This window comes from Ktedonobacter sp. SOSP1-85 (assembly GCF_016587415.1).
Classification (GTDB): Bacteria; Chloroflexota; Ktedonobacteria; order Ktedonobacterales; family Ktedonobacteraceae; genus Ktedonobacter.
Genome location: NZ_BNJI01000001.1, coordinates 2,522,299 through 2,579,969, shown reverse-complemented (window position 1 = coordinate 2,579,969; position 57,671 = coordinate 2,522,299). Strand labels below are relative to the sequence as shown.

Genomic DNA, 57,671 nt, shown 5'->3' with positions numbered 1-57,671 from the left:
ATTAACTGGCTTATTGAGCAATATACTCAGGGAGCGGTTCCCGATTATCAGATGGCGGCATGGCTCATGACCGTTTGTTGGCGAGGAATGGACGCGCGCGAAACACGCGACCTGACCATGGCCATGGTGCATTCAGGAGATGAATTGCATGTGCGCGATATCGTCTCGCCTGTGATTGATAAACATAGTACCGGGGGCGTCGGAGACAAGGTTACCCTGGCGGTAGCGCCCCTGGCCGCCGCGTGTGGCATCGCGGTAGGAAAGATGACCGGGCGCGGCCTGGGCCACACCGGCGGAACGGTTGATAAGCTTGAATCGGTCCAGGGCTTTCGTCCTGAACTGACGCGTGAAGAATTTGTACGTATCCTCAAGTCAGAAGGCGTTGTGCTCGCGGGCCAATCGGCGGACCTGGCGCCAGCCGATGGCAAGATGTATGCCTTGCGTGACGTCACTGGAACAGTTGAGAGTATTCCCCTGATTGCCGCCAGCATTATGAGTAAAAAACTGGCCATTGGCTGCTCCCACCTGCTCCTTGATGTCAAATTTGGTAGTGGCGCGTTTATGAAGACAGTCGAGAAGGCACGCGAACTGGCCCAGGCCATGGTAGACATTGGCCGCTTGGCCGGGATACACACCGTAGCCGCCCTGACCTCGATGGAGCAGCCGCTAGGGTGCGCAGTGGGCAATGCACTGGAAATGATGGAGGCCATCGCGATCCTGCGTGGTGAAGGGCCAGAGGACGTCAGTGAGCTCTGCTACCATGATGTGGCCGAATTGCTGGTCATGACCGGAAAGGTGCAGACCATGGATATGGCGGAGCAACAGGTGCAGCAAGCTATCCGTTCAGGTGCGGGCCTGGCGAAGCTGGCGGCAGTGATCGCGGCCCAGGGAGGAGACGCTCGCCAGGTCGAGCAGCCGCACTTATTGCCGCAAGCACCTTACAAAGTGATGCTGACATCACCCCACACAGGTTATATCGCGGCCATTAACGCGGAAGCCATAGGCTTGGCCAGCATGCGCCTGGGGGCCGGGCGCTTCCGAAAAGGCGAGCCGATCGATCATCGCACGGGCCTGGTCTTGCAAGCCAAGGTCGGCGCCTATCGGCAGGCCGGAGAGTCTCTGGTGGAGGTGCATGCACGTAGTGAAGCAGAGGCGCGTGACCTCTTTGAGACTCTGCTGGCGTGCTACCGCTGGAGCGATACACCAGTACAACCAGGAGCACTTATTCACGAGGTAATCCGTCCATAAGCATATTTTGTTCTAGCTTAGGAGGCGGGAGGCAGCGTTTGCGTAAATGCTGCCTCCCGCCTTTTTTATTTGCCTATAGGTTCCTTCGGGTTGGTGCCTTCTGTAGGAGTGTTCTGCCCGGGGGCCAGGGTTGGCGTGTTCTGCATGGATGCCTGAGTAGGAGTGTTCTGTATTGGTGCCTGGGTAGGGGGAATGCTCTGTGGTTGGGTTGCGTGAGGGAGCGTCAGGGTGAGTTGCATAAAGTCGGCTGTAGGGATGCCGGGATCACGTGTGCCGCGCAGAAGGTAGAAGTGTCCCTGTGCGTCACATGTGGCCGTTCCCAGGAGCGAACCCCCATTGGGAATGTCAGGCAGAGCACTGGCATGCAGGGTCTTCAGATCAAGCAGCCAGGAACGAGCCAGGCTACTATTATGTGTTGCGTCGAAGCCGCCAAGCATAACGAGTTGATCGCTGGAGGGGGCGCAACTGGAGCTACCACTCAGTGGAGTGGGGAGGGTTGCCTGCTCCTTATGCCAGGCGTTATGCGCGCTATCGTAGCGGTAGATCGCGTTCGAGGGATGTGCCTGGGCGGCATCGCTTGCGCCGCCAAGCAGAAGGATCTGATTTTGCGAGGTAAGTGCCAGCATCACATAGCCCAGGCCCTGGGGGAGAGGGGCGAGCGCCTGCCATTGACCGGTATGTGGCGTGTAGCGATACCAGCCCGTCCCTGCGACCGTCTGCCCTGCACCAGCCTTGCTAAACCCCTGTGTCAGGTAGACATCGCCCTGCTGATCAGTGAGCATTGAGAGACCAAAACCAAGAGGAATATCCTGGTTGGGGATGATTTTATTGAGTGAGCCATCTGCCAGTCGGTACTGATAGAGGGCAGATGAAACGGAGTAAGTATCTGTCGAGTACCCATTGGCGAAGAGCAGATTACCATAGGTATCGTGAGCAATGGCGTTATTGAGCATGCCAGGGAAGGCGCCATTCGTGGTTGGAGCCTGCTCCCAGCGCCCGCTACTGATATCATAGCGGTAGAGGTGACGGTCATATTTAGGGTTTTGTTTAGGGCCACGGTAGCCGCCAGTCATATAGACATAGGAGCGCCCCTCGACCTGGGCAAACGTTGAGGCGTTATCCGCGACGGGCACTGGCGGCGAAGCCAGTTGATGCCAACTGGCTGTGTGACCAATATCAAGCGACTCAGCGCCAGGAGGATTAGGATTGTCACCTGGCGAACCTGCCTGGCTGAGCAGAAAGGGTGTGCCATAAAAGTAGGCCACACTCGCTGAGATGAGCAAGAGCAACAGGAGGGCAAACATCAGGAACGTCAGCGCACGTGTCTCACTACGAGTTTGCTTGGCTGAAGCGTTGACAGCGAGCGCCGCGGGAATGCCATTGGTCGCTGCGGAAGATGCAGGCCTGTATTGAGGCCTGGGAGTAGGCACATTGCGTGGCTGAGGTGTAGGCGTCGGTGGGCTGTATGGCCGAGGCGTAGCATGCTTGCCCTGGCGTCGTAAGCGCTGTAAGTGTTGCCTGGTCTGACGGCGCCCATCTAGTATCTGCGCCAGGAACGCTGGTGAGGGTCGTACGTTGGAGAGGGAGAGGGGGACAAGAGACGAAGCAAAATTGTCGCCAGCATTCAAGTCCTGGTGTAAGTCTGCGGCCTGATCTTCTTTGCGCGCAGCCTGTAGCGAAGACGATGGCGTGGGAAAGGCATGTAAATGGTTGAGGTGCTCTTCATACGCGGCTCGTTCTTCAATCACATACACGCGCTCAAGGGCCTGAGCAAAGAGGGACGCATTCTGATAGCGTTGGGCCGGGTCCGGGCGTGTCGCAAGATTCACGAGGCCTTGTAGCGCGGACGAGACTTTGGTCTGGATCGGGCGTGGCTCATCCTTCATAAGCGCAGAAGGGGCCACACGCTGTCCTGTAAGCATCTCGTGCAGAATAACGCCCAGGCTGAAGAGATCGGAGCGCCCATCTGTCTGTGAGCCGCCATTATACTGCTCGGGTGACGCATAGCCTGGAGAGCCAAAGCCGGTTGTGTCGGTGCTCTGCCCCTCTTTGTAGTAGCGCGCGATGCCATAATCGATCAGCATCAGCATGCCGTTGGGCATCAGCATAATATTTGAGGGCTTGAGATCGCGATAGATAACAGGCGTCTGCTGTTGATGCAGGTAGGCCAGGACATCGCAAAGCTGGGTCGCGTAATTGAGTGCTTCCAGGGGTGGCAAAGGGGCATGCTGGCTCAGGTAATTGTTGAGGGAGATGCCGGGTACATAATCCATCACCAGGTGCCACGACCCATGCTCATGAAAGTAATCATAGAGCGTAGGGATGGCGGGATGCTGTAGGCGTAATAGGAGCAGGGCCTCGCGCGTAAAACGGTCTGTATGCTCCCCTCCACTCACGGGAAAGCGTCCCGGAGGCGCAGGATGAGGATCAGCGATCACATCGTCGGGGTGCAAAATCTGCTCTAACTCAGCTACAGCGCTCTCAGCGAGAGGGCTATCTGCGAGGGCTTGTTTGATCGCAAATGGCGTCCCGAGGCGTGTGTGGGTTGCGAGGAGTACCTTGCCCATGCCGCCGCGACCGAGAATGCGTTGAATCTGGTAGTCTCCATTATGGAGATACGTTACAGAGGAATCGGATGCTTGTGAGTGCGTGGGTTGTTGCATGTTGCCTGGCATTGCTCTGCTTCTCCCTTCCAACTTTCCACCAATAGCTTCTCTTCCTACTTCTGACCCGAACACCCTGAGCGCGAAGCGCTAGACACGCCAGTGAAGGCTTGTCCCCGAATGGGGATGGGGTTCGGAATAAGATCTTAAGAAGTATTCTAGTCAGGCGTACGAGAAAAAGGGAGCGAAGCGATATCGACTCTGCTGGAAAATTGGGAAACGCCCCCTCTCGGTAGGGACCAGCTTTAGCGCGTCCAAATGCCATTCATGGCAGTGCGGCGCAAGCCAAAATCTTGGGTGAGTTAGGAGACCAAGCGCGACAGAATGGTTTAGGCTGCGCCTACAGGCGATTAATCGCCTTCGGACGCGCTAAAGCTGGTCCCTACCGCTCTGGGAAGCGCCTTGCGTTAGGGCTTCCTCTCTGTTGGCAACTTATTCGTACAAAATTTTTCCGCAGTATCTTTATCTGCTCCCCTATTTCTTGTAATTCTATACTCTCTCTATTGTACTAGAAATGCGGAGGATTAGCTATGTGGCCAGAGCGAACCTAACCAGTGTCCTAGCCTGTTTATGGCTGTTGTCGGTGTTTTTCTATATGAGGAAGGCGAGATCGCTTCTGGTTTGGGTTGATATGGAGTGCGATTGCGTGCGACCTGGGCCATGAGTGCATGGTGGCGGCGAATTGCAAAGGCCTGGCGAGGAGAGGAGGCTTCCAGCCTCTTCAGGAAGGGGCTCATAGGAGGCAAGGCCAGGAGAGGCCGGACAAGGGGATAAAGCGACCAGTAGAGGGTAAAGATCGCGGATTGACGCCCCAATTGGAGCCAGGCCGTGATCCATCCCAGAATTTCGGTTGGCGTGAGGGTAGAGAGGGCCAGGCGATAGATCGCCGGGTAATATTTAGGTGTATTCAGCACGACACGTGTATAGTCGAGCCAGCCGATGCGATCCTTAAAGAAATCATTGGTGACGCGAGGTCCAAGGTCATACAGGACGCGACAGAAGACATTCAGCGTCTCGTTGACCTGCCAGGGGACTTCGCGCCCGGTGGGTTTCGCAATCATGAATTTGCTAAAGGCGCGTGCTACGGCTGGAACGGCCTCGGAGGCTCGAATTTTGTCGAGGTTGGAAGCGCTCAGTAAATCATGCTCCAGGGTGTAGGCCAGGAGGGTCGTAATACGGCGCAGATTGCGGACGTAGGAGCCGAAGCCACAGAAGGTGAGCGGCGATTGAAAGGCCGCGGCATCGCCCAGGGAGATGACGCGATCATAGGCCAGGACCTTCTGCTCTTGCTGCCAGGGAAGGGTAATGTTGTAGCCCGCAGGAATGAAGCCATAGACTGGCTTGAGGATCTCCACCTCGCTTGTGTCTTTGTAATCAGGAAGCAGGGCGAAGAAATCATCAAAGAGTTCAAACAGGTCGACGCGCTGCCCCGTTTCCGCGTAGTAGAAGAGATAGATCGCGATCTGCTCGTTGCGTCCAGGAAAAGCCTCCCAGATAAGCTGCCGCTCGCGCCGCGCATCTTCCGTGGTCACCAATATCTCTCCTAGCGCGGAATCAATCGCGTCCGGAGCAGAATCCTGCTTATATCCGCGCGCGACTGTGCCCACGGTTGGGCAGACAAGCGAGAAGGGGCGGCCACAATTGAGCTGACAGGCGATGGGCGAGGTTGAACCCATACCATCGACCAGGAGGTGGGCGGCATAGAGGTGCGTCTCGTTATGAGTGCTTACATGTACATTGACATTGCGCTGTGGATCGACAACGCAGCGCTCAAAGGTCGTCTGGTGCAGGATAAGGTTGGCCTGGTCTCCTCGTGGCTGATGAGCCTGGATTTTCTGTACACACAATTGGGTGAGCCGCTCCGCATCGACGGCGATGTTGAGCACATCTTGTAAGTGAAGCTCTGCCGCGGGTACCCCAATATGCTCAGAGGAGAAGCGCACCAGGCCATCCATGTACTCGCGCTGAATAATCTGTTCGAGTTCTTCAGATGTCAGTAAGCCAACAGCCAGCAGTTCATTGAGTTCCTCGCGCGAGATGTTCCATTCGCGATGGATCGCTCCCACTGTGAAGCGGTCAAAGACGAGCACGCGCAGGTTATAGCGCAGCGTCATCACGGCGGCGTGCAGGAGGTTGAGGCCCCCACCCGCGTAGATAATGTCAAAGGTATCGACGGCTGGTAGATCCTGAGTAATGCCATTGGCGACAACTTCGACATACTTCTTCTCCGAACGAGATGCACCTGAAAGCAGCAATCCCTGCCAGGCCTGGTTGAGGTCCTGAATGCGGCGGAGATGCTCTTCTGCCTGGGGAATATGCGCGAATGCAGCAGCCAGGTGAGGGTAGCGCATAGAGAGCTGATCCAGGTGTGTCTGCTGCATTGTTTTTCCTATAGTTCCTTCAGGAAAGGAGTCACGGCATTCATAAAGTGAGCGAAGCGGTCGCGCCGGATATTATGCCCCGCTCCTTCGATATGCACCACCTGGCAGCGTAGATTGATCTGCTGAAGCTCGCTGGCCAGGGAAGGCGTGACGATGGCTCCACGCTGGTTCTCGCCGGTGATGATCAAACTGGGGCAGGTGATACGCGCAACCACTTCGCGCCAGGGTGTCTGGCGCCAGGGGACCTGTAAGCTGTCCGCAATATGTCCAAAGACGGCCATATCGAATTGGTCCTGAGCCGTCATCCAGGGACCGAGATCATCGGTGGTCCAGAGTGGTTGCTCAAACTGTGCCTGCTCCAGGCGATCCTCATGCGAGAGATCCTTCTGGCTCTGGATATAGGTCTTCCAGTGCTCGACCTCGATTTTGTGGTGCTCATCGCTCTCGTCCTGGGCCTCCCACCAGGCGGGATCCTCAAGCACGAGGGCGCGTACCAGGTCAGGGCGTTGAGCGGCTACAACCGCTGCGTTACTCGCTCCCATGGAGTGCCCCATGAGAATGGCCTGCTGAATGCCAAGCGCTTCAAGCAAGGCGATGGTATCGTTGGCCAGGTCTTGATAGGTAAAGCCAGGTGTTTGCTCAATGCTGGTCAGACCATGAAAGCGCGCATCCGGAAGTAGAATATCGAAATCGCGTGCAAGCGTTTCGGCGACACGCCGCCCATTGAGGCCATTGTCATAGAAGCCATGAAGGAAGACAATAGGAGGCTTTTCGCCGCCAGTGCGCAGGTAGTGAATTGTGAGACCATTTGCCTCAACGGTTTGAGAAGGCCAGCGTACCATGAATAGAAACTCCTTAAGACAGTTTTTCCTCTATTGTAATTTTTCCCCTATTGTAGTTTTTCCCCTATTGTAATATACACTTCCCACCGGGAACTATGGATGCGCTCGTTGCGGCGGCGTAGATTGAAACGCTCTAATGGTATGAGGCGCCCAAACTCAGCATCGGGTAATACATCGGTCACGAATTCCTCGCCGATGATGTTTTGGTGTTGCCTGCTCCTCGTGGATGCGCTCCTCTTGTGAGGTCCATAGACGAGCAGTTGAAGCAAGACAAGGATCGGCTGAAGTGCCCCAACGGGCAGGAGTTGTGAGCCGAGGACGACAATCAGCCGCCCGCCCGGGCGTAGCACCCTGGCCACCTCGGCAATAGTATCCGGATCGAAAATGTATTCACTGGGAAAGGTACTGACAACGGCATCGAAAGAGGCATCACTAAAGGGCAGTGCCTGGGCCGAACCCTGAATAATCAGCCCCGAGGTGCCAACGTGGCGTTTGCGCAAGGTGTCGCGTGCGGCAGAGACCATTTCGGGCGAGTGCTCCACGGCCTGGCAGGTGTAACCGGCTTCGAGCATATCTGCCAGCAGGTCTCCAAGTCCACAGCCCAGTTCCAGCACATGTTGTCCCTGAATACGCGAGAGGACAAGGCGTTGCCAGGTACGCCACTGGCCCGCGAAGGGGACGGTGCTGGCGAAGCGATAGAGATAGCGATTGCGGTAGAGCGTTTCGAAAAGCGCTTTGCGTAAGGTTGGAAGCATCGTAACCTCTCCTCGCGCCTGCGGCGCTCGCCTGGGTTGTGGGTGTGGTGCTCCCTGGTGGTAGACCACCACCAGGGAGCACCACACCCACAACCCAAAAGTAAGTTGCATATAGCGTTAGAAAAAGAGGCGCCGCACAGTAAAGTGTGCGGCGCTTCCATGTATGATACTACGTCTGAAGTCAGATGCGCGACGAGAATTACTCCTCGTTGCTAGGATTGAGAACATCATCGACCAGGCCGTACTCAACTGCCTGCTGTGCGCTGAGGTAGTAGTTACGGTCAGAGTCCTGCATGATGCGCTCGATGGTCTGGCCTGTATGCTTGGCAAGAATCTCATAGAGATTGCGGCGCAAGCGCAGGATCTCGCGCGCGGTAATCTCGATATCGGCGGCCTGGCCTTCCGCGCCACCGAGAGGCTGGTGGATCAGCACGGTGGAGTTCGGAAGAGCATAGCGTTTGCCCTTCTGGCCAGCGGCCAGAATGACTGCGCCCATGCTCATTGCCATACCCATGCAGAAGGTGGAGACGTCAGGACGTAGCCACTGCATGGTGTCGTAGATCGCGAGACCGGCGTAGATGACACCACCTGGTGAGTTGATGTACATCTGGATGTCTTTGGTAGCGTCCTCGCTCTGGAGATACAACAACTGGGCGACTACGCTGTTGGCAACCTGATCATCGATGGGGGTACCCACGAAGATGATGCGCTCTTTCAGCAAGCGAGAGTAGAGATCCCAACTGCGCTCACCGCGAGGTGTTGACTCGACGACGGCGGGAATGATGCCGCGTGGCTCCAGAAATTCATTGGACTCCTTGACCCATTTCGGATCACGGGGATTGAAAACACTACCCATGTTAACTCCTCACTTTATCTATCACGCTCTCCCTTCCAGGGTGGAAGGGCATAAACCTGTTACAGGAACGATGTGTGCGCAAGAAGCCCACGATGTGGGGATATTTACCGTTATGATAGCACCTGGATGTGTCAAACGCAAGGACAAGAAGTTCTGACATGCAAAAGCATGTTGTTAAGTTAAAGGAAGTATATGGATGTGATGCGGGCAGCCGTTGGCTGCCCGCATCACATCCATATACTTCCTTTAGGGTTATTATTCGTTGCGGCCGGGATGAACGGGGCGATAATCTTGTGATTGGTTCATATTGACGCGGCGCACCAGGCTGATATCGCCCAGGCGCGAGCGGATGCGCTCATCGATATCCTGTAGGCCCTTAGGATTAGCGGTAATCACCGTTGGCATGCTCATGTTGTAGCGATAGTTTAAGAGCTGGAAGAGCTTCTCTTTGGCCCATTGAGAGCTTTGCTGCGCCCCCAGGTCGTCGAGGATGAGTACCCCCGCTTCGCGCATCTTAGAGAAGAGCTGGTCGTATACCTCGGTGGCATTGGGGGCGAAGGCTGCCCGCAGGTGATCGAGGAGGTCGGGAACCACGGAGAAGAGCACGACATCGCCCGCCTCTAGCCGCTGGTGTGCAATGGAGAGTCCCAGGTGTGTCTTGCCGCAACCGTTGGGGCCGATCAGGAGTAGCCAGCCCTGGGGGTCGTGCGCGAACTCCCAGGCGGCCCGATAGGCCTCATAGACGCCGGGGCGTTGGGGATTAAACGTATCAAAATTGAAGTCCTGGTAGGCATCCAGGTTCGACATCTCGCGTAACTGGGTGCGGCGTTTCTCTTTGACCTCAGCAACCTTGCAGGTACAGGGAATGGGCTTGCCAAAGTTGGGATGGCCAAAGTTGACATTGGCGCGTAGATAGCCCGCGCCTTTGCAATGGGGGCAGCGTGCTCGTGCTGGCTGTAAGGCCCGGCTTTCGACTGGCTCCGGCAGACGTGGGCGCCTGGCGATGTCGCGCGTGATAGCCTCACGAAAGGCCTCTGTCTCCAGGCGCTCACGGCGGAGTTCTTCCAGGTGGCGCGGATCGAGTGGCTGTGTAACACGAGCATGATACTGAGGCTGCGCGACCGGGGGCTGAGCCGCAACCGGCAGTTGGGGCTGTGGCGCGCGCGTAGGTGGCAGGTGTGGTTGTATCTGCTGTCCAGGGTGAGATGGCATTGGCATGCTCATATCACGGGTAGTGTGGCCCGTACGTGGCGGCGTGGGCGTGTTGTAGCGTGCCGCGGGCGGTTGCCCGGGGCGTGGCGCATAGTTAGGCTGATAGGGCGCATGAAACGGCGACGTTTGGAGCGTCTCTACATCTGTATGCTGCGCATCATAGGCGACTGGATTGTGATTGGGATTATTATAATAATTATTATTGTAGCTCTCGTCGCTGTCCCCTTCCCAATCACCATACATTATCCCTGGACCATCCTCGTACCCTTCTTCATTGCTCCACTCCTCAACGACGTCTGCTGGTAGGGCATGGGCGTAGTCATCGTGATGGTAGGGAGGATAGCCAGGGCGAGACGGCATCGGCGCCCTGGGTGCCTGCCCCTGGGTGCGTCGTGGTTGTGCCGGGTAGTGCGTCGCGGTCGTGCTATTGAGTGGTGGCTGGACACCTGAGCCACGCGGACGAGGGCGTGCGGGTAGCTCATAGGCCTCGCCTTCGTAGGTCTGACCGCTTTCTGTATAGGGATAGTCGGTAAAGGCCGCTGTCTGCGGATCGCCCTGCCCGCCAGAGAGGAAGCGTGTGGTGGGTATTGAAGGCATCTGCGGCGCCTGTGCCTGGTTGGCTGGCGGCAACTCCGCTCTCCGATTGTCTGGGCGCATACGTGCCTCGGGCTGTGGATGACGCGGATAGGCGGCTGGACGTGGCTGAGCCGCGCCCATAGGCGTGCCTGGGCGACGATGCTGTTGCTCATCCGTATTTATATTTATATTTGGCTGGCGCCTGGATTGTGTGCGACTAAAAATACGATTCAGGCTCTCCATGATTGCCTGCCTTCCGTTTCCCAGCGCTTAAGAATAGCGCGAATATAACTCCAACTGCGTTTATTATTTTCTACGGCTTCGCGAAACGCATCCTCAATCCACTCTGGTGGGAGGCGCTCGGCATAATCTTCTAGCTGTTGCGCGATCATCGGACCAAGCAGTCCAATGTTTTGTTCATAGAGTGTAAAGATATTTGGTCGATCAACCTGAACCTGCGCATAGGCTGGGTCTGCCGGGGACGGCGGAGCATGCCCTCTAGATGTAGCATACTCCCTCGCAGCAACAGGCCGTTTCTGTTCAGGAAGCTCATGCTCTTCGTCCACTTTCAACAAGCTGCCCGGCATCATCTCACCGCCCTCGATCGCCTCAACCACCTTGCGGCTGCGGGCAGTATTGAAGAAGTACCAGGCAATGACGTCATCGCCCTCACTCAGGAGGCGTAAATGGACGCATAGCAGCGTGCCACGCGCGACCGCTTGCTCCAGGCCATGTTGTAGACGCTCTTCTGGCGGGCGTGGGTCTCCACGACGCCTGAGACCCTGTAATAGGAGCTGATCACCAAGTAACTGCCTATCGCTCACACAGCGCGGATTACCTTGCATACGCGCCAGAACCCAGAAGAGATGCAGGGTCACCTTCAACTCGGCGCTATCTTCAATCTCCGGCAGCAATTGTGTAAAAAAGACCTCTGGTATCGGCACAAAGGGATTATTTTTCCCGGCAGGGAATCCGGCAAACGCATTCATAGCTGTCCACCTCCACCCTTACTCTTCGACGCTCGACGAGACATCGACTTCCAGGTCCGCAAAGCGCGTCTGGCTCGCCTTGAAGAAGAGGCTCACCTCACCCACAGGGCCATTTCTATGCTTGGCAACGATTATATCTGCAATATTTTTACGCTCAGTATCAGGATTATATACTTCATCTCTGTAAATGAACATCACTATATCGCTATCTTGCTCGATACTCCCAGATTCTCTCAGATCGGAGAGCTGGGGGACCTTGGATTGGCGGCTCTCGACGGTACGGGAGAGCTGCGCCAGGGCCAGCACGGGCACATCAAGTTCACGGGCCAGACCCTTCAGGTTACGGCTGATCTCGGAGACCTCCTGCACGCGGTTCTCGTTGCGCTTGCCGCCGACGGAGGATTGCATGAGCTGGAGGTAGTCGACGATGATCAGGTCCAATCCTCCCTGCTCACTGGCGAGGCGGCGTGCCTTACTGCGCATCTCCATGGTGGAGATGCCCGCCGTATCGTCGATGTAGATGCGTGCCTGCGAGAGGCGCCCCATGGCCTGTTCGATACTTCCCCAATCTTCGTCCTCGATCCAGCCAGTACGCAGGCGTTGCTGGTCGATGCCAGCCTCCATAGAGAGGAAGCGCTGCACCAGCTGCTCCTTACTCATCTCCAGACTGAAGACGGCTACGCTGTGCTTGTAGTCGACAGCGGCATTGCGCGCCAGGCTCAGGGCAAATGAGGTTTTACCAACGGCGGGACGCGCCGCCAGGATGAGCAGGTCCGAGCGTTGGAGACCGCCCGTCAGGCGGTCGAGATCGGTGAAGCCGGTTGGCACGCCTACGATGGTGCCACGACGCTCATGTAGTTGCTCCAGCTTCACTAAATAGCTGGTGAGAACGTCGTTAATGGCGGAGAAATCTGAGCGGGACGTGCTCTGGCTGATCTCAAAGATAAGCTGCTCGGCTTTGTCCAGAGCCACGTCGGCATCGCCCTCATCATAAGCCACGGCGGCGATCTGCCCGGCGGCGTGAATCAGGCGCCGGAGGATGGCGGTACGGGATACGATACGCCCATAGTGCTCAACGTTGGCACTGGTGGGGACGAGGTTGACAAGCGAGGTAATATAGTCGGCCCCGCCGACCTCTTCGAGCTTTCCCTGCTGCTCTAGCTCGTCACAAATGGTGATAAAGTCGGCTGGCTCATGTTGCTCGTAAAGCTGAACAATAACTTCAAAGATGACGCGGTGCGCGTCGCGGTAGAAGTCTTCGGCGCGTAGAAAGTCTGCCACCTGAACAATAGCTTCAGGATCGATAATGATACTCCCAAGTACACCGCACTCGGCCTCTACATTTTGCGGTAGCAGTTTTTCCACGTCAGCGACTCCAGCATCTACGAATAACTAAGAAAAATATGATATTTATTTCAGATGGAAAAGTGTGTGCTCAAAGTGTAACGAATCTGGCGCTCGAAATCAAATGCCAGGAACGGCTGTGCTATGTGGATATGTGGATAACTTCGCGTCAAAACGGCAGATTCTGTGGGTAGGAAAAAGGTTATTTCTCACTTATCCACCAAAGAATGGGAGTTATCCCCACTTAAAAGCAGTTATCCCCGAACTTATCCACATACTTATCCACAAAAATTGGCATGATTGTGGATAAGTACAAGTAGGAAAGTTGGTATGTGAGGGGGAAACCTGTCCTAGGAGGAAGTGAGATGTATGAGGGGAGTCAAGTGGGGAAGAGAGCGAGAACGAAGGAAATAGTAGCCTGGAGGAGGGCTTGACCCAACCATGCAAGAGGTTTATTATAACACAAAGAATTATGCGGTATAGAGGACCACCGCATAAGAAAAAAGGAGCATCGCTAAGAACCCATGCCAAAGACGACAAAACGTACAGCCACAAAACGGGCGGCGCGCATAGCGAAAGCGCACGCTACTGAACTGCCAAAGGTTGAGCCAAAAGTTGCCCAGCAGTCCCAGCAGCGGCGGACTCCAAAGCAGCAAGCGCCAGCTCGTGGGATAGCACGATATCCATGGGCGATTACCATGTCTATCCTGGTTATCGCAGCCGGCGTCGCCCTCCTGTATTTCAACCACGTTGGCCCTTTCGCGCCTCCAGCTAAACAAGCTTCAAACGCGAAGAAGGCGACTGCCATTGCGACGCTCGCTCCAGAAGTGAAAGCGAAGGCAACCACGGTAGTCGCGAGTATGCCAGCGGATCATAAGCAGGCCTTCACCAGTTCTAATTGTCTCAAGTCTGATATCCTGAGCAAGATTACTGATACCGCCGCGGCTCCGAGTTCTGCAGACAAGGACAAAATTAAGCACAGCTACGATAAGGCCCCGGCTATGACCATCAACCAGAAGACGACCTACTGCGTTGGCATCAATACCAATCGCGGATTGATCGTCCTCGAACTGATGCCCCAGTGGGCGCCTGAGACTGTCAATAATTTTGTCTACCTGGCGCAGAACAAGTTCTATGATGGTCTGACCTTCCATCGCGTCCTGAAAGACGCTGGCAACCTTCAGATCGCCCAGGGTGGTGATCCCAAGGGTGATGGCACGGGTGGCCCTGGCTATACTCTGCCTGACGAGACGGGGAAAAATGGCGATTATACCGCAGGCACGATCTCAATGGCGCGCAGCGATAAAGTCTCTGGTAGTCAGTTCTTCCTTAACACTGGCGACAACTCCACTGGCCTGAAGGGACAAAACTTTAACACCTTCGGCTGGGTTGTCAAAGGTATGGACGTCGCTCTGGCCCTGCAAGGTCCAAGCGATAGCAACAAGAACATTACCTCTGATGTAATGAATCACGTACTTGTTGTTCCTGCCTCCTAAAGGTACAATGTAAGGGGTACAGTGCATTGTGTCTGTACACAGTGCACTGTTTTTTTGTTGTTAGTTTTAGGAGGATGTTTTTCGTGGCCAAGCAATATAACAGTGCGCCTGCACTGCAAATTGATCCCAAGAAGAAATATACTGCCGTCATGCATACCAGCAAGGGCGATATTCGCATCGAGCTATTCGCCGCACAGGCACCAATAACGGTCAACAACTTTGTCTTCCTGGCGCGTGAGGGTTTCTATAACAACACCACTTTCCATCGTGTCATTGGTGGTTTTATGGCCCAGGGTGGTGATCCCACGGGTACTGGCATGGGTGGTCCCGGCTATAAATTCAATGACGAGCAGGGTGCGCTCGGCCTTAAGCATGACAAGGCCGGTATTCTCTCGATGGCCAACGCGGGGCCAAACACAAACGGCTCTCAGTTCTTTATCACGCATGGTCCTACGCCTCACCTCAATGGTCGTCATGGCGTCTTCGGCCAAGTGGTCGACGGCATGGATGTGCTGATGGCTATTCGCGAGCGCGATCCACAGCGCGATCCACGGCCCGGCGATGAGATCAAGTCCATCGATATCATCGAGGAATAACTTTTCGCGCCTGCGGCGCTCATCTGAGTAAAATGATGTGGAGCGTGCTGGCAGCCGTAGGCTGCCAGCACGCTCCACATCATTTTACTCGAAAAAAATAGCCAGGACAGGGCTTAGAGGAAGGGGCGGAGTGGTCGCAGGAGATACTCGGCATATTTGTGGAGGCGTGGACGGCTCTCCCATTTTGCCAGAGATAGTTCACGGGCGTGGGTTGTATCGTTATGAAAGATAGTCTCCATCTGGGTCGCGAGTTCGCGATTATAGATGGCGAGGTTGATTTCATAGTTTCCAAGCATGCTCAGGCGGTCGATATTGGCAGTGCCGACCGTTGACCAGATGCCGTCGATGGTCGCGGTTTTAGCGTGCACCATGGCGTCCTGGTAGAGGAAGAGGCGAATGCCAGCCTTGAGACAGGCCGTATAAAAGGCACGCCCCAGCCAGTCGGCGATAACGTGATTAGAGATGGCTGGCAGGAGGATGCGTACATCAACGCCACGCTCGGCAGCTTTGAAGAGCAGGCGGATGAAAAAGCGATTGGGAATGAAGTAGGCCTGCGTCAGGTAGATTCGCTTGCGCGCCCGATCAATGACCTCATAGTAGGAGGCGCGGATGGGGAAGGTCAGAACGGAGGGTTCGTTACGAAAGAATTGAATGTAGGGGTCCCAATCACGTTTCGTACTCGCTGCCAGCCGTGGTAGATCTCGCGTGCGATGGGTGTTCCAGAAATCGACAAAAGTGGCCTCGACCTCCCAGGCATCGTGCCCGATGATGCGCGCATGTGTATCGCGCCAGTGTGTTGCGTAGAGACTGCCAATGTTATAGCCACCCAGGAAGGCCACGTGACTATCAACGACCAGGACCTTGCGGTGATCGCGTGCGTAGCTGGCCAGGCTTAAGGGATTGAAAGGGAGCGTGAGAAAGGGATAGGCTAGCATGTGAATCTGTGGCGCAAAAGAGGCAAAGAAGGTGTGTGACACAACGAGATTGGCGAAAGAATCGTAGATAACATAGACCTCGACGCCTCGGGCCGCTGCATGACCTAACGCGTCTCTGAATTGCCGTCCCACCGCATCACCCTTCCAGATAAAGGTCTCGATGAAGATATGTTTACGCGCGCTCTCGATGCTTGCCAGCATATCCGCGTAGAGATCCTCTCCATAGGTGTACAACTTGACCTCGGAATTGACGACGTGGACGGGGGAGGTTGGGATGCGGGTAAGATGCCCCTGGGGACGTGTCCGCTTGCGCCGCTGATCCACGACCAGTAAGATCATACTGACCACGAGGGCGGGCGCAAAGATTGCCATGAGCAGCCAGCAGAGCAAGCAGGAGAGCGAGAAGCGTGCTTTCCGGAAGGCAGGCCTGGGAATGTGTTCAGGCGTCGGCATAGAATAGTAACCCTCCAGTCTGACTGTTTGCTTCCATAGACAAAAAAGCGTACCACTATTACTATACAGAGTTGCCCATTAGTGGTTCGCTCACCGAATTCGTAGGGCCCATGCTGGCATGGACTAATACGCATCAAGTGAAGGGAAAAGCTCATGCATTGTAGCTGGGTCATCTGGAGGTCCGCCGCCCATGCAGGAGGGGCCTGTAGTGCTTCTAAAGGGGGCACCTACCAGGCCCCTCCTGCATGGACGGCTGCTCTTGTTGGCTGAGCGAAATCTGTTGCCCAGGGAAGAGAACGCCCCACGCCCGGCAGGAGAAAAAAGGTAGGTGCGCCCTTTAGAAGCACATCTTTTTTCTCCTGCATGGGCGTGGGAGGTAAGCAATACTCCTAAACTTGACGCGTATTGGTCCATGCCAGCATGGACCCTACGGGCTCTTTAGCGGTAGGCATCGGAGAAGTTATTGACGGATTGCCACTGGTCCAGGGGCCAGTAGACAAAAGCGGCCTTGCCGATAATATAGTCGCGTGGAACAAAGTCCCAGAGGCGCGAGTCGTCACTGGTGCGGCGATTATCGCCGAGCACAAAGTACTGGTTTGAGGGAACCTGCCAGGTTTTGGCGAAGGGATTGTCATAAGAAAGCCGTGTGTATGGCTCATGGAGCTGGCGACCGTTGATCCAGATATGTTCGCCATTGATAAGGATGCTATCGCCCGGCAGGCCAATGACGCGTTGCATATAGGCGATACGTGTATCGCGAGGATAGCGGAACACAATCACATCGCCGCGTTCAGGATTATGCGTGGTATATGCCAGCTTATTGACCAGCACCAGCGAAGATTGGACAATGGCTGGGCTCATACTTGTGCTGGTCACCTGGTAGCTTTGTAGGATGATACGGAAGGCAAAAAAGAGGATTGCCACAAAGACGGCGATTTCGACGCATTCTCGCACAAACTGTCGCTGGTTCAACACACCACTCCCTCTCCACATAACACAGCTTTTATCTTTACCTCTCTGATATTTGTAGGGTCCATGCTGGCATGGACTTCTCTCATGGGGCGAAACGCCTGGTTCGCGGGAGGAGTCCATGCCAGCATGGACCCTACAGATAGGACGCTCTACTTAACAGTATAGCTAAGCAGGTGGCTGGAGTAGTACCGAGTGGCTATGTTTGGGGAGACGTGAGGGGGAAAGTAGGCTATTCCCCTTCCTCTTCCTCTTCCTCTTGTTCCGCCCCATAATAGTAGGGATGGTTTAAGGTCGCGCGTATCGCGCCCCACTGTGAGAAGATACCACCAAAGAGACAGCCTATGACCAGGATCACCAACTCAACCGCGATGCCGCCAGCCACCTGGCCGCTATATTGTTGCCCCGAAATATTGCCAGGATAACCGGGGATATAGCGCAGGAGAAAGCTAGCGATATAGATGATAGCGACGGCCACGACACCAGTCCAGAAGGCGGGGCGGCGCACGATAATACGTTTGCCGGTGATAAAGCCAGCGATAAAGCAAAGAACGATATTGATGATAAGGGCGAGACAACCCAGGCCCAGGGCGAGATAAGTCCAGGGGCCAGCGGAGGCTTCACGAGCCTGGTTCGCATAGGCGGGCACGCTCAAAAAGTTGATGATCACGTTGAGCACAACGCCAATCAGGCCAAAGATCACACCCATGGTCAGGGCGCGACTGGTCGCGTTGGCTGGAGGAGCATAGACACCAGCATCCTCATTGGGATCGTAAGAAGATCGATTACGCATAGAACCTTTGTATTCCTCTTATACAATGTAACGCTTCGGCACACTTCGCGTTACCTGTAGGGGTAGTGCACGGTAGTGGTAACGCTTTGGCAAACAAACTGTTTGCGCTATGGCATTCGCCACTACACGTGTCGTGAAGCGCTTGAAGGCACGGACGAATTACTGCTTTCCAACTCCCGCGAAGGTATCGGAATGAGTATTAATAAATTTCCACCTGTTAACAGGCCAGTAGACGAGCACGGCCTTGCCGATGATATTGGCCTTGGGAACATAATCCCAGTAGCGTGAATCATCGCTCACAGGTCGATTGTCGCCTAGTACAAAGTATTGACCGGGTGGCACCTTCCATATTTTAGCAAAAGGATTGACTGGCGCACTAATATAAGCCTTTTCATCGAGAAGTTTATCATTTACCCAGACATGAGTACTATCTATGCGAACCGTGTCTCCAGGCAGACCAATGATGCGCTTGATATAGTCGACGCGAGGATCGCGCGGATAGTGAAAGACGATGACATCACCGCGCTCAGGGGCCTTAAAAATATAGGCCACCTTGTTAATGAGCACATACTCATTCGCATTGAGTGAAGGCTCCATGCTTTGCCCATCGACCTGGTAGGTTTGCACGACCAGGCGGATCAGAAAGAAGATCAAGAGTGTGAGGACAATGATCTCTACGAGTTCGCGTACAAGATGGGAACGTGGTTGTTTCAACGTTGAACCTCGCCTTTTCTTTTTTTATGTCAAGGGTTTTGCGCCGCTGGCTTAAAAGAACGTGGATGGCACGTGCGCACGACCCAGGATTATGCGGTAAAGATGGCCTCACGGATGAGGGCTTGCTTTGTGGATAGGGTACCCTGTGACAGAGAATGTTATTGCCTGTCATTATAGCTGAAAGTCTATGAGCTTGCTAGAAAGTGGAGCGCATGGGTGGTATATTCTCCTATGTCCCCCACTTTCTAGCGCCTGGAATAGATGACATAGCCAGCTACCGTTTCACGCCGGTAATGCGTTGGATCTGACGCGTACCTTGTGGCCTCAAAATTATGTGCTTGCAAGGAGGTTAGCGGAAAGACATAGGTTGGTGAAGGGGCCTGGCCTACTATCGTCGCATACTCAGGATAACGATTCTGCCCAGGTTCCAGGTTGTAATCGAGATTGCTGCACAGAATGTTTTCATTTGATGCGAAGATCAGGCGATTGCACGTCCAGTACTCCGAATAGATACGCGTCTGCTGGTGTGTCAGCAGGTATGACACCAAGGTTTGTTGGCGCTCGTAGGCGGCCTGTGCGTTGGGCGTATCAGCGAAGGTACGAATGGTCCCCACAACTAACATGACCAGGATAAGCAGGAGCGCGCCCACGCGAGCGAAGAAGAGGAGACGCGCGCCTCCCTTTTCTGGAAACGCCAGCGTTTGGATACCCCGCCAGAGTGGCCAGAGTATGGCAGGGAGCGCGACGCACATGCTCAAGAGATAGCGTGCCGTCGGGCCAGGATTGACCGCCGAGGAGGCGCTCACCGTATAGAGCAGTAGAATCGCGCCCGCGCTGAGCAGCAAGGCCAGGCGCAGAGCCTCCAGCACGAGCATTCGATAGGCTGGCGACTTGGCCAGTGGTTCCTGGCGTGGCCAGTGGCGCCAGAGCGAGGTCACCGCCATCACAGTTGCGCTCCCCCAGAGCACCAGGTAGCCTAGAGACCAGAGGCCCTGCGTGATGCTACAGGTAAAAGTGGCGACCGTTGTCGGGCCAAAGAGAGGAAGATTCTCAGGCGTGCATATGGGGTTAAAGCCGGTAATCGCGGGCAGGGCAAAGAGGAGTGAGCCGACCAGGCGCCGCCAGGGAGAGATATTATGGGCTGCCATCTCATCGGCCATGGCTTTATTCACGTTGATGATATCGTTGAAGGTATTGTGCGTGATAGGCATAGATACATTGTAATACACCATGGGCGAGATACACAGTAGAAAGCCAGCCAGCAGGACTACAAGATTCCAGCCACGGACTTCCCTGCGGCAGAAGACCAGCAGGAGCAACAGGGACAGTCCCACAAACGGAAGGGTAATTTGATCGGTCCAGACGGCCAGGCCACAGAGTATACCCTCAAGTAAGAAGAGGAGACGGCGGCGTATTGTGAGCGTGGCTGTAGGGGTGGTCAGGGCCAGGTGCGCGGTCAGCAGCAGCAGCGAGGTGCTTAAAACCAGGATATCGGGATAGCGTCCAAAGGCTTTAAGCTCTTGAATTAACATATCAATCGAGCCAAAACTTAGAAGCAGGACGCTAAAGAGGGCCAGTTTCCGTGAATAGAGCTTACTGGTCAGGTTATACAGGAGTATGAGAAAGAGCGCAAAAAGCGTTATCAGAAGCAGGCGTACCGTGAAGACCGATGGGCCAAGCAACAGAACAAATGGAGAGGCCAGGTGGGCTTCCAGAGAGCCGAGATAGGATTGCCCATAGTAAAAGATGGGATGCTCGCCCCGAAAGGCGATATGCAGGGCCATTAGATCGATGACGCTCTCATCGCTGTTGGTCGTTGGCCAGTTGAGAGAAATAAGTGCAATACGAAGGACAATAGCCACGACAACCAGGGCCAGCAAGATTAATTCAGATATGCCGATACGGAATCTCTTCAAGAATAACATACAATTCCTAACGTTAGAGCAGCCCTGGTGGTTGCATCCAGGGAAGAATGTCGGGGGTAGTGAAGTTGCCCCACTACCCCAACTCAAGCATACGTTGTCTAAAATAAGATGTCAATGGAAGATAAGCTTCTTATAAAGATCTATAAGCTCTTGCGCATAACGCCGCCAGCTAATCACAGAATCCAGGGACTGAAGTTCGTCTGTGGTGGGATGATAGTAACGACGTGTGGCAGCCTGGAGCGCCTCTGACAGCGATGAAGGACTTTCAGGCTGGTAATAAATACCAGTGTGTAGAGGGAGCATCCCCTGGTAGCGTGGCAGTGTAGGCGCGATAACCAGTCGATCATAGGATGCAGCCTGGATCGCAGCGTGCAGGTTGCCAACACTGATATTCGCCCGGTGAGGAAAGATCACTACATCGCACGCGCCCATGTAGAGCGGAAGATCAGTCTCGCGCGCCTGGGGATACACATGAACATGCTCATCCACGTAGGCAATGCGTTTGAGCTTGCGCGTGAAGCGTTTGGTTGCAGGAGGACCTGCCAGGAGCAGGTGCAGTTGGAGAGGCTCCGGCTCGCGATTAGCCATCTCCTGTTGTACCTCTTGAAAGCCCTGTATGAGCTGTAAGACCTCGCTCTCAGTGTGCAAATGCGTGTGACAGAGATAGATAAAGGTATTGGGTTCGGTCAGGCCAAGCTGCTTACGCGCCTGCTCTTGCAAAATAAGGGGAGGATTGGCCCCGCGTGAGCCGGGATAGGAGAGGCCATAGGTACGCTGGCGCAGCTCTTTCTCGGCATAGAGGTCCTGGGGCTGGCGCGTGAAAGCCTGAATCGCGTTACTTCTCGAGAGAAGAGTATACTCAATCTCCAGACATTTACGGGCACGCCGACCTGGGAAATTGTGCCACCAGCCCCCCGCATCCGTCGCAACGATGGTAACACCCAGGAGGCGCGCCACCCAGAGCGAGAACAGAAGGCGTCGTCGCGCAAGCCAGGAGAGCTTGAAAGCGCCTGGCTGGTAGATATGGACCACGCCAATGGAGCGTTGCTGATAGGCACGATGGCGCCAGAGCCAGTTGAGCGGAATGGCCCGCTTTTTCGTGACCAGGGGAACCTCATCTTTTAAATAGTCGAGAACGCGTGGCTGTTCTTCTTTATTGGGATATACAAAGAGAACCGAGGGAAGCGTGATTTCGGCAGGGGCATGGTAGAGCGCCTGGATGAGCTGCCGCAGTCGACCCGCGGCCCGTGCCCGCTCCATCGCCGCCATCATATACTCCGAAGTTGGCTTGTGAGCAAGCACGATCAGGGGGCGCTGGATACAGGCCATATTGAGAATATTCAGACACTCCAGAAACGCCGCCAGGAGAATCTGGCGTGTCGTGGAGGGTGCTGGCGCATCGGCGCGAGGTTGACAAGCATAGCGGGCCAGGATTTCAGCACGCCCCTGCCAGTAAGCTCGCCCTAGAAAGAAGGCTTTTTGTAAACGTACAATTGGCGCGCGATGAAAGACCAGCGCCTGTGGCTCATACCAGAGCTGGCAGTCATACTGGCGTAGGCGCTGGCACAATTCTTCTACATCTAAGTTGGTAGGACTATGCAGGCGTTTGCTAATATAGGGCGAGAAGAGACCCACCTTGCGCAGTGATTTGATTTTTACGGAGAAACAGCAATTGCTAAACGCGAGACCAGGCGGCATTGGCAGGCGCTTCTGCTCGAAACCAAAGGGCGAAAAATAACCCAGGACATCCAATAACTCATCCGAGAGCCAATAAGGCCGATCGCCCTCCCAGCGAATATCGACGCGTCCACCAATGGCGTCCGCGTTGGTCTCATGATAAGCGATTAGCAGTGCCTCTAGCAGGTTGGCATCCGCGATGCTATCATCATCCATGAAGACGGCAATCTCTCCACGTGCATGAGCCAGTCCCGTGTTGCGCGCGTAGGCTAGCCCATTCTGAGGTTCAGAGATGCAGCGTGCCTGCCAGCGTTTTTCGGATGGTGTGCGTTTATCGTAGAGCGATTGCATATAGTTTTGTATGGCTTCCGTCGTCCCGTCGTTTGAGCCATTATCAACCACAATCACCTCGTAGAGGTGTGGTGGCAACGTTTGGCGGTGCAGGCTGGAGAGCGCCGAGAGAACCAGGTTGCGGCGGTTATATGTACAGAGAATAATGCTCAAGCGCGGTAGCTGTGGCCTCCCCTGGGAGTGATAGACCGCAATCGACTGGATATGGGCATCGGTATTTGGCGAATGGTACTGGTGAAGTGTCATCATACCTCCTTAGGCACTAGCGCCACCTGCTTTTTCAGCGAAATATGGCAGAGCAGTATCGACCCCACTGCCGAGAGAATTTGTGCACTGGCGCTGGCGATGGCCGCGCCTGAAAGACCCCAATAGGGAGTAAGCAGGACCGCGAGCAGAATGTTGAGGATGGCAGCACATAATCCCAGGCGCAGGCGTAGGGGATGCTGCTTGTAGGTTGCCAGGTAGGTTGTACTGACCGAAGCCACGCTCCCAAAGGCGGCGGAGACCAGCAGGATACGGAACGGTACGACTGCCTCCAGGAACTCTGGCCCCAGGCAGAGTTGAATAAGAAAGGGGCAGAGCAACATGATAAGGCCGCAGAGCGGGAAGGCTAAGACTGCCATCGCGCATGACGTACGGATAAATTGTTGTTGTGGAGAGCTACAGAGCCAGTGCGCGCGTGAGACCAGGAGCAGTTGGGTACAGAGTGGGGCGAGAAAGGTCGAAAAAAGCAGCGGGATCAAGCTCATCAGCCAGCTACTTAGCAGCGCGCCCAGCGCATAGAAGCCCAGGTAGGCGGGGCGATACCAGAGAGCCAGGAGAAGGAGCTCGCTACGTTGCCAGACGATGGCATCAATGAGAAAGAAGAGCGGTGAGTTTCTGATCTTGCGTACCAGTCGCTCGCGGAAGAGGTGACTGGGAGCATGAGCCTGGCTGACTGGTAGCAGGCGTAGCACGCAGATCATAGCCATGACCAGTGTAAGAGTATCCGCGATGGCGCGTGCCAGTAAAAAGATGCCAATCCGTTCACCATCGATGTGCAGGGCGACAACCACCAGGAGGAAGCTGACAAAGGCTCCAAAAATTTGCAGCATGAGTAGGAGATCTGAGCGTTGCTGACCACGTAGCGTCACCCCGGCAATATTGCTAAAGAGCAGGGGAAGACTCGAGAGGCTGCCGAGTAGAAGGAGAGAGCGACTGGGTATGTGGAAGAACCAGGCAACAGGAGTGACAAGGATCAGGCAGGCCAGGATATAGAAGCCGATATGGCGGCACTGGCGGCACCAGAGAAAATAGAAGATTCCGGCTACCAGGCGAGGGGCTTCATGACTCTGCGTGCCTGCGATATGCTGATTAGCGGGTGCTGAGGCCCCTATACCAATCAAAGGGATCACCAACGCGCCAAGCCACTGCACAAACGCAAAGATGCCAAAGTCATCGGGTCCGAGCGTACGAATAATGAGCACCTGTGTGCAGCATGTAATGAGTGTCGCGTAGAGAGTCGCATAGAGATGCCAGTAGCCTGGAAGTAAGAAACCTCCCTGTTCACGATCAGAGAGCAGACCCGGAAGGTGAATATTTTGTAAATGAGAGCGAATATTATTTGAGCGTGGTAAGAGCATGACCCCTCCACCCATACCGCACCACATTACCACAAAGCAACATTGAATCCCAACCCCACAAAATAAAAAATACAAACCAGAGTATCCAAACAGAACCCATACTCTCTTTCATTGTAGCAGAGAGTTCGGGAAAGGCTTGTAGAGGTGTATTTTGTATACCATTATGTACCATAATAGATCATTGTAGGGTAATGTATAGTTGTGTCGATATGTGAGGCAGTGAGGCACATGGTAGTAGCAAGCAGTATTATGTATAGAGAGAGTGTGTGCTTTTAGAGCAGTGTACAGAAAGGTTGATTTAGGGTTATCGACCGACGCTGCTAAAGGCACGCATCTACATAGCTAGGACGAGATGCCCGTACCTTGATATGTAGACGCGTACTTTAGTAGCGTCGTGCCACCACACAGCTCAATGCATCTAGACACTGCTTTTTAGGATAAAACTCTGCACAAGGTTTGTTGCGTGTAGTTGATGTTGATGTTGAGGAGTGGCGAAGTGAGAGAACAGACCAGTCTTAGTGAGCGTGGCATGGTGATTCAAGAGCGTGTGGGGGGCGAGAAGCTCCATGCAATCATTCATATCGAGGTGCATGAGGCATATTTTTTGCCTTATTTGCCACAGTTAATCTGCTATCCTTCTCGCAGGTTGCTTCACCTATTTCCCTACGAGCTCGCGAATGAATATCGTTGTGTGCCAGTAGGTATCGAGCGGGGGGCGGTTACCCTGGCTACAGGCCACTGTCTCGCTAGTGACGTTCTGGCCCGGCTTCAGAAGCATACGCACAAGCGTATTTTTCAAGTGCGTTGTGCGGATATAATCCTTGACGAGTTACTACAGTACTGGCGAGGCGTGCTCCCGGCTTAAGGGTAGCGGCTCTGCCTGCACTGGCGGCTTTCTCTCTTTTCATATATTTTAAGCAAGAGAGAAAGCCGCGCGCGAGGCTGGGTAAGCAAAGCCTGCATCTACCGACTGAATATCGGGGGCGCGCAACGTGCGTCGCAGGTTATTGAGCGCGGCCTGAATGCGCTTCTTTAACGTATTTTCGGAGGTCTCGAGTGAGCGTGACATCTCCGGCAGTGTCATTCCATTGTAGTAGTGAAGCACGATGACAACACGCTGTTTCATAGGAAGATTATTAATCGCCTGGACCAGGTCCCAGTCTCGTTCCATCTTTCCTTTGAAGTCATCGGCTGCCTGGGCGATCAGGTCTGTTTCCTGCTCTAAGAGTCTCTGGCGCATAAAGGCAGTATTGCGTGCGAGGCGCCGCTTAAAACTGATACATTGATTGACAACGATACGCATGAGCCAGGGGCGAAGCGCACCCACCTTGCGCAGATCTGTGAGATGGTTCCAGGCAAGGATGAATGCATCCTGTACAACGTCTTCGGCCACATCACGATCCGCAACAATGAGCGTCGCTGTACGCAGCATCAAGTTGCCATACTGCTCCACAATATCCTCAAAGGCTTTTTGATCGCCCTGGAGCGCACGGCTCACAGTGATTTCTTGCTGTACCTGCTCGGGCGTTAGTTCACTGATCATCTCCATCTCTTGCCCCTCTCTACCTGAGTAGGGATGGTGGAGGTATGTATCGCAGGCGCGTCGATTGTAGATGCGAAAGGTGCAGGCTGGGATGTAGGCGTCACCATGATGTGTATAACCTCCTCATATGCATGCGTGATGCAAACTCTGTACAAAATATAGCACGATGATAGGGCGCGTTCAAGGTGTGCCTGCTCACTAATTTGTGCATGTGTAATCTTTGTGTATGGAAAACGGCTTATTTTGGTGTAAAAGTTGTATTAAAAGAGTTTTATGGCTTCGCTTATTATATTTGTACAATGTTTGATGTGTAAGTGAAATGGGTTTGTGCAATGTTTGGTTAAAAAAGATGGCGAGAGGCATAATACCCCTCACCATCTTTTTTATTCGGACGCTATTCTCCTGTAGCTGCTTCTTTAACCTGTTCTTTGGTCTGAGCAAACTGATCGGGATGGCGCGTGCGCCACTCGCCCCACAGGACGATAATGATGGTTTGCAGGACGCCGGCTATGGGTGAGGCAAAGAGCGTACCCCAGATGCCAAAGAGCTCGCCACCGGCGACCAGCGCGAAGAGCGAGACAATAGGATGAAGTCCAACAGACTTGCCGACTATACGGGGACCCACCACCTCGCCCTCGATAACGTGTATGAAGACAAAGTATACCAGGACAAGGAGGGCTGTAACCCAGGACTGGGTTAACGCAATGAGGATGCAGACCGCACCTGAAATAAAGGTGCCAAGGACTGGAATGAAAGCCATAATAAAAGCCAGTATACCCAGGAGGAAGGCATAGGGCAGGTGAAAAATGAAGCCCATGCCCAGGCCAACCAGTACCGAGATCAGCAGAGCCAGGATAAATTGTCCACGTATATAGCCGCCAACCACGCGTTGCAGAGTATCCAACAAGAAGTTGGCGCGTGCGGCCTGGGGGGTATTGCGACGCAACCATTGAATCACGCGTGTGCCATCAATGAGCAGATAGATGCTTAAAATGGCAACGATAATGGTATCGATAAGAAATTCAAGGAAACTGCGTAGAAAGGGAATGGCGTCGCGGGTAAACTCCTCGCCACGTGTGAGTAGAAATTGCCGGCCCTCGTTTATTTGTGCACGTGTGATGCCAAAGTTTCCCAGGGAACGTTCTAGCTGTGTTGGCTGGCCTCCATGTCGCTCGGTCAGGCTTTGCATGTAGCGCAGCAGGTCATGCGTTTGTGTAATCGTTGCGCGCAAGGTAATATAGCCGAGCAGGCTAAACGCTGAAAGCACGATTAAATAGACAACCAGGATCGCCACGGTACGTGGCATGACGCGCTGAAGTAGTTTTACCAGAGGGGCAAGGGCAAAGGCAAAGAGAGCGGCAATCGCTAGCATCAGCAAAGCCTTTGTGATGTGTGATGCCAGCCAGAAGACGAGGATAATGAAGACGCTCCAGGCCAGGTAGGTTAGCGGAATATCGCGCCTGGTGGCCCACTTCTGCCAACGTTGTCTCTGGGTGAGGCCTGGTTGCCTATCTGGAAGTTCGGGTGCATCTTTGGCCATAGAGCAGAGTTCTCCCTCAATAAAGGCTGAACAAACAGTAAGAATACCACTATACAAGCCATTGTAGCAGAGGGAGTGTGAGCCAGGTGGAGAAGGGCAAGAAAAAAGGAGAGGTGATTCACCTCTCCTGATGGCTGGGGTACAGGGACTCGAACCCCAATTAACTGATCCAGAGTCAGCCGTCCTACCATTGAACGATACCCCAATGTGTCGGTGTGTGTAGAAGCTAAGAGTCAAAGAGGAGGAGAGGTGATTCACCTCTCCTGATGGCTGGGGTACAGGGACTCGAACCCCAATTAACTGATCCAGAGTCAGCCGTCCTACCATTGAACGATACCCCAATCTCTTTGCCAAAGCTCTGACGCTCTTGACGTCAGTATGATACCGTAACATGGTTGCGTTGTCAAGAGGGCAAAAGGAAAAACTGGGCTTCTCAGAAAGTTTTTTGTTCTGAACCAGAAGCATCGATACAAACGTATCTTTACCAGGATGTGCCATGCGGATTTTGGCGAGTGTGAACGTTCATTTTGTACGCCTATGCACAATAAAGCATAGGAGCAAGGGAGTATATGATGGTTTTTATAAAGTCGCACTTGATAGCCTGGGACCAGGGAGAGAGCCAGAAACGAGGTGGCAAGATGCAGCGTGGACCTGGTGTGCCGTGTCCACAAGAAGAAGAAATCGTGCAGCGAGCGGTAGCGGGGGAGCCATTCAGTGACGACCTGACTCATCATATTGCTTGCTGCGAGCGGTGTCAGGAGAAAGTGGCAGTGTATCAACGTTTAAATGCTAGCCTGGTGCAGAAGCTCTATAGATTTGACTGCCCCTCCAGTGAGACCCTGAGTTATTATTGTGCTGGTTTGCTGGAGAAAACGCGCGCAGACGAGACTGAAGGCCACCTCCGTGTCTGTCCTCTCTGTGCAGAAGAGGTGGAGCAGACGCGCACCTTTTTGCAAGCTGAACAGTTTAAAAATTCATAGATGGCGGAGAATTGCCATAAGGATGCGCCAGGGCATACAATAAAGAGAAAGTAGAATACTGGTTTACTCTCTCTTCGGAACACCTGAGCGCGCAGGGCTCGGGTGTTCCGAAGAGAGAGTTTTGAAAGGACGCGTCAATGCGAAGAAAAATCACCGTCGTAGGAGCCGGCTTTGTAGGCAGCACTCTTGTCCAGCGCCTGGCAGAGCGTGACTACGCTGATGTAGTCATGTTTGACATCGTACCTAATATGCCACAGGGAAAGGCGCTTGACATCATGCAGGCCGGACCTGTGCTTGGATTTGATACACAGGTAACTGGTACCAACGATTACGCCGATACCGTCGGTTCCGATATCGTCGTTATCACCTCTGGTTTCCCACGTAAGCCCGGAATGACGCGTGACGACCTGGTGAAAAAGAATCAGGAGATCGTCTCGCAGGTTACCGAGCAAGTGGTCAAATATTCACCCGACTGTATCATTATCTGTGTGACTAATCCTCTCGATGCCATGGCGCAGATCTCGCTCAAGGTCAGCGGTTTCCCACGTGAGCGTGTGCTTGGCATGGCAGGTGTGCTGGATACCGCGCGCTTCCGCACCTTTATCGCACAAGAGGTTGGAGCCTCGGTACGCGATGTTCAGGCCTATGTCCTGGGTGGGCATGGCGACACCATGGTTCCGCTTGCACGTATGTGTACAGTCGCGGGCGTACCCATCTCGCAGCTTATCTCGCCCGAGCGTATTGAAGAGATTGTACAACGCACCCGCGATGGTGGCGCTGAAATTGTGAAGCTGCTGGGCACGGGTAGCGCCTACTATGCTCCCTCGGCCTCCGTCTTGCAAATGGTCGACTCTATCATGCTGGATAAGAAGATGATCATGCCCTGCGCGGTCTACCTCCAGGGTGAGTACGGCATTCACGATCTCTTTGTGGGTGTGCCGGCCCAAATCGGCTCAAAGGGTCTGGAGAAGGTCATTGAGATCGAGCTGAACCCCAGTGAGCGCGAACAGCTCACCAAATCGGCCGATGCCGTCAAGGAACTGGTGCATGTAATGGGCATCTAGCCTTATACAGGCATGAAAAGCAGCGTGCGCGCTCTCATTACCTGAAGCCAGGGAAAGGCGGAGCGCGCACCGCTCGTAGAAGCGTATGTTATAATATAATAAGATTTTTTGCTTATTTGCCATTGTATTTCGCGTGTAGCACGCAATGCCAGCCTCAAACGCGACCTAGCGGGGACAAGAAGGGGAGGCTCTTATGAGAGAACGTCAGCCACTTGCAAGTGTGAGTGTAAAGGGACAGCATGGCAATGCATATCGCATTGATCAGCCGGTGACGTTAATTGGACGCTCTTCTAAGAATGATATCCCTCTCTCAGGCGACCGACTTGTATCGCGTCGACATGCTACACTCTGCTTTGAGCAAGGGAAATATATTCTCACCGATGAGGATAGCGCGAATGGAACCTATATCAATGGGATAAAAATCGCGCCCCACCGGCCCTATATCTTGCGCCACGGAGCTGAGCTGCGTATCGGGAGCAATATCCTCGTGTTCGAGCTACACGATGTTGAGATGCCTCGCATAGAAGACATACCCACTGTGATACTCCCCGTACGAGGAGTGATGGGATCTCAGGCGGATGAGGCCAGAGTGGCGCAACCAGGCGCGGCTGCCGCCTGGCAGTTGACGAGTTTCTCTCCCCGGTTGATTGGTATTGGATCATGGAATGCCTTCTTTATCTATCTTCATCGTCCGGATGCTGCGCAACAGGTGCGCCAGGATGCCTTGAGACTTTTGCACGAAATCGAGGATGATACGGAGGAGTCTGCGGATGCAGGCGAAGTACTTGTCCATCCGGATATGAACCTGACGATTGTTCCCGAAGGCGAGGGCATCTTCTTTCATCCGCGGCGTATCACGCTGAACGGGATGAAAGATTGGCAGCGGGCTACCTTTCGCTTCTATGTCAAGCCAGAGCAAGAGGCGAAGATACGCACCTGTAGTATCGCCTTTTATGCCGGGCCACTCTTGCTTGGCCTGCTTGAGGTGCCGCTTGAGTTCGCTGGAAAAGAATTAGATATCTGGCCTCCTGCATATGAAAATTGCATTCAGATGACGACCGAGAGCTTGCACACTGTCTACCTGGCTTATAGTCATGAGGATGAGGTCATCGCGCGAGCAATTCACAAGGCGTTGAGTACTCTGGACCTTCCGTTTCTGCGGGAAGTGGAGGCGCTACGAAGAGAGCAGCAGGAGGGACCAGCGTTAGAGCAGAAGCTCAAGAGTGCCTCAATCTTTCAGCTCTTCTGGTCGAGTAACGCCGCGCGTTCGGCATACATGAAACAGGAGTGGGAATCTGCCTTGCGCCTCGCGGGCGAACGCGCCTTTTTGCGCCCGGTGTACTGGGAAGTGCCGCTTGTGTCCCCGCCCGAGGAGTTACGCGAGCTGCACTTCACCTATATCCCGGCCAATGTCTTATAATGGACGACGCTACTGGCGTACGCGTCTACTTCCGGAAGTAGACGCGTACGCCAGTAGCGTCGTCCTACTCCCCACCTTCATATATAGATGCGTGCTTCAGCAGCGTCGTGCCCCCCGTAGCGTCGTCCTATCCCTCATCATCCGCATCAGCACCGCTACTGGTTTCGCGTCCCTTGCCTGCGATCACCACGATATACTCGCCTTTAAGCTTGCTCTCGGGCGTAGCCGCGATGAGAGAGGAGAGGCTGCCGCGCTCGACTTTCTCAAACATCTTTGTCAGATCGTTGGCAAGCGCGGCGGGGCGGTCGCCATAGACCTCAAGCGCATCTTTCAGAAAATCAAGCACGCGATAAGGACTCTCATAGAAGATCAGTGTATGGGGTGAGTCTTTATCGACCTCCATAAACTTGCGGCGCCCAACAGTCTTGCGAGGGGGAAAGCCGCGAAAGGTAAAGCTGTGAGTTGGCAGACCAGAGAGCACAACCGCCATAATACAGGCGGTTGGCCCTGGAATCATCGTGACCTCGAGATTGGCCTGAACGGCTCGCTGGACAAGCGTATAGCCTGGATCCGAAATGCCGGGTGTGCCCGCATCTGTCACTACTGCTACCGACTGACCCTGGCGTAGCAGGTTTTCGATGCGTTCCCCTGCGCGTTGCTCATTGAAGGCGTGGAACGCGATCTGAGGTTTGGAGATCTCGAAGTGTTTCAGCAGCATGCCGGTCTTGCGCGTATCCTCGCTGGCGACAGCATCGACTGAGCGCAAGACTTCGAGCGCACGTAGCGTAATGTCATTTAAATTTCCAATCGGAGTAGCGACCAGATAGAGCATATTAGTGTATCTTCTGTTCCTTCCTGAGTGTGGTGAGTTGCGAGAATACCTCCTGGCGCTTCACTTTCAGTGTATGTGTGCGAGGAAAATCGCTCTCAGGCCAGATGGTAAAGCCTTTGATTTGTTGATGGCTCGCCAGACGCTTGTTCGCTTGCTGAATCGCAGCCCTGGCTTTTGCCTGATCAGGCTGTTCCATGAGCAGAATGGCATGTACTTCGGGTCCACGATCCTCATTCTCAAGCCCCATGATAACAACATCCTTAAGGTCTGGATGGCCCTGAAAAGCGTTTTCGACATCCTCGGGATAGACATTCATCCCATTGGAGAGAACAATCAGGTTCTTTTTGCGTCCCTTGATATAGAGTCTATTCTGCTTATCGAGGAAGCCGAGATCACCTGTGCGATACCACTCGCCCTCAAAAGCGGCGGCAGTTGCCTCAGGATTATTCCAGTAGCCTTGCGTGATATTCGGGCCGCGCACCAGGATCTCGTTATCGGGAGCGATGCGTACCTCTACGCCGGGCAGAGGCTGCCCCGCCGACTCCATATGGTGGTCATGCTTGCGTGTGACGCTGACCACGGGCGAACACTCGGTCGTACCATAGCCTGGGTGAACGCGCACACCCATATTCTCCCAGCGGCTTCCTAGTGCGGGCGGCAGGTAGGCGCCACCGCTGACGAAGAAGCGGAAGTGACCACCCAGTTTCTTATGCACCGAGCCAAAGAGATAGCGGCGCAAGGAGAAGGGGAGCAGAGCCGCCACGGAGTGGAGCCGTTCCCATATTTTCTCCTTATGCTGGCGTCGTACCTCGCGATCAATGCCATTCATAAAGAGTTGGAGCACCTGGGGAACCAGGACCATAAGCGTGATACGCTGTGAGGCGAAAAGCCTGAAGAGGGTATCAGGAGCCAGGGAGCGAGCATAGGTCACGCTGGCACCAACATAAAAGATCGCCAGGTCGATTGTCAGTTCAAACATATGTGAGAGTGGCAGAATAGAGAGCGCCCGTTCCTGTGGACGAATATCCACCACCTCCACCGCTGATAGAGCATTGGAGGTAATATTGTAGTGGCTGAGCATCACGCCTTTGGGCTGGCCGGTTGTGCCGGAGGTAAAGACAAGGGAGGCCAGGTCATCTTTTGCGATGGTGGGGAGGGCAGAGGGATCAAAAGCGGCTTGAGGAAGATTATCTATATCAATGAAGGTCAGTGGAAGCGAGGGGAGAGTTTCAAATTGTTTCTGCGTTGTCAGCAAGAAACGAGCGCCCGTCGCCTCGATGAGACGAGTGATAAAATCCTCTTTGCTATTGACGTCGACGGGAACAACCACCATACCGAGAAGAACGGCGGCAAAATAGGCGATGAGCCAGTCAGCTCGGCTCGCCGACCAGATCATAATACGTTCACCCTTCTGGGCCTGCTGACTCTGAAGATAGCCCGCGAACTGCTGCATGCGTTCGCGCACCTGGAGATAGGAGAGGATAGATATGGAATTACCATCGGTCGGTTCGAGGAGTACGGGTTGGTTACGGTATTGTTCAACAGCATAGTTAAACAATTGAGGAATAGTTTCCATCGCGTAGCCTTTCTGTGTACTGGCAAGAAACTGAAGTTATGCGCAACGCTGCACCTGAACAATAGGTAAGGTTGAGCTATAAAAAGGAAGCAAAAATAAAATAAGACCATGCGTGTGTACAGGCACGTATTTATCAAGTGTATCATAAGATGGGCGCGAGAGATAGCCGGAAAAAGGGATGAAACCGTGGTTTTCCAATTCTGAAGGCGGTTTTCTCTCTTTTCTATAGGCCGCTCTAGCAGGCACTCGGTGGAGCTACGTAAATAGTTATGTAAGGGTGGTGGGAGGCTTGTAGAGAGCAAGCATACAAGAGAGCAAGGTAAGCAGAAGGAGGCATGCTATAGAATGAATCATTGTGAAATGATCTGATAAATTGTAGCGAAAATTTGTATAGAAACTCGAGCATAAAACCATACGCAGAGGTCGTAAAATGAATAGAAAACGTAGAGATTTTTAACTCAAAAAATATTGAATTATGCTCTGATGTGCCGATGTAAAATTTTATGAAGTAACACTATGATGAAAGTACAATATGGGTTGACTCAAATCATAAGTGTATGTTAGACTACAAGAGAGAAAGTAGTATCTAGCTAATTCCTGTCTTACGTCAATGCTCTTACGCTAAAGCCTCATGTAGATTCCATGAGTGATACAAGAATTGCTGTAGTAAAAAAATCGCGTGAGACTCGTAAGGCAATCGCTAGATCGGTTCGATTGTATGTGTTGACGTTTTGTCTGGGAGAGTGAAAAGCGTTAACATGTATGGTTTAAAAAAAGGAAACGATTTCCATGCCATCCCTCGAAACTGCTAATGTAGGGAAGGCGGTTGCAGCGCGAGTAGGGACGAATATTCGAGAAGTGCGCACAAAGCTAAACATGACTCAAGCGCAGCTGGCCGCCCCCGAGTTCTCCATTTCGTATATTTCAGCGATTGAACGCGGGAAGATCCGCCCTTCGCTCAAGGCGTTGTCGATTCTTGCTCGCCGCCTTGATGTACCTCTAACCTTCTTATTAGAGGGTTCTCCTGCCGGCGCGGCAGAAGCGCGCGCGGTAGGCTACTCGCCCGCTGATACCGGCCCTGATCAGCGCGTTGACGTTGACCTGGTGCAGGCCAGTGTTCTGGTTGAGCAGGGTTCCTATCTAGAGGCCGAAGAACTCCTGGTTCCTATCCAACCCGAGCGTATCACCACAGAGCAGGTCTATCGCCTCTACCTGCTACGTGGGCAGATCCACCTGGGGTCAAGAGAGTATCAAGAAGCAGTGGTTGATCTACGCGCCGCCATCGGCCAGGGCGAGGCTATCAACGATAGCGAGTTGACCGAGCGCGCGCGCAACCTGCTAGGCAAGGCCTACTTCTTGCTGTACAACTACACGCTGGCCATGGAGAATCATCATCGCTGCTTTACAGCGATTGAGAATGGACAGATTACTGATCCCGTCTTCTCCCTGGAGGTCTTTAGCAACCTGGCCAATGACTACTTCCGCCTGGGCGATCTGGAGAAGTCGATTGAGTTCTACAATCGCGCTCTGGATATGCTCAATGCCATGAGCCGGGATAGCAAGAGCTTCGCCAGGAAGTATATTGAGATCAGCCAGCATTATAAGACGGTTGGCAAACTGGCGATGGCGCGCGAATATGCCTTGCGCAGCCTGGCCATTTATGAAATGCGCGACGAGCAGCGCCTGGTTGGTCTAACTCACCAGCGCCTGGGCAAGGCCCTGGAGAAGAAGAACGACCTGACGAGCGCGGAAAATGAGTACCGGCAGGCCATCGCCATTGAGCGTGAGCTTAATGATGAGATCACCGCCTCTCTCTGTCATACCTCCCTGGCCGAGCTCCTGCTCAAGCGTGGTGAGGTCGAAGAGGCTCAGCGCGAGGCGAGCCAGGCACTTGAGTTTGCGCGCTCCAGTGAGGACGCCCAGACCCAGGGGCAGTCCTTGATTACCCTGGCGCAGATCTATCATCAGAAGAGCGATTTTACGCAAGCCGATGCCTACTTTACGCAGGCCCTGGATTTGCTCGATGCCTCGAATGCCCATGAGATCGCGGCGAGCGCATATTTCCGCTTCGCGAACCTCCTTGAGGAGCGCGGCGAGGTTCAGCGCAGCCTGTCGGCGATTAAAAAAGCCTATGAGCATCAGCGCCTGGGTAAGCGTGGCGACCTGGAGTAAACAGGGGTGCGGATGACTGCGTCACCCTATTACGTTGATCACTAGATAGAGCAAATTGCATCCCTCCATATCTAATGTATGGAGGGATGCAATTTGTTGCGTTCCCTCACTAATCCTTGTACAATGCAAGAGGCAAGCTCTGTGATCGAAGAGGTGCGGAGCATGCAGAAGACTATTTTATGGGCATTTTGTAGGAGTTCCCCGCATGCCATTTACAGCAGACGACCTTCGGTATCGACCAGAGCAGAGCTATCCCCTTCTCTACGCCTATTTGCATCGTAATGCACAGCGCTTTCTGGGTTCACTTAAATATGATGCCTTCGAGGTGGACACGGTGGTGGGCCATGTCGTGGAGCAGCTTGTGCGTTTAGGACTCCTGGGTGGAGAAGATCGAACGCCAAAGACGGCGCTTGACGGCTTAACGGATGCTCAATTCTATACCTTTCTTAGCCGAAGCGTGAGAAATAAGGCGATTGATCGTCTTCGCAAGCGCCGACTCCAGGTGAATACGGCGGCGGAGCTGGAACAATTTGAGCGAGAAGAGAGCGACGAAGATCCTCTTGAGGACGCAGTTGTTACGGCCTGGGGAACGACTCCTTTCGCTACTCCAGAAGATCTTGCCTTACACCTGGCTTCTCAGGCTCAGTTACGCAATTTACTTAAGCACTGTATCTTTGTACTCAGCGCCGCCCCCAATCAACTTCAAGCAGTCATGCAAGAACTGCATGAGATGGGTGCCGATGATCTCTTGCAGGTAGTTGTGAAGGAGCTGCATATCGATACATCGACTCCTGTGGAAACTAACCCTCATATGAGCCAGCATAAGGACCATGCACACCGTAAATTGCGTCATTGTTTGCAGCAGCAAAGTACCAATTTGACAGTACGCGTTGCGTTACGTTTGATAGAATATAAGGCCTCCGCTCCCGGTAAGCAGGACAGTATACTGGCGATTCACACACTTGTCCATGATGATCTCACAGCGGAGCAGATACATACGGCCCTGAGACAACTGGTCACAGAAGGCTTACTCGAATGGGATGGCACGGATGTCATCCATGTAACAGCCGCCCAGCTGAAGCGCCTGGCCCGCTTCTACCGTGAAGAAGAGGAATAGCAAGAGATTGAAGGCTCGAGAGGAGTAGAGAAATGGACAAGCAGTTTGATCACAACGCAATGGCCCCTGGCAGCGAAAGCCGGCTGGCCCAATGGTTATTGCAACTCCTGCGCGAGCCGAAAAGCGATGCGGGAATACCGGTAGCAGCCTCCAGGCATGGAGCGCGTCCTGGTCACAGACCTGAGGCGCTACTGGAGCTGCAAGTTGAGAGCAGCTATCACCTGCCTTTTTATCAGCAGTTGCCAGATTTTGTGCTGGCGCAACTGCGTGGCGATGAAGAGGCTACACTGCGCTATGCCACACTGCTCTACCACCTTGTTGGTTGTGCTGAATGTCACCAGGCATACCTGGAGATCTATGATGCAATGGGGGCGGCCCTCCATGAAACCGATACCTATGCCATGTATGGTCTGGGTGGAAATCGCGGCGCGGGTGTGACTCCCCAGCGGATGCTTGGTCACCTCTGTCGCACTCTTATTAGCCAGGCGGAGGCGATCTTGAAGCAGGCGCGGCGTAGTCATCAGGATGATGCCGAGGCGGCGCGGGCGCTTCTCCAGCTGGCCCTGCGTATGAGTGCCCGTATTGGTCAGAGCACCATTCGCCAGAGCGCCACCCAGGATCTCGTGCGCGTGGCTACCCTTGCGCAAGGACCAGCGGTCCCGCCCGGCTCGGGTGCACAGGTGTACCAGTATACTCCTACTCTCACGGGAGCTGGCGCACGCGGCAAAACGGTACGCCGGGCCGACGTGCTCAGCCGCTCTCTTGAGCAGCCAGTAATCCACTTGCAGGCCAGGGGTTTACATGGCTCAATTACCCAGCGTGAGCGTACTCTTGAGTTGCATTTACAGCACCTCGACCCACAAACTTATGGCCAACGTCTCCTCATTACTGTCCCCCTTGGCTCCCTCATCGAGCCTGTGCGTTGGCGTGGAGGCAACCCGCTCGCCATTCGTAGCGAACAGCCCGTCGATGCCCAGGGTTCCCTGGTGATGACATTGGGCGAAACAGATCTTAACTTAAGTGATCCAGAGGAGCATAACCTGCTGGAGACACTCTTTCTCTTATTAGAAGTACGCGTAAGCGCATAGTGAGCTGAGGTGCTAACTCCGTTGCTCTGGCGTAAAGGAGACGGTGCCGCTTTTGCCGCCGCTTTTCTGTGAGACATAGGCCTGCTCCAGGGTAATTGTGGTATCGAGTCCTTTACACATATCATAGATCGTCAGGGCGGCTACAGTAACGGCGGTGAGTGCTTCAACATCGACACCTGTTTTATAGGTTGTGCGGGTGCGCCCCTCAATCGAGATACATCCCTGCTCACTATCAAGGAGAAAATGGAGATCAATATGCGTCATTGGCAGGGGATGGCAGAGCGGAATGAGCTGTGGAGTCTGCTTGGCGGCCATGATGCCCGCGATCTTTGCGGTCTCCAGGACGCTCCCTTTCGAGACCTGGTTGTGTTCAATTAAGCGGACGGTTTCGGGCTGCATGCGTATGCGTCCCTTGGCGATGGCCTCTCGCATCGTATCGGGACGGGTGGTCACATCGACCATGTGGATATTGCCCTGTTCGTCCAGGTGTGTCAGTTGCTGTGGTTTATCGATTGGCGAAGACATAAAGCGACCTCCTTTTGTGCCCTCCAGTATAACGTACCTTTGTAGTGCTTGTCACTCTCACAAAAGAAGATTCTGGCTAGTAGGTGGTGTGGTATAGTTGTTCGCTACTGGCGTACGCGGCCGCTGTACTACACCACCTACTAGCTTACTTGCCAACCTTTTGGCGGCTCTGGAAAGCGCGGCGGAAGTAGGCGAAGGCTTCGCGTTCCTTGCCATTCTCCTCAAGCAGTTGCGCGTAATGCACAGATTCATTGGCCAGTTCTTCGTGGCGTTCCAGGTGTTCAAGAATATGCAGGCCCTTGATGAAGTCTTCATCGCCCCGAGCCTGTTTCCCCTGGGCATAAGCGATGCGCCCAAGAACAATATAGGTCTCCGCACCGATGATATTGTCTTCAAATTCATCAGCGAGCGCCTTGCTCTTCTGGGCAAAGGCGTAAGCCTGCTCATAGTCTTGCTGGGCAAAGTACCAGGAGGCATTAGTAATGTAGAGGCTTGCGAGCGAGAGTGGGTCGAGCGCGCGGAGGCGTTCTTCTTGTTGAAGCACATTGTCCAGAAATGAGCGAGCCTGCTCCGAATCGTTTTTGAGTATTGCTTGGCCCAGATAGTAGTACACTTCGCTTCTCAGTTGAGCAAGTTGGGCCTGGTTTGTGAGATAGAGGCTCTTAAAAGCGTAAAGAGTAGCAAGATCATACTCTTTACTGATGCTGTGATGGCGAATGATGTCGAGGTAGGCTCCATGATTCTGAGAGGAGTTGATCTCAGGGCCGATGGCATCAAGGGCTTTACGGAAGGCGTCAATGGCTAGATCCAGGTTCTCTTGCTGGGTGTAATATTGTCCTATCTGCATGTGTAACTGTGTTGCAAAGAAGGGATCAACAGGAATGGATGATGTTTCCAGGACGTTGAGGCAACGTTGAAAGGAGAGGAGCGCCTGGCTGTAGTTACGCATGGTATTGTAAGCGAGAGCAAGCAGGTAGAGTATGCGTAGCGTCAAGTAATGATCGTTGAGTTCTTTTGCGATTTGCAAGGCTTCATTAAATACATACTCGGCTTGCTGGAATTGAGCATTTTTGAAGTGTGACCAACCTGTAAGGAACCGATGGCGCAAGAACTGGGGACGTTTGAGGCGCTTTAAGGGAATACGATTGAGTTGTGCGAGTGCATGGGCGGTATTTCCTTCATGCAAAGAGACATTGATCTCTATAAATGCGAGATCGATTTCTTCTTCTTCCCGTTCTGGGAGTGGAAAGAGACTATTCGCACGATCCTCTGCCTGCGATCGGTTAGGCAGAAGTTGTGTAGAAGAGAGGCCAAGGCGAGTCGCCAGGATCTCCAGGGCGCGCAAAGAAGGGTGGATTTGTCCACGCTCAATGGCTGAGATGTAGCTGACAGAAAAATCAGGAGCTGCGAGCTGGCTCTGCGTCAAGTGTTGCGCAATGCGAGCGGTTCGCAATTTTTCTCCTACCGATTTTCCAATTTTGCTTGACGTTTGTTCAGGGGACATAGTTGCCTCCTACATAGTTCTTGCAAATTTTATCCATAAATACACAAAAGGTACTTTCAAATATATTGTAAAGTACAATTATGTTTTCTGTCAATACGCTAATGCAATAAATATTGTAAAGATAAATTGTAAAGTCAGGCTTGTGTTACAAGTAAAGTCGCTTTGCGAACAAACACGTCTATCAACATGCTATAATGACTCCTAAGAGAGAGAGAACGTATATCTTTAAATGCCGCTGAAACCTGTACATTAGAAATACACAGGAGTAATCGAGCTGTGATATAGCGCAAATCTGAAGTAGGACGTAGCTGGCTGAAGCCAAATATGCTCTCATCCCTCGCCGCGACAGATTTCAGGTTTATTGGGTGGGTGTAGAAAAAATCGCTCTAACTTGTAGAGTAAACGTCTCCTGGCAGTGTTTTTGGTATATAGCACAAGTGGGGATGACGCATTTTCAAGAACAACGAGATGCTATAAAATAAGCTAGATGCGTAGTTGAGTAGGCAAGTCAAAGAAAAAAGAGAGTTTAAAAAAATATGTTCCGTTTTTTGACCGCAGGTGAGTCGCATGGTCCCTGTCTGACGATTGTTGTTGAAGGATTGCCCGCTGGATTGCAGGTAGAGAAGGCGCTGGTAGATGCTGATTTGCGCAGGCGCCAGGGAGGCTATGGCCGGGGTGGGCGCATGAAGATCGAGAAGGATGAGATCCGCTTCCTCTCCGGTGTGCGTCATGGAAAGACCCTCGGCTCGCCCATTACCATGCAGATCGAGAATCGTGACTGGGTGAACTGGGAAGAGCGCATGAATGCCGCTCCTGTCGAGGCTGAGATGGAGACGGTCACGCGTGTGCGTCCAGGGCATGCCGACTTTACTGGGGCGATCAAATACGGACAGGACGATGTACGTAATATTATTGAGCGTTCTAGTTCACGCGAGACAGCCTCGCGCGTCGCCATTGGTGGACTCTGCCGCCAGTTTCTAGCACAGTTTGGTATTGAGATCCATAGCCATGTCCTCTCCGTCGTCGATATTGGCTATGAAGAAGAGCGCGCGCTGACACCTGAAGGCTACTCTCCTGAGATGTGGGAGGCGGTTGAAGCCTCGCCAATGCGCTGCGCGAGCCCAGAACTGACCGAGAAGATGATCGCGCGTATTCTGGAGGCCAAGCGCGCGGGCGATACCTGTGGTGGTGTATTTGAGGTTGTCGCCTTCGGAGTACCCATTGGCCTGGGAAGCTACAGCCAGTGGGATCGCCGCTTGAGCACTCGCATTGGCATGGCTCTGATGAGTATTCCCTCGACCAAGGGCGTTGAAATTGGCGCGGGCTTTGGCGCGACGCGTAAGACTGGTTCCCAGGTCCATGACGTCTTGCGCCGCTCGTCTGAAGGAGCCTGGTCGCACCTGACGAATAACGCGGGTGGCATCGAGGGAGGTATCTCCAACGGCGAGCCTATCGTTGCCCGCGTTGGTGTCAAGCCCATTCCTAGCCTTGCGCATCCCCTGCCCTCGGTCGACCTGGCGACCGGCGAGAACATTGATCAGAGCCGCTACGAGCGTAGTGATGTCTGCGTCGTTCCCGCGGCTGGCGTTGTCGGCGAGGCTATGCTGACCGCCGTCTTGACCGAGGCTATGCTGGAGAAGTATGGTGGCGACAGCATGGAGGAAATGCTGCGCCATTATCGGGCGTAGAAACGTTTATATTAATAGAGGTATCGCCACAATTACCCACAACATTGCAAAATAGTGTGTAAGAATGATACATTCCTATAAATACGTATACTGCTTCCCCGAAATCCTGAGCGCGGAGTGCTAGTCACGAAAGTGACGCCGCGCCCCGAATGAGGGTTGGATTTCGGAATTAAGAACAGAGCACCATGCGATAAAGAAAAAGGGCAGTCGCGAACGCTGTTTGCACATTTGAGGATATGAGTCATGAACCCCATGCCTCTGCGGCAGGGGCTTGTCAAAGGGCTACGACAACGCAAGTCATGTCTAGTGGGTCCCCTTCGGGGGACAGTCGCGGGATGGGCTAGTTTTCAAGAACGTTCGAGTACCCCCCTCGCTTGAACTACTTCTAGCTGCGCCCAAGCTGACACCCTTCGGGGTTAAGCCCGTCCTCGCTCTCACGAAGGGGAATATTACCCTGGCTTCGACCAGGAGTGAAAGGAAATCCTTTCTCGTATGCGAATCCCTGTTGTCGATAGTCGTGGAGTGGCATTAATGCCTTGCACGCCTGCCAAAGCACGACAGTTATTCAAGAGTGGCAACGCTCGACCAAAGCGCAATCGGCTTGGCATCTTCTTTGTCCAATTGTGCTACGAGCAAGAACCTGACAATCAGCCGCTTGTGGTTGGGATTGATCCTGGTGCCACATTTGAAGGGTTCAGTGTGGTTGGAACCCGCGATACGGTGCTCAATCTGATGGTAGAAGCGCCGACGCATGTGAAAGATGCTATGGGAACCCGCAGAACCATGCGTCGGGCACGTCGGCAGCGCAAATGGCGTCGCCCCAAGCGCTTCAGCAATCGCCTGAATCGCAAAAAGCGCATCCCGCCCTCCACCCGCAGCCGATGGGAAGCCAAAGCGCGTATTGTAGCTCATCTGAAAAGCACCCTTCCGCTTACCGATGTGGTGGTGGAAGATGTACAAGCTGCAACCAGGAATGGGAAAGGTGGCAAATGGAACCTCTCATTTAGTCCTGTGCAGGTTGGCAAAGAACATTTGTATCGGTTGCTCACTGGCATGGGCTTGCAGGTGTATCTCAAACAAGGATGGGAAACCAAGCACTTACGGGAGCAGTATGGCCTCAAGAAAACCAAGCAGAAGGACAAACAAAGCTTTGATTCCCATGCGGTGGATAGTTGGGTCTTGGCGGCTTCGGTCAGTGGAGCGACAACACCCACCTGCCAACGACTCTGGTATGTGCTTGGAGCAGTCTTGCATCGTCGCCAACTCCATCGGTTGCAAGCCTCAAAAGGTGGTGAACGCAAGCCCTATGGGGGCACGCGTTCGCTTGGATTGAAGCGTGGAACACTGGTGCATCACGCCACCTATGGCCTCTGTACTGTGGGTGGCTTTGATCGGAAAAAGCAAACGATGAGCTTACATGCGTATCGAACCAACAAACGCCTCACTCAGAGAGCCAAGCCTGCTGCGTGCAACGTCAAAACATGGGTCGCATGGCGCAGTTGGCTGGTTCCCTCCAAGTAAAAAAGGAGCGGTTTTGTTTCCTCCCCATGGCTCAAGCCAGGGATCTCCACAAAGCCGATTTATTAGATGAACATAAGCAACGGTATTCGCCGTATCACGCAATTGTTCCTGGTCTTGTTTCTGGCTATGAGCGCAGGCCTGGTGTACTGGCAGGTCGCGGTCGCCGACCAGGTGACCTCCAACCCGCGCAATTTGCGTAGCTGTATGAGTACCAGCGTGCCACAGCGCGGACGCATTTTTGATCGCAACGGCGTCCTTTTGGCCGACTCACAGCCGGATCCAGATGCCTGTGGTGGCTTCGTACGCCATTACTACGAACCCTCGCTCGCGGGCTTGATTGGCTACTATCCCGGGCCATACTTCCTGGCGACCGGACTGGAAGCCAAATTTGACGACTATCTCTCCGGGCGCGTCGGGATGACGTCGTTAGATAACCAGGTAAATAAGACGCTGCACCGCTCGCCTGTGGGCGATGATATCTATCTCACGATAGATGTGCGTATCCAGCGCATTCTGGTCAAGAATTTTGCCCTGCATGCCCCCTTCGATGGCGTCAATTCGTTTCCCACCAATCGTGGCTCTGCTATGGTTATGGATCCCCATACAGGCGAGGTCCTGGCCATATATAGCAGCCCGGGCTATGATCCCAACAAAATGGCGCAGACGCTTACTCATGCCAGCCTCTCCTACTACAACCAGATGGTCAATGATCCAGAGCGACCCCTGGTCTTCCGTCCCACCCAGGGCCAGTATGTACCAGGTTCAACCTATAAAGCCACAACTCTGATGGCGGCTCTTGACTCAGGCACGACCACGTTGGACCGGGTCTATGAGCCAAAATTCACTCATGGTCCTGTTACTCTAGGCCAGCATGTGCTTTCTCCATCGATTAGCAATCTCGATCCCTTTACAAAAAACTATAATGTCTCGACCGGCTATGGCTTCGCGCACTCGGACAATGTCCTTTTCGCCAAGATTGGTGACGATATGGGCGTTGATTCATGGCTGGCGTACAATAAGAAGTTTATGGTGGGGGAGAAAATTCCCTTTGAATTGCCCGTTGCCGTCAGCCGGGTGACCCAGGCCGATGGAACGCTTGATGAGAACCATTTGGTGGATAACGCCTTTGGTCAGGGTGTTGACTTTGTGACCCCCTTCCAGATGGCGATGATCAATAACATCGCCGCTAATGATGGGCAGTTGATGCAGCCCACCGTCTTGAGCAAGGTCGCCACACGCGACAAGGCGCCAGTCAAGACCTTCTCACCTCAGAACCTGGGTGATGCCCAACTCAAACAGACGACGGCCATCGATGTGCGCAAAGCCATGTATGGTGTGGTACAATGCGGCTCTGGCAACAATGATTTTGTGCCCGGTGCCATGCTCTCGACCTCGCGCTGGGGTATTATTGGCAAAACCGGTACCGCCGAGCTTGGTAATGGCAAGCCAGCTCATGGCTGGTTGATTACTCAGGCACCTTACAACTACCAACAGTCCGATAAGATGCCAACTTTGACGATTGTCGCCATGAAAGAGAATGGTGGCGAAGGCGCGGACGCCGTCGGCCCCGTAATTACCGCCACCTATAACGATATCTTTGATCAGGGCCTGGTAAAGGCGGACCTGCCACCCCCTCCACCAGGTGGATACTGCTACACTAACCGCCTACTTCAGTAAATTTTAGGCGAAATAGAACGCTGCTTATGGTGAAATCTACTGTATCAGTTGGTTAGGTGATATGACTAAAGGAGTAGGTGATAAAAGAAGAGCTTATCTCTAAATAAGCGCAGTAAAATGAGCATCATTTTACTGCGCTTATTTTATAACACTACTGACTCAGCTTGCTCTCCTAATTAACACCACGATGCGCGGGTAGGAGAAAGATAAATTTGGTCAACATAGAGATATGCAAGTTTAAGGTCCTGGTGATCGCAGAAGTAAACCGGGCTTCTATTTAAAAAGGTGATATAACCGGACCAGGAATCTGAGCGCAACTCACCTGAATCCCACCCAACCGTAGCGAAACCTGAACTGTTACCATAACAAACCCATCCACCTCCTCGTTCAATAGCAACCTTGTTATAGCTGGGTAAACAAGGGACGGTTGAGTTCATTGGTCGCATCTGCTGTTGAGTACCGTGAGAAGCTGCTTCGGCTGAAAGCCTCTTCTCTCTGTTTAAGATGCGTTGATAAATGGCTAGAGTTGTGATTGAGGATGCTGTTCTTCTTGAGTAAGCTGTTTTAAGCATGCATCACAGTAACCGGAGGCCAGTAGATCAAGGGTAACCTCGTGGAAGCCATACATATGCGCCAGTTTTTCGTGTAGATCTCCCAGGAGAGCCGTATCCAGGTGAATGGTATGTTGACACTGGCGACAGACGAGGTGGTGATGATGAATATGGTCCTGGACCGCCTCATAATAGAGTTGTCCGCCTGGTAAGTGGGCGGAGCGAATCAAGCCCAATTTTTGCAATAGCTCCAGTGTGCGATAGATTGTCGAGAGGCTGACATAGGGATTGCGCTCCTGGACGCGCTGGGCTATTTCCTCGACGCGCAAATGGGCATCGGCATCCTGAATCACACTCAGAATCATATGACGTTGAGGCGTGAGGCGATAGCCACGTTTACGCAACAGTTCGTTGCCCATGCGAACATAATGATGCATAGCAGTTCCCTTACCTGACTTGGACTGGATTCATACTTTGAGCCTATCCTAGCACTCCACACATAAAGCGTCAATGTAGTCGGGTCAAGGTTGGTGGGTGAGAATGGCGGCCATGCGGCCGCCATTCTCACCCACCAACCTTGACCTCGAAGAGTTAATCACCTGTTAAGAGTAGATGGCCGTGTTGGTGGGCGAACGCCCACCAACACGGCCATCTACTCTCTGTGAGCGCCGTAGGCGCGAAAAAGCATATGCGGAACAGAAAAAGACAAGCGTTTATTCTCCTAGTAGAACCTGAAGAAAACGCCAAAAGCAGGTATTCTTAACACCAATAAAGCGTTGATATGCATGCTAGATAGAGAGGAAAGATATGATACACTGGGAGCATAGATATCTTCTGGGAACCATGGTCTTTACTGTCGCGGGCGATGTAGTACGTGACTTCGATGATGAGTACGAGGCCTGGCGCTGGTTGGAGCAGGAGGGATGGGGCCTGGCTGCCATTGAGCCGCCCGATCCTGTGCGCCCGGGAGCCTGCAAATACTATTTTCGCAGACGTGTACGGGAACAGAGCCAGCAGGCACGCATGACCGCGGAATACCAGGCCTTTGATAGCCGGGATACGGAGAAACAGGGGCGCCGCTGGCGTTATTAGTTCCATGAAGAGTGGAGAGAGAAGTGAGTACGCAGCGTGATTTGTGGCGTTCGGAGCTGGATCCAGAGCGCATCGTACAAACAACAGTCAATCACTGGCAGGAGACGGAGCACCATGAGCGCGAAGATGTTCTGGCAGTAGAGGAGCCCTTTGAGGTCCAGATCAATGGCGAGAGCCTGGCCGTGATTATGCGTACTCCTGGACATGATAGAGAGCTGGCCCTGGGCTTTCTCTTTAATGAAGGTATACTCTCTACCACTGATGATATTGAAGGCATTGAAAGCGCGGTAGATAGCGATGGCCTGCCACTGGAGAACGTCATCAATGTGCGTCTATGCCAGCCAGGTAATGCTGCAAGTGAGACCAGTTGTGGCCTGCCAGGTGGCGTAAGTTTTGAGCGCCATTTCGCCGTCTCATCTAGCTGTGGTCTCTGTGGAAAGAACAGCATCGCCTCCCTGTTGCAAGACGCTCCACCTCTAGAGCAAGACACCCTACAAGTTTCTGCCAAGACGTTATATATGCTCGCGCAGGCGTTGCGCGAGCAACAGGCGGTCTTCAGTCATACGGGAGGTCTGCATGCCGCTGGCCTCTTCTCGCTTTGTGGCGAACTTCAGCTCTTGCGCGAAGATATTGGACGGCATAATGCGGTAGACAAATTGATCGGACATGGACTCTTACATAAAGGCTTGCCATATCGCGAGAACCTCCTCCTGGTCAGCGGGCGCACCTCATTTGAAATAATCCAGAAAGCCCTCCAGGCGCGTATCCCCTATGTGATAGCTATCTCAGCTCCCTCAAGCCTGGCTGTTGATCTGGCCGAAAAGAGTAACATGACGCTGGTAGGCTTCTTGCGCGGTCACTCTATGAATATTTACACGCATCCAGAGCGCATTACTCTATAGTTAGGGGCTGCTTGCGAGCGTATGAGGGGTGGGGTATAATCCTGCCATGCAGAACGACACAATTGCCGCTATTGCCACCCCTCAAGGGGTGGGTGGTGTTGGTATTATTCGCGTAAGTGGGAGCGACGCCTTTAGCCTTGTTGCGCCCTTGTTGCGCAGGCCATCCAGGGAAGGTATTCCACCTGTGCCACCAACACATCAGCTTACATATAGAGTAATTATAGATCCAGCGACCCAGGAAATTCTAGACGAGGTCCTGGTCGCCTTTATGCGTGCCCCGCACACGTACACCTGTGAGGATATCGTCGAGATTCAAGGACATGGTGGTCCATTGATCCTCAGACGTATCCTGCGGGCTGTACTGGCTCAGGGGGCACGCATGGCCAACCCTGGTGAGTTCACCTTACGCGCCTTTCTCAATGGGCGACTGGACCTGGCCCAGGCTGAAGCCGTGATGGACCTGATTGGCTCACAGACTGAAGTGGGGCAACGCCTCGCCATGCAGCAACTACGTGGCAAGCTCTCAGACCAGGTGGAGCAGGCGCGTACCTCTATGCTTGGAGCCATCGCGCGCATCGAGGCCAGTATTGATTTTCCGGAAGATGATATTCCTACTCCACAGACCGAAGAGTTGCTCCCTTTTATCGAAGAAGCGCAACGGCAAATCGCCAGGTTGCTGGCCGGCTCTGAGCAGGGACGACTCTATCGCCAGGGACTGCGCACCGCCATTATCGGTCGTCCCAATGTGGGAAAATCGAGTCTGCTCAATGCGTTGCTGAGAATTGAACGCGCCATCGTGACCCCCATTGCCGGTACAACGCGTGATACCGTAGAAGAGATCGCGAACTTACGCGGTATTCCCCTCCACCTGATCGACACGGCGGGCATTACGCCTACCCAGGACCCGGTAGAGCAGCTTGGAGTCCAGCGGAGTCGCCTGGCCGCGGAAACCGCGGATGTCATCCTGCATGTCTTTGATGGCGCAACCGCTTTAACTGAGCAGGATTGGCAGGTGGTTCAAGAGCTGCGAGCCATGGGTTATGGTGAAAAGCGTGAGGGACAGGCAGCCAGGCGTCCGGTAGTCGTTGTCATTAACAAGGCTGATTGTGAGCAGGTAATTGATGTCGCCGCCATCCAGTCTTTCTGGCAGGATGCCTCCCTGGTGCAGACCTCCACACTGACGGGCGAGGGACTGGAGACGCTAGAGAATACGCTGGCCGAACTGGTGCAAGCTGGTAACGTGAGTGGCAATGAGAGCGTTCTCATCACCAGTGCACGCCACCAGGAAGCGTTGCGCAGGGGCGCGGAACACCTGAACGCCGCTATCCTTTCTTTAGGCCAGGAAGTGCCACTGGACTTTGTCTCCATCGATTTAAGAGCTGCCTATGATGCCTTGGGCGAAGTCACAGGCGAGACGGCCAGCGAAGACTTGCTAGACCGTATCTTCAGTGAATTTTGCATTGGCAAATAGCATAACTATTGCTCGTGCCACGAAGAGTAGCTTAGTGGTAGATTCACGTAGTTCGTCGATGTAGGGTCCATGCTGGCATGGACTGCCGAGGCCCGCAGGCCGAACCCGAGCGCAAGCAGATCGCTTCGCTCGCAGTCCATGCCAGCATGGACCCTATAGATATTGTGAATTCACCACTTAGTGTGGTAAAGGAAGGATAGAGCATGAGTAAACTTATAAGAGATCCTAAAGCTACCCTCTTTGTATTGCTTGTCATATGCAGCCTCCTGGCCGCGGGACTGGTTTTCCTCTTCACGGCCTACGCCGGAGCAATGCACTAGAAAAAAACTTTCTTTTCGTTTTTTTGAAATTTTACAAAAACATAAAATTACTCAAAAAAACTATTGACAATGCTGGAAGGCTATGGCATAATACCACATGTCGCCGATACAGAGACGAAAACCTCGACGGTAACGACGTCGAGAAAGTTTCCCAGAAACTAAAGAATCCGGGGATCACGCCTCATTCGATGAGAGAAGATCACTGGTTTCTATAATTGTCTCTAAGGCACAAGTGCAAGCCCATGGGTTTGCCGGGTTGCGGTTCAAGCAAAAGAAGAACGAACCAGAGTACCCTGAACAACTGAAGAGTGGAATGCAGAAGTACAACGGAACTTCGTTGATTGAGCACCGCTCAATCGTGAAGAACACCGTTCCTGTCAATTCTGCGAACAAAGCAATGAAGTAACGACAACGTGCTTCTAGCCTGGACGCAAACTACATGATCATTACAGATACCTGTTGGTGTCTGTGAGATACATTCATCACTTGAATGGCGAGTTTGATCCTGGCTCAGGATAAACGCTGGCGGCGTGCCTAACACATGCAAGTCGAACGCCCTCTCGCAAGAGAGGGAGTGGCGGACGGGTGAGTAACACATGGGTACCTGCCCCGAGGTGAGGAATACCGGCGAGAAATCGCCGACAATACCGCATATGTTCCTCCGGGAACAAAGCTCGCAAGGGCGCCTTGGGATGGGCCTGTGGCCGATTAGCTTGTTGGTGAGGTAAGAGCTCACCAAGGCCACGATCGGTAGCTGGTCTGAGAGGATGGTCAGCCACACTGGGATTGAGAACGGCCCAGACTCCTACGGGGGGCAGCAGTGAGGAATTTTCGTCAATGGGGGCAACCCTGAACGAGCAACGCCGCGTGCAGGAGGACGCTTTTCGGAGTGTAAACTGCTTTTCTTGGGGACGAGCAAGGACGGTACCCAAGGAATAAGCCCCGGCTAACTACGTGCCAGCAGCCGCGGTAATACGTAGGGGGCGAGCGTTGTCCGGAGTTACTGGGCGTAAAGCGCACGCAGGCGGTTTCGTACGTCTGGAGTGACAGTTCCCGGCTCAACTGGGAAAGGTCTTCGGAAACGGCGAGACTTGAGGGCTTCAGAGGGACACGGAATTCCGGGTGGAGTGGTGAAATGCGTAGAGATCCGGAGGAACACCAATGGCGAAGGCAGTGTCCTGGGAAGCATCTGACGCTCAGGTGCGAAAGCTAGGGGAGCGAACAGGATTAGATACCCTGGTAGTCCTAGCCGTAAACGATGACCACTAGGTGTGGGAGGTATCGACCCCTTCCGTGCCGTCGCAAACGCAATAAGTGGTCCGCCTGGGGAGTACGGTCGCAAGATTAAAACTCAAAGGAATTGACGGGGACCCGCACAAGCAGCGGAGCGTGTGGTTTAATTCGATGCAACGCGAAGAACCTTACCAAGTCTTGACATGCAGATGCACCAGCGGTAATGCGCTGTCCCTTCGGGGCGTTTGCACAGGTGCTGCATGGCTGTCGTCAGCTCGTGTCGTGAGATGTTGGGTTAAGTCCCGCAACGAGCGCAACCCCTACTGCCTATTACAACTTCTAGGCGGAACTGCCCTCACGGGAGGAAGGCGGGGATGACGTCAAGTCAGCACGGCCCTTACGACTTGGGCGACACACACGCTACAATGGCCAGAAACAAAGGGATGCCAACCCGCGAGGGGGAGCCAAGCTCAAAAACCTGGTCTCAGTTCAGATTGCAGGCTGAAACTCGCCTGCATGAAGGTGGAGTTGCTAGTAACCGTAGGTCAGCACACTACGGTGAATACGTTCCCGGGTCTTGTACACACCGCCCGTCACACCACGAAAGTCGGCAACACCTGAAGCCGCCAGGCTAACTCTTCGGAGAGGCAGGCGTCGAGGGTGGGGTCGGTGATTGGGGTGAAGTCGTAACAAGGTAGCTGTACCGGAAGGTGCGGCTGGATCACCTCCTTTCTAGGGAGTCATCAGTATCCTCGTGATACTGCACTCTCAGGTCGAACAGGAACGACCTGTCCGTTGATACCCTGCTTCCACTCTTGAGCGGTTCGGCCGCTGGTTTTTTCCAGTTCCGAAGCCCGCATTGTACCTGAACAACCAAAGAAGTATCCTTCAATTTTGCTGAGCGAGCACGTTGGCATGCAAGTGTTCAACCGTGACGTGAGTCATATCACGCTCGTGACAGTGAAGAGAGAAGACCGAGATCCCATACAACAAGGGTTAACACAAGAAGAAGCAGACAAGGCAGAACAAGCGAAACAGAGTACGAGGTGGATGCCTTGGCGCTGAAGACCGATGAAGGACGCGGAGACCGGCGAAACATTCAGGGGGAGCTGCATCCAAGCGATGAGCCCTGAGAATCCGAATGGGGCAACCCCTCCAGAGTCATGTCTGGAGACCTATCGCTGAACACATAGGCGATATGGAGGATCGTGGGTGAACTGAAACATCTCAGTAGCCTGCGTAAGAGAAATCAACCGAGATTCCCGTAGTAGTGGCGAGCGAACCGGGAGGAGCCCAAACCATCTATTCCTCGTGAATAGGCGGGGTTGTAGGACTTCCATCAGCACACTTTTCCTTACTCGAAGGCATTGGAACGTGCCACCAGAGGGGGTGAGAGTCCCGTAGAGGACGAGGAGAAGGGTGTGGGGAGGATCCTGAGTACCACGAGACACGTGCAATCTTGTGGGAAGCTGGGGGGACCACCCTCCAAGGCTAAAGAACTTCAGCGACCGATAGCGAACAAGTACCGTGAGGGAAAGGTGAAAAGTACCCCGAGAGGGGGATGAAAGAGTCCCTGAAACCACGTACTCACAAGCAGTCAGAGGCCACTGTTCCATGAGGAACCAAGGGCTGATGGCGTGCCTTTTGTAGAATGATCCGGCGAGTGCATCGCACGTTGCAGGTTAACCAGCGCTAAAGCTGGGGAGCCAGAGGGCAACCGAGTCTCAAACAGGCGTGTATGTAGCGGCGATGCGACCCGAAACCGTGTGAGCTACCCATGAGCAGAGTGAAGCGGATGTAACAGTCCGTCGAGGCTCGAACCCACCAGTGTTGCAAAACTGGGGGATGACTTGTGGGTAGGGGTGAAATGCTAATCGAACACGGAGATAGCTGGTTCTCCCCGAAATGTATTGAGGTACAGCCGCGACCAAGAGCGTGGTGGAGGTAGAGCACTGGATAGGCTAGGGGCCCTGTGCGGGTTACCAACCCTACTCAAACTCCGAATGCCACTACGTGTTTATCGCGAGTGAGACGGCGGGGGCTAAGCTTCGTCGTCAAAAGGGAAACAGCCCAGACCATCGGCTAAGGTCTCCAAATCGATGCTCAGTGTCAAAGGGGGTCAATGCGCCCAAACAGCCAGGATGTTGGCTTAGAAGCAGCCATCATTTAAAGAGTGCGTAATAGCTCACTGGTCGAGTGCAATGGCACCGACAACGTATCGAGGCTTAAGCATCGTACCGAAGCCGTGGAATACAGCTTTTCGCTGTATTGGTAGGGGAGCGTTCTCGACGCCTGAGAAGCCAGACCGCAAGGACTGGTGGAGGTAAGAGAAGTGAGAATGCCGGAATGAGTAGCGTAATGTCTGCGAGAACCAGACACACCGAATGCCTGAGGGTTCCTGGGCAACGTCAATCGTCCCAGGGTGAGTCGGGCCCTAAGCCGAGGGCGTCATGCCGTAGGCGATGGAAAGCAGGTCAGAGAATCCTGCACCGGAACGTTTCGTTATGAGCAATGGGGGGACGCGGTAGGGAAGGTGAGCCGATCGAATGGACAGGATCGGTGCCTCTGTTGAAGCGCGTGACCGAGGAAAATCCCGGTTGCATTATGCGTAACACTGAGGCCGAGCGCCCGCGAGGGTGCGGAAGTCATTGGTCCCCAGGCCGTCAAGAAAAGCCTCTCGCCAGAAACTGTTCCGCCCGTACCGCAAACCGACACTGGTAGGCAGGGGGAAATCTCCCCAGGTGATCGAGCGACCCTCTGTTAAGGAACTCGGCAAATTAACCCCGTACCTTTGGAAGAAGGGGTGCCTGCGTAGCTGTCGCTCTTCGGAGCGGTGGTGAGAAGGTTGCAAGAAATCGGCTCAAGCGACTGTTTACCAAAAACACAGGTCTCTGCGAACGCGAAAGCGGAAGTATAGGGGCTGACTCCTGCCCAGTGCCGGAAGGTTACGAGGAGTGGTGTGCGTAGCCACGAATCTAAGCCCCGGTGAACGGCGGCCGTAACTATAACGGTCCTAAGGTAGCGAAATTCCTTGTCGGGTAAGTTCCGACCCGCACGAAAGGAGTAACGACTTGAGCGCTGTCTCGACAGAGGACTCGGCGAAATTGAAGTACCCGTGAAGATACGGGTTACCCACGACAGGACAAAAAGACCCCGTGGAGCTTTACTACAGTTTGGCCTGGAAACGAAGTATGGTGTGCGTAGCATAGGTGGGAGCTTAAGAACTCATCCTTGTGGGGGTGAGGGAGGCAGCAGTGAAATACCACTCTCACCATGGTTTGTGTCTCACACGTCACCGTGATCCGGGACGTGAACAGGGCCAGATGGGTAGTTTGACTGGGGCGGTCGCCTCCCAAAGAGTAACGGAGGCGCCCAAAGGTTCCCTCAGGGTGGATGGACATCACCCTCTGTAGAGTGTAAAGGCACAAGGGAGCTTGACTGTAAGGCGTACAGGCCGAGCAGGGACGAAAGTCGGGCTTAGTGATCCCACATTCCCGTGTGGAAGGAGTGTGGCTCAACGGATAAAAGCTACCCCGGGGATAACAGGCTTATCTTGCCCAAGAGTTCACATCGACGGCAAGGTTTGGCACCTCGATGTCGGCTCGTCGCATCCTGGGGCTGGAGTAGGTCCCAAGGGTTGGGCTGTTCGCCCATGAAAGCGGCACGCGAGCTGGGTTCAGAACGTCGCGAGACAGTTCGGTCTCTATCCGTCGTGGGCGTCGGAAAAGTGAGGGGAGTCATCTTCAGTACGAGAGGACCGAGATGGCTTGACCGCTAGTGCGCCAGTTGGGGGCCTCCTCCAGAGCTGGGTAGCTACGTCAAGAAGGGATAAGCGCTGAAAGCATCTAAGCGCGAAGCCGACCCGAAGATAACTTTTCCCACTCTCTTGGAAGAGTCAAGATCCCAGGAAGAAGACCTGGTGGATAGGCTGCGCGTGGACGCCTGGTAACAGGTGGAGCGGAGCAGTACTAATGATCGTACGGCTTGTTTCCCAACTGTTTCTTCGCAAAATGTGGTGAGTCCTTGTGGTGTGAGTGAGAGCGGTCTAGGATCGGATCTGAGCACGAGTGAGAGGGCGAGCGGCACGGGGAGCAGGAGCAGGCCAGCGTGGCTCAGCAAAATTGAGGGAGTACTTCTTTGGCAGGTAACATCAGAACGAAAAAGGGTTCGCAGTGGAAGAATGATGCTGCGAACCCTTTTTTTGCTTGTCCTCAAATTCCCGATTCCATGTCATAGAGCTAAAACCATGATTATTGATATTCATACCCATATCTTTCCTCCTCATATTTGCGCTCAGCGAGCTTTGTACTGTGAGCGCGATCCCTGGTTTAATGAGCTGTACGCGAACCCTCGCGCTCGGATGGCCACCGCTGAAGATTTAATCGCTGAGATGGATGCTTCAGGTGTAGATGTCTCAGTCGCCTTCTCCTTTGGCTGGAGTGATCCCGGCTTGATTGAAGAGGCAAATAGCTACGTTATCGAGGCTATGCAGCGGTATCCCGGGCGGATCTATGGCATGGCTGTGATACAACCCACCTCTGGCTTACGAGCTGTGCGTGAACTAGAGCGATGCGCGGCGGTTGGGATGCTTGGTTTGGGCGAGCTGATGCCGCATGGACAAGGCTATCGTCTCAGTGATATTACCCTGCTGACTCCTCTGCTTGAGGTTGTGCGCCACTATCAGCTACTGGTGCTCTCGCATTGTAGCGAGCCTGTTGGCCATCTCTACCCTGGGAAGGGTGATGTCTCTGTGCAGGATGTACTTACTTTCCTCACGGCTTTTCCAGATGTGCGCTTTATTGCCGCTCACTGGGGTGGCGGTTTGCCTTTTTATGCCCTTATGCCAGAAATAGAGCGCGCCACAGCCAATGTATGGTATGATACAGCCGCAACCATCTATCTCTACCGTCCCGCGATTTTTAAGGCGGCGGTCAATATGGTTGGCGCTGAGCGTATTCTCTTTGCCAGCGACTATGGACTTCTGGGCCAGCGGCGAGTGATGAAGCATATTCAGGCGAGCGGCCTGAACGAGGCTGAGTTACAACTTATTCTGGGCGAGAATGCGCGACGCTTGCTGCGCCTACAAGCGGCTGAATAAACTATTTCTTCTGAAGGATAACAAGGTAGCAGATATATGCGTGTGGTTTCGTTAGGTAGTAGTAGTAGTGGAAATTCCCTCTATGTCGAGGCCGGGCCAGGAGGGCGTACCAGGCTGCTGGTAGATGCTGGCCTGGGAGTACGTGTACTTCAAGCTCGTTTACGCTCGCTCGGCGTCGACCTCTCTCAGTTGCGCGGCGTACTGGTAACCCATGAGCATAGCGACCACGTACTGGCTCTTCCTGCGCTGCTTCGCCGCTACCAGGTGCCTGTAATCACAAATGAAGAGACCTTCGCGGCTATTGAGCAAGGCCTGGCAGCTGGCGCGTGGCGCTCAGACTCAGGCAAACTGGTGGTATCTCCAACTGAGGCAGAGGGGGATGTGGTTATTCAAGAACAGAGCGAGACAACGCTGGTTCAGGAGCAGTCTGGTGTAGAGATTGTGACCAGGATTCAGGAGTCTACCCTCGTCTATCGCCCGGTGAACAATGTGCCAGCCCTGATCCTGCCCACAGGCAAAACGACTACTGTGGGGGATATCGAGGTGACCTCTTTTCCTATCTTGCACGATGCTGTTGCTCCCTGTGGATATCTCTTGAGCGTGGGCGGTTGTCGTCTCTGTGTCGTGACAGATACGGGTGAGGTGACTCCTGAGATGCTCTCTATGATGGCGCAGGCGGATTTGTTGGTGCTGGAGTCCAATCATGATCGCCAACGCCTCTTACGCGGCCCCTATCCGCAAAGGCTGAAGCAGCGTATCATCAGTTCAACGGGGCATCTCTCAAATGACCAGGCCGCGAATGCTGTTCTGAAAACGTGGCGTCCAGATAGTATACGCTGGCTCTGGTTAGGCCACTTAAGCAAGACCAACAATACACCCTCACTGGCCCTGACCAGCATGCGCGAACGACTGCAAAGTGCTGGCGCGAATCTCTCACAACTTCATATCACAGTCCTGCCACCCGGAATGGGAGGCATCTGGGACTCCACCCAACTCTGGCATGCTCCTTCGCTCTGGGATCTCTAGCTTACCCGAATATATTTAATTGGTAGATTCACCAAATATGTAGGGTCCATGCTTGCATGGACTGCGAGCGAAGCGACTTTCCGCGTGCAGGAGGGGAGGGTCCATGCTTGCATGGACCCTACAGGTTACTATTTAGACGCGTGTCGAAGAGGTCTGCATCAGTACCAGGCGCAGGCGCTCAATTTGTGGCTGGGCCTTGAGAGCCTCGAAAAAGCCCAGGGCGCGTTCGAGATGATAGCGGGCGCGACTCAGATAGCTATTACGTTTCTGAGCTTTGTCGTTGTTTTCTTCGGCCCGGCGCGCGTATTGAATGCCGAGATAGTAGAGTGTGAGTCCCTGCTCCCAGGGCAGGTCAAGCGCCTCGCAGCGTGTCAATGCCTGCTTGAAGTAATCCTCAGCCAGTTTCCAGTTCTTCCGCTCCGTATGCAGGCGCCCCCAGCCCCTTAGCGCAATTGCCTCACTTTTCCGTGCTCCCGACTCCTGGGCATGCAGGAGCGCGCGCTCACAAAGCTCCTCCTGTTTCTCTGCATCTTCCCCAGTGCTTACGAGTAGTTCCGCTAGTGTGGCGAGTGTTTCGGGTGTTGGTATGGGTTCACTGATACGCAGCTTCTCTTTATAGTCCGCGGTGGCTAGCGTCCAGTCCTCGCGTGCCAGGTGAATGGCATGCAACCGCGTCGCCTGGAGATTGCGTCCGTGTTCCTCTCCACGCTCCATCTGTTGCTCCACCAGGCGTTGGCATTGGCGATAATAGCGGTCGCCCTCTTCTTGCTTCCCCTGGCGATAGGCAATCGTTGCCAGCGTTTCCAGTGCCCAGAACTGCAATTTCTCGTTCTCTAGCTGATACTGGTCGATCAGAGCCAGAATCTCAATGGCGACCTGCCTGGCTTCATCCCAGCGATTCCACTGGCGCCAGGCGCGCATGCGTCCAACCATGCTTTCGAGCAGTAGAATGGGATTCTCCATGGTTTGCGCGTTGCTATAGGCCCGCCCAAACCACATCAAAGCAGCGGAATAGTCACCTGTTTCCTCATGTGCCAGTCCAAGCGATCCATAAAGATCGTAGAGTTCTTCGCGCTCGGTGAGCTGGCTTTCAAGCTGGTAACGACGATGTTGCAGTTCATGTGCTTCACGATATTTATTGTATTGCCGGTAGATAAAACTCAGCGCGTCCAGCGTTAGCGAGAGCGCGATGGGTAGGTTGAGCTTTTCGGCCAGATTTAAGGCTTCGTGCCCACTGGCAAGGGCCTGCTCCGCCAGGGCTACCTTTTGCGAAACGGGTGTTGCCTCCAACTGGCGAATATTCCAGAAGGCCTGGTAGGTCAGGAAGTATACGC

Annotated in this window: 41 protein-coding genes, 2 tRNA genes and 2 rRNA genes (2 of these 45 only partly in view); 20 read left to right on the top strand and 25 right to left on the bottom strand. The window is 53.8% G+C overall.

Going from position 1 to position 57,671, the window contains the following annotated elements; translation table 11 throughout:
- Nucleotides 1–1,248, top strand: the 3' portion of a protein-coding gene (locus KTE_RS10765) for a thymidine phosphorylase (protein ID WP_201380891.1). 60 nt of this gene lie to the left of the window's left edge; only the last 1,248 of its 1,308 coding nucleotides appear in the window; the start codon falls outside the window, past its left edge; it ends in the stop codon at nucleotides 1,246–1,248.
- 65 nt (nucleotides 1,249–1,313) lie between these two features.
- Here the strand turns inward: KTE_RS10765 and KTE_RS10760 are convergent, their stop codons facing one another.
- The 8 genes from KTE_RS10760 to dnaB form a co-directional block, all read right to left on the bottom strand.
- Entirely contained in the window at nucleotides 1,314–3,923 is a 2,610-nt protein-coding gene (locus tag KTE_RS10760) for a protein kinase (RefSeq protein ID WP_201380889.1), read from the bottom strand.
- A 512-nt stretch (nucleotides 3,924–4,435) separates the two neighbouring features.
- On the bottom strand, nucleotides 4,436–6,292 hold the full coding sequence (locus KTE_RS10755; protein WP_201380887.1) for a hypothetical protein: 1,857 nt from the start codon (nucleotides 6,290–6,292) through the stop codon (nucleotides 4,436–4,438).
- A gap of 8 nt (nucleotides 6,293–6,300) precedes the next feature.
- Nucleotides 6,301–7,134: an alpha/beta fold hydrolase gene (locus tag KTE_RS10750; protein WP_201380885.1), complete on the bottom strand. Its 834-nt coding sequence runs from the start codon at nucleotides 7,132–7,134 to the stop codon at nucleotides 6,301–6,303.
- 47 nt (nucleotides 7,135–7,181) lie between these two features.
- Nucleotides 7,182–7,889 (bottom strand): class I SAM-dependent methyltransferase, encoded by a 708-nt coding sequence (locus KTE_RS10745; protein ID WP_201380883.1) that lies wholly within the window; start codon nucleotides 7,887–7,889, stop codon nucleotides 7,182–7,184.
- Nucleotides 7,890–8,088: 199 nt separating this feature from the next.
- Nucleotides 8,089–8,745, bottom strand: coding sequence for an ATP-dependent Clp endopeptidase proteolytic subunit ClpP (clpP, locus tag KTE_RS10740; RefSeq protein WP_305068353.1), 657 nt, complete (start codon nucleotides 8,743–8,745; stop codon nucleotides 8,089–8,091).
- A 255-nt stretch (nucleotides 8,746–9,000) separates the two neighbouring features.
- On the bottom strand, nucleotides 9,001–10,776 hold the full coding sequence (locus KTE_RS10735) for an ATP-binding protein (RefSeq protein ID WP_201380882.1): 1,776 nt from the start codon (nucleotides 10,774–10,776) through the stop codon (nucleotides 9,001–9,003).
- Nucleotides 10,764–11,522: a DnaD domain-containing protein gene (locus KTE_RS10730; protein ID WP_201380881.1), complete on the bottom strand. Its 759-nt coding sequence runs from the start codon at nucleotides 11,520–11,522 to the stop codon at nucleotides 10,764–10,766. The genes KTE_RS10735 and KTE_RS10730 overlap by 13 nt, the downstream gene beginning before the upstream one ends.
- A gap of 18 nt (nucleotides 11,523–11,540) precedes the next feature.
- A complete protein-coding gene (gene dnaB, locus KTE_RS10725) occupies nucleotides 11,541–12,887 on the bottom strand; it encodes a replicative DNA helicase (RefSeq protein WP_201380880.1) in 1,347 nt (448 codons plus the stop codon).
- 503 nt (nucleotides 12,888–13,390) lie between these two features.
- On the opposite strand from dnaB, the gene KTE_RS10720 reads away from it, so the two are divergent.
- Both KTE_RS10720 and KTE_RS10715 read left to right on the top strand, forming a co-directional pair.
- On the top strand, nucleotides 13,391–14,362 hold the full coding sequence (locus KTE_RS10720; RefSeq protein ID WP_201380879.1) for a peptidylprolyl isomerase: 972 nt from the start codon (nucleotides 13,391–13,393) through the stop codon (nucleotides 14,360–14,362).
- A gap of 83 nt (nucleotides 14,363–14,445) precedes the next feature.
- On the top strand, nucleotides 14,446–14,958 hold the full coding sequence (locus tag KTE_RS10715; protein ID WP_201380878.1) for a peptidylprolyl isomerase: 513 nt from the start codon (nucleotides 14,446–14,448) through the stop codon (nucleotides 14,956–14,958).
- A gap of 113 nt (nucleotides 14,959–15,071) precedes the next feature.
- On the opposite strand, the gene KTE_RS10710 is transcribed toward KTE_RS10715, so the two are convergent.
- The 7 genes from KTE_RS10710 to KTE_RS10680 all read right to left on the bottom strand — a co-directional run bounded on the left by KTE_RS10710 (nucleotide 15,072) and on the right by KTE_RS10680 (nucleotide 24,397).
- Nucleotides 15,072–16,346, bottom strand: coding sequence for a phosphatidylserine/phosphatidylglycerophosphate/cardiolipin synthase family protein (locus KTE_RS10710; protein ID WP_201380876.1), 1,275 nt, complete (start codon nucleotides 16,344–16,346; stop codon nucleotides 15,072–15,074).
- A gap of 438 nt (nucleotides 16,347–16,784) precedes the next feature.
- On the bottom strand, nucleotides 16,785–17,321 hold the full coding sequence (gene lepB, locus KTE_RS10705) for a signal peptidase I (protein ID WP_236600358.1): 537 nt from the start codon (nucleotides 17,319–17,321) through the stop codon (nucleotides 16,785–16,787).
- A gap of 226 nt (nucleotides 17,322–17,547) precedes the next feature.
- Nucleotides 17,548–18,108: a hypothetical protein gene (locus KTE_RS10700; protein ID WP_201380872.1), complete on the bottom strand. Its 561-nt coding sequence runs from the start codon at nucleotides 18,106–18,108 to the stop codon at nucleotides 17,548–17,550.
- Between the two features lie 159 nt (nucleotides 18,109–18,267).
- Nucleotides 18,268–18,822, bottom strand: coding sequence for a signal peptidase I (lepB, locus tag KTE_RS10695; protein WP_201380870.1), 555 nt, complete (start codon nucleotides 18,820–18,822; stop codon nucleotides 18,268–18,270).
- A gap of 245 nt (nucleotides 18,823–19,067) precedes the next feature.
- Nucleotides 19,068–20,738 (bottom strand): hypothetical protein, encoded by a 1,671-nt coding sequence (locus KTE_RS10690; protein ID WP_201380865.1) that lies wholly within the window; start codon nucleotides 20,736–20,738, stop codon nucleotides 19,068–19,070.
- Between the two features lie 120 nt (nucleotides 20,739–20,858).
- Nucleotides 20,859–23,024 carry a glycosyltransferase gene (locus KTE_RS10685; RefSeq protein ID WP_201380863.1) on the bottom strand — a complete coding sequence of 722 codons (2,166 nt, stop codon included), beginning with the start codon at nucleotides 23,022–23,024 and terminating at the stop codon, nucleotides 20,859–20,861.
- Nucleotides 23,021–24,397, bottom strand: coding sequence for a lipopolysaccharide biosynthesis protein (locus KTE_RS10680; protein ID WP_201380859.1), 1,377 nt, complete (start codon nucleotides 24,395–24,397; stop codon nucleotides 23,021–23,023). Before KTE_RS10680 ends, KTE_RS10685 begins: the two co-directional genes overlap by 4 nt.
- A gap of 496 nt (nucleotides 24,398–24,893) precedes the next feature.
- Between KTE_RS10680 and KTE_RS10675 the strand changes: the two genes are divergently transcribed.
- Nucleotides 24,894–25,262 (top strand): hypothetical protein, encoded by a 369-nt coding sequence (locus tag KTE_RS10675; RefSeq protein ID WP_201380857.1) that lies wholly within the window; start codon nucleotides 24,894–24,896, stop codon nucleotides 25,260–25,262.
- 48 nt (nucleotides 25,263–25,310) lie between these two features.
- On the opposite strand, the gene KTE_RS10670 is transcribed toward KTE_RS10675, so the two are convergent.
- The 4 genes from KTE_RS10670 to KTE_RS10655 all read right to left on the bottom strand — a co-directional run bounded on the left by KTE_RS10670 (nucleotide 25,311) and on the right by KTE_RS10655 (nucleotide 27,821).
- Entirely contained in the window at nucleotides 25,311–25,940 is a 630-nt protein-coding gene (locus KTE_RS10670; protein ID WP_201380855.1) for an RNA polymerase sigma factor, read from the bottom strand.
- Nucleotides 25,941–26,334: 394 nt separating this feature from the next.
- Nucleotides 26,335–27,480 carry an AI-2E family transporter gene (locus tag KTE_RS10665; protein ID WP_201380853.1) on the bottom strand — a complete coding sequence of 382 codons (1,146 nt, stop codon included), beginning with the start codon at nucleotides 27,478–27,480 and terminating at the stop codon, nucleotides 26,335–26,337.
- Between the two features lie 131 nt (nucleotides 27,481–27,611).
- Nucleotides 27,612–27,685, bottom strand: a tRNA-Gln gene (locus tag KTE_RS10660).
- Nucleotides 27,686–27,747: 62 nt separating this feature from the next.
- Nucleotides 27,748–27,821 (bottom strand) — tRNA-Gln (locus KTE_RS10655).
- Nucleotides 27,822–28,049: 228 nt separating this feature from the next.
- On the opposite strand from KTE_RS10655, the gene KTE_RS10650 reads away from it, so the two are divergent.
- The 3 genes from KTE_RS10650 (at nucleotide 28,050) to KTE_RS10640 (ending at nucleotide 30,944) form a co-directional block, all read left to right on the top strand.
- On the top strand, nucleotides 28,050–28,460 hold the full coding sequence (locus KTE_RS10650; RefSeq protein ID WP_201380851.1) for a hypothetical protein: 411 nt from the start codon (nucleotides 28,050–28,052) through the stop codon (nucleotides 28,458–28,460).
- Nucleotides 28,461–28,597: 137 nt separating this feature from the next.
- A complete protein-coding gene (mdh, locus tag KTE_RS10645) occupies nucleotides 28,598–29,524 on the top strand; it encodes a malate dehydrogenase (protein WP_201380849.1) in 927 nt (308 codons plus the stop codon).
- A gap of 193 nt (nucleotides 29,525–29,717) precedes the next feature.
- The gene (locus KTE_RS10640) at nucleotides 29,718–30,944 is read left to right on the top strand and encodes an FHA domain-containing protein (protein WP_201380847.1); all 1,227 of its coding nucleotides are present in this window, start codon (nucleotides 29,718–29,720) and stop codon (nucleotides 30,942–30,944) included.
- 127 nt (nucleotides 30,945–31,071) lie between these two features.
- Here the strand turns inward: KTE_RS10640 and rsmI are convergent, their stop codons facing one another.
- Together rsmI and KTE_RS10630 are read right to left on the bottom strand one after the other, a co-directional pair.
- A complete protein-coding gene (gene rsmI / locus KTE_RS10635) occupies nucleotides 31,072–31,776 on the bottom strand; it encodes a 16S rRNA (cytidine(1402)-2'-O)-methyltransferase (protein WP_201380845.1) in 705 nt (234 codons plus the stop codon).
- A 1-nt stretch (nucleotide 31,777) separates the two neighbouring features.
- The gene (locus KTE_RS10630) at nucleotides 31,778–33,352 is read right to left on the bottom strand and encodes a long-chain fatty acid--CoA ligase (protein WP_201380843.1); all 1,575 of its coding nucleotides are present in this window, start codon (nucleotides 33,350–33,352) and stop codon (nucleotides 31,778–31,780) included.
- 789 nt (nucleotides 33,353–34,141) lie between these two features.
- On the opposite strand from KTE_RS10630, the gene KTE_RS10625 reads away from it, so the two are divergent.
- The 3 genes from KTE_RS10625 to KTE_RS10615 all read left to right on the top strand — a co-directional run bounded on the left by KTE_RS10625 (nucleotide 34,142) and on the right by KTE_RS10615 (nucleotide 37,729).
- Nucleotides 34,142–35,524, top strand: a complete 1,383-nt coding sequence (locus KTE_RS10625; protein WP_201380841.1) for a helix-turn-helix domain-containing protein — start codon at nucleotides 34,142–34,144, stop codon at nucleotides 35,522–35,524.
- A 205-nt stretch (nucleotides 35,525–35,729) separates the two neighbouring features.
- Entirely contained in the window at nucleotides 35,730–36,641 is a 912-nt protein-coding gene (locus KTE_RS10620) for a hypothetical protein (protein ID WP_201380839.1), read from the top strand.
- Nucleotides 36,642–36,673: 32 nt separating this feature from the next.
- Nucleotides 36,674–37,729 carry a hypothetical protein gene (locus KTE_RS10615; RefSeq protein WP_201380838.1) on the top strand — a complete coding sequence of 352 codons (1,056 nt, stop codon included), beginning with the start codon at nucleotides 36,674–36,676 and terminating at the stop codon, nucleotides 37,727–37,729.
- Nucleotides 37,730–37,741: 12 nt separating this feature from the next.
- Here KTE_RS10615 and moaC read toward each other — a convergent pair whose 3' ends face one another.
- A complete protein-coding gene (gene moaC / locus KTE_RS10610) occupies nucleotides 37,742–38,254 on the bottom strand; it encodes a cyclic pyranopterin monophosphate synthase MoaC (protein ID WP_201380837.1) in 513 nt (170 codons plus the stop codon).
- A 145-nt stretch (nucleotides 38,255–38,399) separates the two neighbouring features.
- Nucleotides 38,400–39,758: a helix-turn-helix domain-containing protein gene (locus KTE_RS10605; protein WP_201380836.1), complete on the bottom strand. Its 1,359-nt coding sequence runs from the start codon at nucleotides 39,756–39,758 to the stop codon at nucleotides 38,400–38,402.
- A 536-nt stretch (nucleotides 39,759–40,294) separates the two neighbouring features.
- Between KTE_RS10605 and aroC the strand changes: the two genes are divergently transcribed.
- From aroC to KTE_RS10590, 3 genes are all read left to right on the top strand, one after another.
- Entirely contained in the window at nucleotides 40,295–41,446 is a 1,152-nt protein-coding gene (gene aroC, locus KTE_RS10600) for a chorismate synthase (RefSeq protein WP_201380835.1), read from the top strand.
- Nucleotides 41,447–41,938: 492 nt separating this feature from the next.
- Entirely contained in the window at nucleotides 41,939–42,967 is a 1,029-nt protein-coding gene (locus KTE_RS10595) for an RRXRR domain-containing protein (RefSeq protein WP_201380834.1), read from the top strand.
- A 66-nt stretch (nucleotides 42,968–43,033) separates the two neighbouring features.
- The gene (locus KTE_RS10590; RefSeq protein ID WP_201380832.1) at nucleotides 43,034–44,644 is read left to right on the top strand and encodes a penicillin-binding transpeptidase domain-containing protein; all 1,611 of its coding nucleotides are present in this window, start codon (nucleotides 43,034–43,036) and stop codon (nucleotides 44,642–44,644) included.
- 520 nt (nucleotides 44,645–45,164) lie between these two features.
- Here the strand turns inward: KTE_RS10590 and KTE_RS10585 are convergent.
- Entirely contained in the window at nucleotides 45,165–45,632 is a 468-nt protein-coding gene (locus tag KTE_RS10585) for a Fur family transcriptional regulator (RefSeq protein WP_201380830.1), read from the bottom strand.
- Nucleotides 45,633–46,002: 370 nt separating this feature from the next.
- Between KTE_RS10585 and KTE_RS10580 the strand changes: the two genes are divergently transcribed.
- The 7 genes from KTE_RS10580 to KTE_RS10550 all read left to right on the top strand — a co-directional run bounded on the left by KTE_RS10580 (nucleotide 46,003) and on the right by KTE_RS10550 (nucleotide 56,337).
- Nucleotides 46,003–46,287 carry a hypothetical protein gene (locus tag KTE_RS10580; protein WP_201380828.1) on the top strand — a complete coding sequence of 95 codons (285 nt, stop codon included), beginning with the start codon at nucleotides 46,003–46,005 and terminating at the stop codon, nucleotides 46,285–46,287.
- A gap of 23 nt (nucleotides 46,288–46,310) precedes the next feature.
- Nucleotides 46,311–47,189, top strand: coding sequence for a formate dehydrogenase accessory sulfurtransferase FdhD (fdhD, locus tag KTE_RS10575; RefSeq protein WP_201380826.1), 879 nt, complete (start codon nucleotides 46,311–46,313; stop codon nucleotides 47,187–47,189).
- Nucleotides 47,190–47,235: 46 nt separating this feature from the next.
- Nucleotides 47,236–48,660, top strand: coding sequence for a tRNA uridine-5-carboxymethylaminomethyl(34) synthesis GTPase MnmE (gene mnmE, locus KTE_RS10570; RefSeq protein ID WP_201380824.1), 1,425 nt, complete (start codon nucleotides 47,236–47,238; stop codon nucleotides 48,658–48,660).
- Nucleotides 48,661–49,467: 807 nt separating this feature from the next.
- Nucleotides 49,468–50,945 (top strand): 16S ribosomal RNA (locus tag KTE_RS10565).
- A 291-nt stretch (nucleotides 50,946–51,236) separates the two neighbouring features.
- Nucleotides 51,237–54,205 (top strand): 23S ribosomal RNA (locus tag KTE_RS10560).
- The 16S and 23S rRNA genes sit together here, the layout of an rRNA operon.
- Before the next feature lie 254 nt (nucleotides 54,206–54,459).
- Entirely contained in the window at nucleotides 54,460–55,311 is an 852-nt protein-coding gene (locus tag KTE_RS10555; protein ID WP_201380822.1) for an amidohydrolase family protein, read from the top strand.
- A gap of 36 nt (nucleotides 55,312–55,347) precedes the next feature.
- The gene (locus tag KTE_RS10550; RefSeq protein WP_201380820.1) at nucleotides 55,348–56,337 is read left to right on the top strand and encodes an MBL fold metallo-hydrolase; all 990 of its coding nucleotides are present in this window, start codon (nucleotides 55,348–55,350) and stop codon (nucleotides 56,335–56,337) included.
- 132 nt (nucleotides 56,338–56,469) lie between these two features.
- Here KTE_RS10550 and KTE_RS10545 read toward each other — a convergent pair whose 3' ends face one another.
- Nucleotides 56,470–57,671 carry the end of an adenylate/guanylate cyclase domain-containing protein gene (locus tag KTE_RS10545; RefSeq protein WP_201380818.1) on the bottom strand. Its footprint extends 3,052 nt past the window's final position, so 1,202 of the gene's 4,254 nt are visible here — the last part of the coding sequence; the start codon falls outside the window, past its right edge; the stop codon is at nucleotides 56,470–56,472.

Bases quoted from the DNA above. Each gene is read 5' to 3' on its own strand.
- KTE_RS10590 (WP_201380832.1), top strand. From the start codon at position 43,034: ATGAACATAAGCAACGGTATTCGCCGTATCACGCAATTGTTCCTGGTC.
- KTE_RS10730 (WP_201380881.1), bottom strand. From the start codon at position 11,522: ATGAATGCGTTTGCCGGATTCCCTGCCGGGAAAAATAATCCCTTTGTG.
- aroC (WP_201380835.1), top strand. From the start codon at position 40,295: ATGTTCCGTTTTTTGACCGCAGGTGAGTCGCATGGTCCCTGTCTGACG.
- KTE_RS10585 (WP_201380830.1), bottom strand. From the start codon at position 45,632: ATGCATCATTATGTTCGCATGGGCAACGAACTGTTGCGTAAACGTGGC.
- KTE_RS10680 (WP_201380859.1), bottom strand. From the start codon at position 24,397: ATGCTCTTACCACGCTCAAATAATATTCGCTCTCATTTACAAAATATT.
- KTE_RS10605 (WP_201380836.1), bottom strand. From the start codon at position 39,758: ATGTCCCCTGAACAAACGTCAAGCAAAATTGGAAAATCGGTAGGAGAA.
- KTE_RS10750 (WP_201380885.1), bottom strand. From the start codon at position 7,134: ATGGTACGCTGGCCTTCTCAAACCGTTGAGGCAAATGGTCTCACAATT.
- KTE_RS10580 (WP_201380828.1), top strand. From the start codon at position 46,003: ATGATACACTGGGAGCATAGATATCTTCTGGGAACCATGGTCTTTACT.
- moaC (WP_201380837.1), bottom strand. From the start codon at position 38,254: ATGTCTTCGCCAATCGATAAACCACAGCAACTGACACACCTGGACGAA.
- KTE_RS10685 (WP_201380863.1), bottom strand. From the start codon at position 23,024: ATGATGACACTTCACCAGTACCATTCGCCAAATACCGATGCCCATATC.
- mnmE (WP_201380824.1), top strand. From the start codon at position 47,236: ATGCAGAACGACACAATTGCCGCTATTGCCACCCCTCAAGGGGTGGGT.
- KTE_RS10625 (WP_201380841.1), top strand. From the start codon at position 34,142: ATGCCATCCCTCGAAACTGCTAATGTAGGGAAGGCGGTTGCAGCGCGA.
- KTE_RS10550 (WP_201380820.1), top strand. From the start codon at position 55,348: ATGCGTGTGGTTTCGTTAGGTAGTAGTAGTAGTGGAAATTCCCTCTAT.
- KTE_RS10650 (WP_201380851.1), top strand. From the start codon at position 28,050: ATGATGGTTTTTATAAAGTCGCACTTGATAGCCTGGGACCAGGGAGAG.
- KTE_RS10755 (WP_201380887.1), bottom strand. From the start codon at position 6,292: ATGCAGCAGACACACCTGGATCAGCTCTCTATGCGCTACCCTCACCTG.
- KTE_RS10710 (WP_201380876.1), bottom strand. From the start codon at position 16,346: ATGCCGACGCCTGAACACATTCCCAGGCCTGCCTTCCGGAAAGCACGC.
- rsmI (WP_201380845.1), bottom strand. From the start codon at position 31,776: ATGCTCTATCTGGTCGCTACTCCGATTGGAAATTTAAATGACATTACG.
- KTE_RS10595 (WP_201380834.1), top strand. From the start codon at position 41,939: ATGCGAATCCCTGTTGTCGATAGTCGTGGAGTGGCATTAATGCCTTGC.
- KTE_RS10630 (WP_201380843.1), bottom strand. From the start codon at position 33,352: ATGGAAACTATTCCTCAATTGTTTAACTATGCTGTTGAACAATACCGT.
- KTE_RS10760 (WP_201380889.1), bottom strand. From the start codon at position 3,923: ATGCCAGGCAACATGCAACAACCCACGCACTCACAAGCATCCGATTCC.
- KTE_RS10745 (WP_201380883.1), bottom strand. From the start codon at position 7,889: ATGCTTCCAACCTTACGCAAAGCGCTTTTCGAAACGCTCTACCGCAAT.
- KTE_RS10735 (WP_201380882.1), bottom strand. From the start codon at position 10,776: ATGGAGAGCCTGAATCGTATTTTTAGTCGCACACAATCCAGGCGCCAG.
- mdh (WP_201380849.1), top strand. From the start codon at position 28,598: ATGCGAAGAAAAATCACCGTCGTAGGAGCCGGCTTTGTAGGCAGCACT.
- KTE_RS10615 (WP_201380838.1), top strand. From the start codon at position 36,674: ATGGACAAGCAGTTTGATCACAACGCAATGGCCCCTGGCAGCGAAAGC.
- KTE_RS10720 (WP_201380879.1), top strand. From the start codon at position 13,391: ATGCCAAAGACGACAAAACGTACAGCCACAAAACGGGCGGCGCGCATA.
- KTE_RS10670 (WP_201380855.1), bottom strand. From the start codon at position 25,940: ATGATCAGTGAACTAACGCCCGAGCAGGTACAGCAAGAAATCACTGTG.
- KTE_RS10700 (WP_201380872.1), bottom strand. From the start codon at position 18,108: ATGCGTAATCGATCTTCTTACGATCCCAATGAGGATGCTGGTGTCTAT.
- KTE_RS10665 (WP_201380853.1), bottom strand. From the start codon at position 27,480: ATGGCCAAAGATGCACCCGAACTTCCAGATAGGCAACCAGGCCTCACC.
- clpP (WP_305068353.1), bottom strand. From the start codon at position 8,745: ATGGGTAGTGTTTTCAATCCCCGTGATCCGAAATGGGTCAAGGAGTCC.
- KTE_RS10555 (WP_201380822.1), top strand. From the start codon at position 54,460: ATGATTATTGATATTCATACCCATATCTTTCCTCCTCATATTTGCGCT.
- KTE_RS10620 (WP_201380839.1), top strand. From the start codon at position 35,730: ATGCCATTTACAGCAGACGACCTTCGGTATCGACCAGAGCAGAGCTAT.
- KTE_RS10640 (WP_201380847.1), top strand. From the start codon at position 29,718: ATGAGAGAACGTCAGCCACTTGCAAGTGTGAGTGTAAAGGGACAGCAT.